At 67.4% G+C, this 57,023-nt stretch carries 48 protein-coding genes and 2 tRNA genes (1 of these 50 running past the window's edge); 26 read left to right on the top strand and 24 right to left on the bottom strand.

The window, feature by feature from the left end:
* Nucleotides 1–47: 47 nt before the first annotated feature.
* Together ACH34W_RS27230 and ACH34W_RS27235 are read right to left on the bottom strand one after the other, a co-directional pair.
* Nucleotides 48–425: an SCO5389 family protein gene (locus tag ACH34W_RS27230; RefSeq protein WP_395963933.1), complete on the bottom strand. Its 378-nt coding sequence runs from the start codon at nt 423–425 to the stop codon at nt 48–50.
* Nucleotides 426–528: 103 nt separating this feature from the next.
* Nucleotides 529–1,866, bottom strand: coding sequence for a glycoside hydrolase family 1 protein (locus tag ACH34W_RS27235; protein WP_395963934.1), 1,338 nt, complete (start codon nt 1,864–1,866; stop codon nt 529–531).
* A gap of 262 nt (nt 1,867–2,128) precedes the next feature.
* Between ACH34W_RS27235 and ACH34W_RS27240 the strand changes: the two genes are divergently transcribed.
* The 3 genes from ACH34W_RS27240 to ACH34W_RS27250 all read left to right on the top strand — a co-directional run bounded on the left by ACH34W_RS27240 (nt 2,129) and on the right by ACH34W_RS27250 (nt 4,885).
* Nucleotides 2,129–2,419, top strand: coding sequence for a YiaA/YiaB family inner membrane protein (locus ACH34W_RS27240; RefSeq protein WP_395963935.1), 291 nt, complete (start codon nt 2,129–2,131; stop codon nt 2,417–2,419).
* An 840-nt stretch (nt 2,420–3,259) separates the two neighbouring features.
* Nucleotides 3,260–3,784 (top strand): C40 family peptidase, encoded by a 525-nt coding sequence (locus ACH34W_RS27245; RefSeq protein ID WP_395963936.1) that lies wholly within the window; start codon nt 3,260–3,262, stop codon nt 3,782–3,784.
* A gap of 597 nt (nt 3,785–4,381) precedes the next feature.
* Nucleotides 4,382–4,885, top strand: a complete 504-nt coding sequence (locus tag ACH34W_RS27250; protein ID WP_395963937.1) for a C40 family peptidase — start codon at nt 4,382–4,384, stop codon at nt 4,883–4,885.
* A gap of 227 nt (nt 4,886–5,112) precedes the next feature.
* Here the strand turns inward: ACH34W_RS27250 and ACH34W_RS27255 are convergent, their stop codons facing one another.
* Nucleotides 5,113–6,234: an alkene reductase gene (locus ACH34W_RS27255; protein ID WP_395963938.1), complete on the bottom strand. Its 1,122-nt coding sequence runs from the start codon at nt 6,232–6,234 to the stop codon at nt 5,113–5,115.
* Between the two features lie 112 nt (nt 6,235–6,346).
* On the opposite strand from ACH34W_RS27255, the gene ACH34W_RS27260 reads away from it, so the two are divergent.
* Nucleotides 6,347–9,049 (top strand): ATP-binding protein, encoded by a 2,703-nt coding sequence (locus tag ACH34W_RS27260; protein ID WP_395963939.1) that lies wholly within the window; start codon nt 6,347–6,349, stop codon nt 9,047–9,049.
* Entirely contained in the window at nt 9,046–9,216 is a 171-nt protein-coding gene (locus tag ACH34W_RS27265) for a hypothetical protein (RefSeq protein WP_395963940.1), read from the top strand. The genes ACH34W_RS27260 and ACH34W_RS27265 overlap by 4 nt, the downstream gene beginning before the upstream one ends.
* Here the strand turns inward: ACH34W_RS27265 and ACH34W_RS27270 are convergent.
* Nucleotides 9,206–9,613 carry a PaaI family thioesterase gene (locus tag ACH34W_RS27270; protein WP_395964248.1) on the bottom strand — a complete coding sequence of 136 codons (408 nt, stop codon included), beginning with the start codon at nt 9,611–9,613 and terminating at the stop codon, nt 9,206–9,208. The two genes, ACH34W_RS27265 and ACH34W_RS27270, sit on opposite strands and share 11 nt — an antisense overlap.
* A gap of 30 nt (nt 9,614–9,643) precedes the next feature.
* Here ACH34W_RS27270 and ACH34W_RS27275 point away from each other — a divergent pair, with 30 nt between their 5' ends.
* The 3 genes from ACH34W_RS27275 to ACH34W_RS27285 all read left to right on the top strand — a co-directional run bounded on the left by ACH34W_RS27275 (nt 9,644) and on the right by ACH34W_RS27285 (nt 12,292).
* A complete protein-coding gene (locus ACH34W_RS27275) occupies nt 9,644–10,921 on the top strand; it encodes a cytochrome P450 (RefSeq protein WP_395963941.1) in 1,278 nt (425 codons plus the stop codon).
* Between the two features lie 456 nt (nt 10,922–11,377).
* Nucleotides 11,378–11,450 (top strand) — tRNA-Lys (locus ACH34W_RS27280).
* Nucleotides 11,451–11,869: 419 nt separating this feature from the next.
* A complete protein-coding gene (locus tag ACH34W_RS27285) occupies nt 11,870–12,292 on the top strand; it encodes a hypothetical protein (RefSeq protein ID WP_395963942.1) in 423 nt (140 codons plus the stop codon).
* A 325-nt stretch (nt 12,293–12,617) separates the two neighbouring features.
* Here ACH34W_RS27285 and ACH34W_RS27290 read toward each other — a convergent pair whose 3' ends face one another.
* The 6 genes from ACH34W_RS27290 to ACH34W_RS27315 form a co-directional block, all read right to left on the bottom strand.
* Nucleotides 12,618–14,081 (bottom strand): hypothetical protein, encoded by a 1,464-nt coding sequence (locus ACH34W_RS27290; protein ID WP_395963943.1) that lies wholly within the window; start codon nt 14,079–14,081, stop codon nt 12,618–12,620.
* Nucleotides 14,082–14,456: 375 nt separating this feature from the next.
* Nucleotides 14,457–15,683 carry a Wadjet anti-phage system protein JetD domain-containing protein gene (locus ACH34W_RS27295; protein WP_395963944.1) on the bottom strand — a complete coding sequence of 409 codons (1,227 nt, stop codon included), beginning with the start codon at nt 15,681–15,683 and terminating at the stop codon, nt 14,457–14,459.
* The gene (locus ACH34W_RS27300) at nt 15,680–19,024 is read right to left on the bottom strand and encodes an ATP-binding protein (protein WP_395963945.1); all 3,345 of its coding nucleotides are present in this window, start codon (nt 19,022–19,024) and stop codon (nt 15,680–15,682) included. The genes ACH34W_RS27295 and ACH34W_RS27300 overlap by 4 nt, the downstream gene beginning before the upstream one ends.
* A complete protein-coding gene (locus ACH34W_RS27305; protein WP_395963946.1) occupies nt 19,021–19,692 on the bottom strand; it encodes a DUF4194 domain-containing protein in 672 nt (223 codons plus the stop codon). The genes ACH34W_RS27300 and ACH34W_RS27305 overlap by 4 nt, the downstream gene beginning before the upstream one ends.
* Nucleotides 19,685–21,199, bottom strand: a complete 1,515-nt coding sequence (locus ACH34W_RS27310; RefSeq protein ID WP_395963947.1) for a DUF3375 domain-containing protein — start codon at nt 21,197–21,199, stop codon at nt 19,685–19,687. The genes ACH34W_RS27305 and ACH34W_RS27310 overlap by 8 nt, the downstream gene beginning before the upstream one ends.
* A gap of 302 nt (nt 21,200–21,501) precedes the next feature.
* Nucleotides 21,502–21,780 carry a hypothetical protein gene (locus tag ACH34W_RS27315; protein ID WP_395963948.1) on the bottom strand — a complete coding sequence of 93 codons (279 nt, stop codon included), beginning with the start codon at nt 21,778–21,780 and terminating at the stop codon, nt 21,502–21,504.
* 323 nt (nt 21,781–22,103) lie between these two features.
* On the opposite strand from ACH34W_RS27315, the gene ACH34W_RS27320 reads away from it, so the two are divergent.
* Entirely contained in the window at nt 22,104–24,971 is a 2,868-nt protein-coding gene (locus ACH34W_RS27320) for a hypothetical protein (RefSeq protein ID WP_395963949.1), read from the top strand.
* Nucleotides 24,972–25,025: 54 nt separating this feature from the next.
* On the opposite strand, the gene ACH34W_RS27325 is transcribed toward ACH34W_RS27320, so the two are convergent.
* Nucleotides 25,026–26,396, bottom strand: a complete 1,371-nt coding sequence (locus tag ACH34W_RS27325) for an RICIN domain-containing protein (RefSeq protein ID WP_395963950.1) — start codon at nt 26,394–26,396, stop codon at nt 25,026–25,028.
* 28 nt (nt 26,397–26,424) lie between these two features.
* Entirely contained in the window at nt 26,425–27,894 is a 1,470-nt protein-coding gene (locus ACH34W_RS27330) for an endo-1,4-beta-xylanase (RefSeq protein WP_395963951.1), read from the bottom strand.
* A gap of 460 nt (nt 27,895–28,354) precedes the next feature.
* Between ACH34W_RS27330 and ACH34W_RS27335 the strand changes: the two genes are divergently transcribed.
* Together ACH34W_RS27335 and ACH34W_RS27340 are read left to right on the top strand one after the other, a co-directional pair.
* Nucleotides 28,355–29,800, top strand: a complete 1,446-nt coding sequence (locus ACH34W_RS27335; RefSeq protein WP_395963952.1) for a non-reducing end alpha-L-arabinofuranosidase family hydrolase — start codon at nt 28,355–28,357, stop codon at nt 29,798–29,800.
* Between the two features lie 280 nt (nt 29,801–30,080).
* Nucleotides 30,081–31,772, top strand: a complete 1,692-nt coding sequence (locus ACH34W_RS27340) for a glycoside hydrolase family 27 protein (RefSeq protein ID WP_395963953.1) — start codon at nt 30,081–30,083, stop codon at nt 31,770–31,772.
* Between the two features lie 97 nt (nt 31,773–31,869).
* Here the strand turns inward: ACH34W_RS27340 and ACH34W_RS27345 are convergent, their stop codons facing one another.
* The 4 genes from ACH34W_RS27345 to ACH34W_RS27360 are packed head-to-tail and all read right to left on the bottom strand — an operon-like array spanning nt 31,870 to nt 35,903.
* Complete coding sequence (locus ACH34W_RS27345; RefSeq protein ID WP_395963954.1) at nt 31,870–32,718, bottom strand: shikimate dehydrogenase family protein; 849 nt, start codon at nt 32,716–32,718, stop codon at nt 31,870–31,872.
* 20 nt (nt 32,719–32,738) lie between these two features.
* A complete protein-coding gene (locus ACH34W_RS27350) occupies nt 32,739–33,512 on the bottom strand; it encodes an enoyl-CoA hydratase/isomerase family protein (protein WP_395963955.1) in 774 nt (257 codons plus the stop codon).
* On the bottom strand, nt 33,409–35,148 hold the full coding sequence (locus tag ACH34W_RS27355) for an acyl CoA:acetate/3-ketoacid CoA transferase (protein ID WP_395963956.1): 1,740 nt from the start codon (nt 35,146–35,148) through the stop codon (nt 33,409–33,411). Before ACH34W_RS27355 ends, ACH34W_RS27350 begins: the two co-directional genes overlap by 104 nt.
* Nucleotides 35,145–35,903, bottom strand: coding sequence for an SDR family NAD(P)-dependent oxidoreductase (locus ACH34W_RS27360; protein ID WP_395963957.1), 759 nt, complete (start codon nt 35,901–35,903; stop codon nt 35,145–35,147). The genes ACH34W_RS27355 and ACH34W_RS27360 overlap by 4 nt, the downstream gene beginning before the upstream one ends.
* 56 nt (nt 35,904–35,959) lie before the next feature.
* Between ACH34W_RS27360 and ACH34W_RS27365 the strand changes: the two genes are divergently transcribed.
* The 3 genes from ACH34W_RS27365 to ACH34W_RS27375 all read left to right on the top strand — a co-directional run bounded on the left by ACH34W_RS27365 (nt 35,960) and on the right by ACH34W_RS27375 (nt 39,255).
* Nucleotides 35,960–37,087, top strand: coding sequence for an amidohydrolase family protein (locus ACH34W_RS27365; protein ID WP_395963958.1), 1,128 nt, complete (start codon nt 35,960–35,962; stop codon nt 37,085–37,087).
* A gap of 132 nt (nt 37,088–37,219) precedes the next feature.
* Nucleotides 37,220–38,380 carry a Gfo/Idh/MocA family protein gene (locus tag ACH34W_RS27370; RefSeq protein ID WP_395963959.1) on the top strand — a complete coding sequence of 387 codons (1,161 nt, stop codon included), beginning with the start codon at nt 37,220–37,222 and terminating at the stop codon, nt 38,378–38,380.
* Complete coding sequence (locus tag ACH34W_RS27375; protein WP_395963960.1) at nt 38,377–39,255, top strand: sugar phosphate isomerase/epimerase family protein; 879 nt, start codon at nt 38,377–38,379, stop codon at nt 39,253–39,255. The genes ACH34W_RS27370 and ACH34W_RS27375 overlap by 4 nt, the downstream gene beginning before the upstream one ends.
* Before the next feature lie 7 nt (nt 39,256–39,262).
* Here the strand turns inward: ACH34W_RS27375 and ACH34W_RS27380 are convergent, their stop codons facing one another.
* Both ACH34W_RS27380 and ACH34W_RS27385 read right to left on the bottom strand, forming a co-directional pair.
* The gene (locus ACH34W_RS27380) at nt 39,263–40,297 is read right to left on the bottom strand and encodes a LacI family DNA-binding transcriptional regulator (protein WP_395963961.1); all 1,035 of its coding nucleotides are present in this window, start codon (nt 40,295–40,297) and stop codon (nt 39,263–39,265) included.
* 419 nt (nt 40,298–40,716) lie between these two features.
* Complete coding sequence (locus ACH34W_RS27385; RefSeq protein WP_395963962.1) at nt 40,717–41,730, bottom strand: LacI family DNA-binding transcriptional regulator; 1,014 nt, start codon at nt 41,728–41,730, stop codon at nt 40,717–40,719.
* A gap of 205 nt (nt 41,731–41,935) precedes the next feature.
* Between ACH34W_RS27385 and ACH34W_RS27390 the strand changes: the two genes are divergently transcribed.
* The 7 genes from ACH34W_RS27390 to ACH34W_RS27420 all read left to right on the top strand — a co-directional run bounded on the left by ACH34W_RS27390 (nt 41,936) and on the right by ACH34W_RS27420 (nt 47,702).
* Entirely contained in the window at nt 41,936–42,922 is a 987-nt protein-coding gene (locus tag ACH34W_RS27390; protein WP_395963963.1) for an ABC transporter substrate-binding protein, read from the top strand.
* Entirely contained in the window at nt 42,919–43,794 is an 876-nt protein-coding gene (locus ACH34W_RS27395) for an ABC transporter permease (RefSeq protein WP_395963964.1), read from the top strand. Before ACH34W_RS27390 ends, ACH34W_RS27395 begins: the two co-directional genes overlap by 4 nt.
* Complete coding sequence (locus ACH34W_RS27400) at nt 43,791–44,585, top strand: ABC transporter ATP-binding protein (RefSeq protein ID WP_395963965.1); 795 nt, start codon at nt 43,791–43,793, stop codon at nt 44,583–44,585. Before ACH34W_RS27395 ends, ACH34W_RS27400 begins: the two co-directional genes overlap by 4 nt.
* Nucleotides 44,582–45,403, top strand: coding sequence for an ABC transporter permease (locus ACH34W_RS27405; protein ID WP_395963966.1), 822 nt, complete (start codon nt 44,582–44,584; stop codon nt 45,401–45,403). The genes ACH34W_RS27400 and ACH34W_RS27405 overlap by 4 nt, the downstream gene beginning before the upstream one ends.
* Nucleotides 45,403–46,410: an amidohydrolase family protein gene (locus ACH34W_RS27410; RefSeq protein ID WP_395963967.1), complete on the top strand. Its 1,008-nt coding sequence runs from the start codon at nt 45,403–45,405 to the stop codon at nt 46,408–46,410. Before ACH34W_RS27405 ends, ACH34W_RS27410 begins: the two co-directional genes overlap by 1 nt.
* A gap of 170 nt (nt 46,411–46,580) precedes the next feature.
* On the top strand, nt 46,581–47,159 hold the full coding sequence (locus ACH34W_RS27415) for a hypothetical protein (RefSeq protein WP_395963968.1): 579 nt from the start codon (nt 46,581–46,583) through the stop codon (nt 47,157–47,159).
* 108 nt (nt 47,160–47,267) lie between these two features.
* Nucleotides 47,268–47,702, top strand: coding sequence for a hypothetical protein (locus ACH34W_RS27420; RefSeq protein WP_395963969.1), 435 nt, complete (start codon nt 47,268–47,270; stop codon nt 47,700–47,702).
* A gap of 110 nt (nt 47,703–47,812) precedes the next feature.
* Here ACH34W_RS27420 and ACH34W_RS27425 read toward each other — a convergent pair whose 3' ends face one another.
* A complete protein-coding gene (locus ACH34W_RS27425; RefSeq protein ID WP_395963970.1) occupies nt 47,813–48,175 on the bottom strand; it encodes a hypothetical protein in 363 nt (120 codons plus the stop codon).
* Nucleotides 48,176–48,776: 601 nt separating this feature from the next.
* Between ACH34W_RS27425 and ACH34W_RS27430 the strand changes: the two genes are divergently transcribed.
* Nucleotides 48,777–48,853, top strand: a tRNA-Leu gene (locus ACH34W_RS27430).
* A gap of 143 nt (nt 48,854–48,996) precedes the next feature.
* On the opposite strand, the gene ACH34W_RS27435 is transcribed toward ACH34W_RS27430, so the two are convergent.
* Nucleotides 48,997–49,914 carry a ParB N-terminal domain-containing protein gene (locus ACH34W_RS27435; protein ID WP_395964249.1) on the bottom strand — a complete coding sequence of 306 codons (918 nt, stop codon included), beginning with the start codon at nt 49,912–49,914 and terminating at the stop codon, nt 48,997–48,999.
* Between the two features lie 422 nt (nt 49,915–50,336).
* Here ACH34W_RS27435 and ACH34W_RS27440 point away from each other — a divergent pair, with 422 nt between their 5' ends.
* Nucleotides 50,337–50,666, top strand: a complete 330-nt coding sequence (locus ACH34W_RS27440; RefSeq protein WP_395963971.1) for a lipid asymmetry maintenance protein MlaB — start codon at nt 50,337–50,339, stop codon at nt 50,664–50,666.
* Nucleotides 50,663–51,607: an anti-sigma factor RsbA family regulatory protein gene (locus ACH34W_RS27445; RefSeq protein ID WP_395963972.1), complete on the top strand. Its 945-nt coding sequence runs from the start codon at nt 50,663–50,665 to the stop codon at nt 51,605–51,607. Before ACH34W_RS27440 ends, ACH34W_RS27445 begins: the two co-directional genes overlap by 4 nt.
* A gap of 8 nt (nt 51,608–51,615) precedes the next feature.
* Here ACH34W_RS27445 and ACH34W_RS27450 read toward each other — a convergent pair whose 3' ends face one another.
* The 4 genes from ACH34W_RS27450 to ACH34W_RS27465 form a co-directional block, all read right to left on the bottom strand.
* Nucleotides 51,616–52,710 carry an epoxide hydrolase family protein gene (locus tag ACH34W_RS27450; protein ID WP_395963973.1) on the bottom strand — a complete coding sequence of 365 codons (1,095 nt, stop codon included), beginning with the start codon at nt 52,708–52,710 and terminating at the stop codon, nt 51,616–51,618.
* Complete coding sequence (locus ACH34W_RS27455; protein ID WP_395963974.1) at nt 52,707–53,153, bottom strand: hypothetical protein; 447 nt, start codon at nt 53,151–53,153, stop codon at nt 52,707–52,709. The genes ACH34W_RS27450 and ACH34W_RS27455 overlap by 4 nt, the downstream gene beginning before the upstream one ends.
* Nucleotides 53,154–53,324: 171 nt before the next feature.
* Nucleotides 53,325–53,708: a 4-oxalocrotonate tautomerase family protein gene (locus ACH34W_RS27460; protein ID WP_395963975.1), complete on the bottom strand. Its 384-nt coding sequence runs from the start codon at nt 53,706–53,708 to the stop codon at nt 53,325–53,327.
* Nucleotides 53,709–54,263: 555 nt separating this feature from the next.
* Nucleotides 54,264–54,965, bottom strand: coding sequence for a peptidylprolyl isomerase (locus ACH34W_RS27465; protein WP_395963976.1), 702 nt, complete (start codon nt 54,963–54,965; stop codon nt 54,264–54,266).
* A gap of 69 nt (nt 54,966–55,034) precedes the next feature.
* Here ACH34W_RS27465 and ACH34W_RS27470 point away from each other — a divergent pair, with 69 nt between their 5' ends.
* A complete protein-coding gene (locus ACH34W_RS27470; RefSeq protein WP_395963977.1) occupies nt 55,035–56,075 on the top strand; it encodes an alpha/beta hydrolase in 1,041 nt (346 codons plus the stop codon).
* 516 nt (nt 56,076–56,591) lie between these two features.
* Nucleotides 56,592–57,023, top strand: partial view of a M4 family metallopeptidase gene (locus ACH34W_RS27475; RefSeq protein ID WP_395963978.1) — the 5' end (the start) only. It continues 1,986 nt past the right edge of the window; the window shows 432 of its 2,418 coding nt (coding positions 1–432); its start codon is at nt 56,592–56,594; the stop codon falls past the right edge of the window.

Genomic DNA, 57,023 nt, shown 5'->3' on the forward strand with positions numbered 1-57,023 from the left:
GGCCTGTGCTGGGGCGGTTCGGTCGGCACAGGCCACGCCGCATCGGGTCAGCAGTCGACCAGGTCTGGGGACTGGTTCAGGAGCTGTGCGCGGGGCGAGGTGAAGGTGGCGTAGCGGTCGGTGGCGCTGGGCGCGAAGGCGGCCACCCGGTGGCAGTTCTGGAAGGCCAGGCGTACACCGAAGTGGCGTTCCAAGGCGCCGCGCATTGCGTCGCTGGCAAGGGCGCGCAGCAGCTGGCCGCGAGCCTCCTCGTCCGGTGGCGGCGTCTGGTTGTCGGCGAAGCCGTCGCGCATGCGGCCGACGACGTCGCTGATCACCTCCCAGGCGTACGGCAGCGACGTGCGCACGCAGGCGAGGAACGCCGCGTCGTCGACCTCTCCCTTGCGTGCCTGGTCGAGCAACCGGTCATCGACGGTCAGGGACATGACCGTTCTCCCTTCTCGATCTCGTCTTTCGTGATCCTTAGGCTCGCACGGAAACGATTATCATTCCATAGCAAGGAGTCGGGAGATTCCGCCAGAAACCGACCTAGTCGCGGTAGGGGCCGGGCGGCGTCGGGACCGTGCCGAAGCAGGTGGCGATGGGATCCTCGATCGAGCACCAGCCCGGCTTGCGCTTGGGCACGTACCCGGAAGGCACGCCGAGGTTGGCGATGACGGCGCGGTACGCGGGCACGGCGTCGGTGGGCCGGCGGGTGAGCGCCGGATCGGTCAGCGCGTCCACGGTGTAGAGGCCGAACCGGGGACGGTAGCTGCCCCATTCGTAGTTGTCGGTGAGGCTCCAGTAGTTGTAGCCCATCACCTTGACGCCGTCGGCGAGCGCGCGCTGCACCCAATAGAGATGGTCACGCAGGTGGTCGGAGCGCGTATAGCCGTCCGCGCGGGGACGGCCGTCGTCGGTCGGCATGCCGTTCTCGACGATGAAGACCGGCAGCTTCGGGAGCCGCCGCTGGTAGTTCTTGAGGACGAAGTAGAGGCCCTCCGGCTCGGGGTCGATCCGCCAGAGCTCGCCGGTCAGCGCATGGATGGCCGTGGTGTTCTGCACGTTCGCGCCGTAGTAGTAGTCGATGCCGATGAAGTCGAGTTTGTCGGTGACCTGGTTGAAGACCGCCGCGTCGAAGAGCGCGTTGAAGACGGTGCCGTAGGCGACGTTGGTCGATACGAGGGCACCGCGGTCGATCTTGTGGATCAGGTCGTACGCCCTGCGATGGGTCTTGGTGAGGGCGTCCCGCATCTTCGCGAGCTGGATGAGGTTCATGGGACGAGCAAGCGTCTCGTGGTAGATGTACTGGCTCGCCTCGTTGAAGCTGATCCAGATGACGCCCATGCCCCGGTAGCGCTGGGCGATGAACGCCGCGTTCCGCAGCCAGTCCTCGCTCGTCCGCGGGTTGTCCCAGGCACCCTGATCGGCGACCCATCCTGGATAGACCCAGTGGTCGAGCGTGATCATCGGGCGCATTCCGGCGGCGCGGATCCGGCGGATCAGGTCGTCGTAGTACGCGAGCTCGCGCGCGTCCCGAACCCCGCGGCGCGGCTCGACGCGCGACCACTCGACCGAGGTCCGGAAGACCTTGACGCCGAGTTGCCGGGCACGCTCGACGTCCTCGGCGTAACGGTTCCGGAAGTCGACCGCCTTCACGTAGGGGTCCTTGATCCCGTACGCCTTCCTGTTCACGTACCGGATCCAGTTGCTGTCAGGGAACGCGCCCTCAGACTGGAACCCGGATGCCGACACCCCGAAGAGGAAGCCCTTCGGGAACTTCACCGCCGGGCGGGCCCCGTCCAAGCCGGCGGCGGAGGCCGGGGTGGTCAGCGCTAGTCCGCTGACGAGGGCGAGCGCGGAGAGCACGTGCACGATGCGCGGCATGCCCAGCACTGGATCTCCCTTCGGAGACAGGACATGAACCTCTTTCGGATAACAGGTGCGTGCGGGGGCGCTGTCAATGGCAGTGGGGTGTCCAGATCCGGCAAGCGGCCAAGGGCGGTGGGATGTGCGGATCGGCAAGCGGCCAAGGGTGGTGGTGTGTCCGGATCTGGCTGGCGGCGGATACTCAGGAGATCGCGGCCGATGCTGAGTAGAGATGCCCGCGTTCCTACTCAGGCGCGGCGGTGCGGCGCACAGTTGTCCCATGAACGCTCTACTACAGCTCAAGGGGACGACCGCGTTCTTCATCCAGGCGATCATCTCGTTCGCCGTCGCGGTCACCGCGATGGCGCTTGGCATCGCCTACATGCCCGCCCCGGTGTGGATCCGTGCCTTCCTGTCGCTCGGCGGGCTCTACCTCATCACTTCGACTTTTACTCTGGCCAAGGTCATCCGGGATCGCCAGGAGGCAGGCGCGGTCATGGTCGGCCGCCCGGAGAGCCCTCTGCCGCCGAACGCGCCGTACGTCGACCCGTCGCAGGCAGCTTGGAGCTGACCGGATCCGGACCGGGCGCGTGGCGACCACCTCGAACGAACACTGGATGTGACCTGAACTACACAATGGTGATTCGGCCGCATGAGGCCACCGCAAAGCCCGTCGGGAGACGGTCGTGGGTCAGAAAGGCAACCGGCGCCCGCCGTACGGCGGGCGCCTTTCGCGTCCCCGAAGTGCATGAATCGAATGCGGTACGCCACTCACCGTGAATACGGACATATGCCCACTTGTCGCCAAGGAGGGGCATGGGATGGCACGCCGGGGACAGATTGTGGTCGGCATCACAGAGCCATAAAACGCTCGGCGCCTTGTGCAGCTCTGATTACCTTGCGTAATCGGCATTTTCTTGATCTAAAAGGCCTTCGTGGCGCCGGGAGATATTGCCGGTTCGCGCTGCCGCAGTTAACGTGACCGGCGAGCGGCAAAGGGGTCGCCAACAACCGAACAATGGGTCAGTCGCGACCATGAGGCAAGTTCCCATGGCCTCCAGTCCGCGCGCCTCAGGCGGCGCACGGGCGGCACGCACGCGGCGCGCACGCGGCCGACCAGCCGAATCCATGCAGACCAGAGGCATGGAACCGGGTCTCCGCCGCATCCGGAAGCCATCCCGGACAGCCGCGGAATGAGCACAGCCGAAACCCTTTCTCACGCCCCGCTATTTCGGCTGCCCGGTAGGCAGAAACCGCGAGGTGAGGAGCAATCCTGTATACCTTCGGATTCCCCTTTAAGTCCCGCACTTCCACCCTGCTTCTGCGAGGCTGCGCCATGGGCACGTCGGCCATCGCAGGGGCGGCCGCGCTGCCGGCCACAACAGCCACGGCATCCACTCCAAGCAAGGTGGTGACATCCGCGACAGCGGCCACGAGCGCGTTCACGCCGGAGGCCACGGGCACATTCGTGCCGAAGGCCACGGGCACATACGCGATGGGGGCCACGGGCACGTACGCGACGGCGGCTACGGGCACGTACGCGACGGCGGAATCGAGAAAGGCCAGGCAGAAGCGCCGGGCGGCTGCCGCTGTGGCCTACGCCTACAAGCAGATCGGTGACCGCTACCGCTACGGGGGCACCGGCCCCCACTCCTGGGACTGCTCCGGCCTGGCCGGCGGAGCGTGGCGCAAGGCGGGGGTCAAGCTCCCGCGCACGACGTACGCGATCTACCGAGCGGTCAAGCACAAGGTCTCGTGGAAGGGCGCCGCCAAGGGTGACCTGCTGTTCTTCTACTCCGGCAAAAGCCATATGGGCATCTACGTGGGCAAGGGCTACATGATCCACGCGCCCAGCTCCGGCAAACGGGTGAAGAAGGTCAGACTGGCGGGCTACTACAAGCGGCACTTCAGCGGGGCGGTCCGTCCCGGCTACTGACTGTGAGCGCCTGCGATCACTTTTTTGAGCACTGAAAAGTGCCCGCCACTCAACGCTGTGCGCCCGGTACGGAACGTGCCGGGCGTTCAGTGTCCTGGCTCACGAATCACACGTCTGGCACCTCTACCTATCAAACTGTGACTCACATCACATCCCTCCAAAACTGCGGGAATCCATGCAGGCCGCGACCTGCATACGCGGTATACCCAGACACCTGTCCAGGCCAAATCAAGGCTCCGTGATTTGCCGGATATCGCGGGGCTGGCTACGTTCATGCCGTTCCATAAAGCCATGGAGCCATGCAGATAACAGAACATTCACGCCGACAAGCGGCAGCGGTGCCCCAGCCTCCCACCGCCTAAGAGACCGCCGTCGACAGCCGCGTCCACGCAGACCTGAAGCGTGGAGCCGGAAGCGTCCACCGCTCCGCGTGCCCTCCCATGGCACCGGCGGAGGCGGTACGCACAGCGATCCGAACCCTGGTGGCGCCCAACGCCCCCTGCGGTACGGGCTGCCCGGTAGGCACCACCAGCTAGGTCAGGAGTCGTCCTGCATACCCCCCGAATCCCCCTCAAGCTGTTCGCCGGTGGCATCACGTTGAGCACTGCGGTCGCACTCGGAGCCTCGCTCCTGACGGCCGGACCGGTGAACGCGTCAGCTCCACAGGCAGCCCAGCCGACGGCGGCCGAGGCGAGTGTGACGGCCAAGCTCTCCAAGAAGCGTCTCCAGAGGCAGAAGAAGCGCGCCAACTGGGCGGTCAAGTACGCGTACAAGCAGATCGGTGACCGCTACCGCTACGGGGGCACCGGCCCCCACTCCTGGGACTGCTCCGGCCTGGCCGGCGGAGCGTGGCGCAAAGCGGGCGTGAAGCTCCCGCGGACCACTCAGCAGATCTACCGGGCGGTCAAGTGGAAGGTCTCATGGAAGGGTGCCCGCACGGGCGACCTGCTGTTCTTCTACTCCGGTAAGACCCACATGGGCGTCTATGTGGGCAAGGGCTACATGATCCACGCGCCCAGTTCCGGCAAGAGGGTCAAGAAGGTCAAGCTCAACAGCTACTACAAGCGCAACTTCGCGGGCGCCGCGCGCCCCGGTTACTGAGCCTTGTAGAGATCCGAGCCCGCCGCAGGCCGAGGCTGAGTCTGAGTCTGCAAAAGGCTGGCCTACGGAGGGCTAAGCGAAACGGGTACGCCCCGACGGTGATCGCACCGTCGGGGCGTCCGTATGTCCAGTGGAGTCGCCGCTCCGTTCAGCGAGTCACTCCGTTCACGGAAGTCGCTCCGTTCAGGCGAGTCGCTCCGTTCAGGCAGCCTGCCCTTGGGAGCAAGTTAGGCAACTTGCCCTTCGGACAGAGAATCCCCTGCCTGACCGTCGCCATTCAGCGTCGGGTAGTCGGTGTAGCCGCGGTGGTCACCGCCGTAGAAGCTCGCCTTGTCCGCCTCGTTGTACGGCCCCCCGGCCTTGATCCGTGCGGGCAGGTCCGGGTTGGCCAGCCACAGCTCCGCCAGCGAGACGACGTCGGCGACACCCTCGCGCAGCGCCTCCACGCCGTACTCAGGCCGCGAGGGGAACGAGTCGGGCGTCGGGTGCGCGTTCAGGATCAGGACGCCCGGCCACTCCGCCCGGATCAGCTTCGTGACGTCCCGCCTCGCCAGCTCCATCACGTGTACGTAGGCCAGCCCGAGCGGCGCCAGCGCCCGCGTGAGCGCCACGTACAGCTCAGGGGTGTCGCTCTCGGAGATCCCGTTGGCCGAGTTGCCCGGCGACACCCGGATCCCCGTCCGCTCCGGGCCGATGGCGTCGCTGACCGCCCGCGCGACCTCGACCGCGAACCGGATGCGGTTCTCGATGGAGCCGCCGTACGCGTCGGTGCGCTGGTTGCTCCCGTCCGCCAGGAACTGATGGATCAGGTAGCCGTTCGCGCCGTGCAACTCGACTCCGTCGAAGCCGGCCTCGATCGCGTTGCGCGCCGCGGCGGCGAAGTCGTCGACCGTCTGTGCGATGTCCTCGATCGACATCTCACGTGGCGTGGGGTGCTCCAGCATGCCCTCATCCGGCGTGTAGAGCCGCTCACCGGACGGGATCGCCGACGGGCCGTGCGGCAAGGCGTCATCCGCATAGAGGTAGGGGTGCCCCACCCGCCCGCTGTGCATGATCTGAGCGAAGATGTGGCCGCCCTTGGCGTGCACCGCGTCGGTCACCTTGCGCCAAGCCGCCACCTGCTCGTCGTGGTGCAATCCCGGCGTGTAGACGTACCCCTGGCCGATCTCGCTCGGCTGCGTGCCCTCAGTAATGATCAATCCGGCCTCGGCGCGCTGTGCGTAGTACTCGGCGGTCAGCTCGGTCACCTTGCCCGCGTCGTACGCCCGGCTCCGGGTCATCGGGGCCATCGCCAGCCGGTTGCGCAAGGTCAGTGCGCCGAGGGTCACGGGCTCGAACAAGTCCTTCATCACGGTCTCCAGCCATCTACAGAATGTGTTCTCGCTGGTGAAGAAGGTACGAATCACGGGATACGGGCCGAATCCGTAAAGCTTCGGTAGTTGGCCCCGTAGTTTTGATGACGTGCTCTACGGACGTGAGACCGAGCAAGTACAGCTTGCCTTGATCATGAACGAGGCCCGGGCCAACCGGCGCAGTGGCTCCCTGGTGCTGCGCGGCGAGGCGGGCATCGGCAAATCCGCCCTGCTCGAATGGGCGGCCCAGGACGCCGCCCGCAAAGGTCCCGACCTGACGGTGCTCCGCGCCACGGGATTCGAGAGCGAGAGCCACATCGCGTCCGCCGGCCTCCACCAGCTGCTGTGGCCCGTCCAAGAGCGGATCAACGATCTCCCCGCGCCCCAGGCGATGGCGCTACGCCGTTCCCTTGGCATGTACGACTCGTTGGACCCCGCCGAGGCCACGCCGACCGGCCTCTCCCAGGATCGTTTCCTAGGCGGATTGGCCGTCCTGACCCTGCTGTCCTGCATGGCCGACGAGGGTCCGGTGCTCTGCCTGATCGACGACGCGCAGTGGCTCGACACCACGTCCGCCGAGACATTGCTCTTCGCCGCCCGGCGGCTCGCCGCGGAGGGCGTGGTGATGTTGTTCGCCACGCGTGAGGACGGCTTCACCGGGATCGGCCTTCCCGAGATGCAGCTGTCCCGGCTGAGCCGCCAGGAGGCGGAGCAGCTACTGAACGGACGGGACCTCACCCCTACGAACCGCGACCGTGTGCTCATCGAGGCCGACGGCAACCCGCTGGCGCTGATCGAGTTCGGCTTGGCTCCGCATGCCGGAGCGCACATTCCCTCGCCCCTCCCGGTCGCCGAACGCGTGACCGCCGCGTTCCGGGCACAGATCGCGGCGCTGCCGGACAAGACCCGGCTCATGCTGCTGATCGCGTCCGCTGAGGGGCGCGGTTACCTGCCCGCCACAGTCGGCGCAGGCCACCTGCTCGGAGTCGAACTCGCCGATCTGGAAGCGGCCGAGAGAGCTCGCCTGGTGGAGATCACGGGTACCTCGGTGAGGTTCCGCCATCCGTTGATCAGATCCGCGACCTACCAGGGCGCGTCCGCCGCCCGCCGCATCGAGGTCCACCGGGCGCTGGCCGAGAGCGCCGACGACCCGGACTGCCGGGCTCGCCACCGCGCCGCCGCGGCCATGGCGCCGGACGAGGAGGTCGCCATCGACCTACAGGAGGCCGCCGAACGCGCATTGAACCGCGCCGGATACAACACGGCAGCTGCGCTCTTCCAGCAAGCAGCCGACCTGACCCCGGACATCGACGCCCGCGCCCGGCGCCTCGGCTCCGCCGCCAACGCGTTCCTCCGCGCCGGGAGGCTCGCCGCAGCCGACGAACTAGCCGCAACCGCGGGAAAGTACACCGACGCACCTGAGGAGCACGCTCGGCTCGCTCAGATCCGCGCGGCTGTCGAGTTCGAACGCGGCGAGCAGAGCGGGGCCGCCCGCCTCCTGATCGACAACGTCCGCCACGCCGCCCCCGAGGACGTCCCGGGCATGCTCCGTACCAGCGCCACGTACGCCTGGAGCTGCGGCGACGCGGCTACGATCAAACAGAGCGCCGAGCTTCTCCGGGCCGGCGGCCACGACGAGAAGGCCGTCCGCAGCCTCGCTCACATCATCGACGGCGACTACGCCCACGGCCTCCCCCTGCTCGCCGGGCTGATCGCAGCAGCCCGCAACGCCCCCCTCGACACCCCGGAAGAACGGCTGCACGCCATCACTTGCGGGCTGATCCTCGGAGACGACACGATCACGCTCGACCTGGCCATCGCAGAAGCCCGGCGTCTGCGCCGAGACGGGCTGATCGGCTCTCTTCCCGACGCCCTCCAGGCACTCGCCCAGGTCCAGATCACCGCCGGCCGCCACCGCGACGCCGAGGCCACGGCCGCCGAAGCGATCACCATCGCGCGGGACACGGGCATGGAGGTCCGGAAGAGCCGGATCAACATCGTTCTCGCCCGCATCGCAGCGATCGAGGGGGACGAGGAACGCCTGCGGACCCTCACCGCCAACGCGTCGGCCGCACCCGGCTGCGGCCTGGCCGACGTCTCCATGAGCCTCCTCGACATTGGCCTAGGACGCTATGAAACAGCCCTCCGCCGCCTGGACGAGATCGCCGCGGACCCCCGCCGCCACACCTCAGCCAATCTCCTGGCCGCCGCCGACCAGGTAGAGGCAGCCATACGCCTCGGCCAGCTCACCCGCGCCCAAGACCCCCTAGAACGAATCCGGTCCTGGGCCGACGCCAGCGGCCAAGCCTGGGCCCGCGCAGTGACGTTCCGCTGCGACGCGCTGGTCACCGACTCAGGCGAGGCATACGAAGAGGCCCTCCGCCTGCACGAGGACGGCAGCCGCCCCTTCGAGCGAGCCCGTACCGAACTCCTCTACGGCGAATGGCTTCGCCGAGCCCGCCGCCGAGCCGACGCCCGCGTCCCGCTCCGTTCCGCCTTGGAAATCTTCGACCGCCTGAAGGCCGCCCCCTGGGCCGACCGCGCCCGCTCCGAACTACGCGCCACCGGCGAATCCGCCACCGCGCCCGCATACGAACAAGCCGTAGCCCCCGACGTCCTGGACCGCCTAACCCCACAGGAACTCCAGGTGGTCCGGCTAGCAGCCGACGGCATCAGCAGCCGCGAGATCGCCGCCCAGCTCTTCCTGAGCCCGCGCACGGTGGAGTACCACCTCTACAAGGCCTATCCCAAGCTAGGCGTAGCCTCCCGCAAGGAACTGCACAAACTCCACCTGGAACCAGCCGCCAAATGACCGTCCGCATCCTCGAGTCGCCACCCGCCCGCGAGCACAACGTCGTGGACGCCTTGGCTGAGGTTCACGGTGCCGGCCCCGGCACGCCCCGATGGCGCTACACCCTCATGCCGATCGGCGAGGACTGGACGATCGAGCTCTCCGAGTCGGAGCTCGTCACCCCATGATCGCGTAGACGGTCGTGGCGTGCGCCGCCAGCTCGGCATCGCCGTCGCCCGTCATCGTGATGTCGGCGAACGCCAGCGTCCGGCCGAGCTTGGTGAGCCGAGCCGTCACCAGAAGATCCTTGGCCAGGATCGGTCGCTGGAACGTCGTGGACTGCTGCACCGTGGTCATCGGAACGAACCCGTCCCGCGCCACGGAGACCGCGATCACCGTGGCGGTGTCGGCCGCCGCCATCATGGCCTGACCGCTCAGAGCGCCGCCCTCCCTGGCCAGCCTTTCCGACCAGGGCAGTCGTAGCGTGGCCTGGCGTTCCCCCAGCGCCTCAACGCTCAGCCCCAGGTCGAGCACCCAGGGCGCGAAGTTGTCCTTCAGGATCTTGTCGCCATCCGCAGGCTGCATCGTCACCCCGTCATGATGCACGCTGAAAGCATGCTTGAGGAGATCTTCCTGCCCGCCACCTACGCCACCGGCATTCCCTACGACACCTTCCAACGACTCCGCGCCGAATCTCCCGTCTGCTGGATCCCCGAGCCCGCCGTCGGCGCCTGGCCCGCGGGCCCTGGCTACTGGGCGGTGTTCCCGCACGCCGACGTCAAACACGTTCTGCGTTCGCCCGAGCTCTTCTCCTCAAACCTGGGAGCCACCCAGATCCGTGATCCCGACACTCCAGCCGACCTGCACTTCGTCCAGTCGATGATGCTCAACCAGGATCCGCCCGACCACTCCCGCCTGCGCCGCATCGTCGCCGCCGCGTTCACCCCCCGCGCCGTACGAGCCCTGGAAACCACAATCGAAGACCGAGCCCGCTCCCTAATCGAATCCGCCCTCAACCAGGACGTCGACTTCGTAGAAATAGCAGCCGACCTCCCCGTATGGACGCTGGCCAAAATCATGGGAGTCCCCGACGAGGACCGCCGCCTCCTCTACGACTGGGCCTCCCGCGTCATCGGCTACCAGGACGCCGAATACTCCAACCTGGCCTCCGACACCTCAACCCTGTCCCCCATGGCCCGCGAGGCTCTGACCCACCGTCCCGCCTCAACCCGCCCCGACGGCCGCCCGATGAACCCTCGCTCCCGAGCCGCCCTGGCCGACATGTTCGCCTACGCGCACGCCCTGGCCGAGTCGAAACAACCCACCGATGACGTGATGTCCCACATGCTCTCCGGCGGCCTGACAGGCGCCGAGTTCGAGAACATGTTCTTCCTCTTCGCCGTAGCCGGAAACGAGACGCTCCGCAACGGCATCCCAGGGGGCCTCCTAACCCTCCTAGAAAACCCAGACCAGCTAACCCTGCTCCGCCGCAACCCAGACCTCCTCCCCTCCGCAATCGAAGAGATGCTCCGCTACTGGCCCCCGGTCATGGACTTCCGCCGCACCGCCACCCAAGACCACGAACTCTCCGGCCAAAAGATCAAAATGGGCGACAAGGTGGTCGTCTACCACGCCTCCGCCAACCGCGACGAGACGGTCTTCGAGTCCCCCGACACGTTCGACATCACCCGCACCCCCAACGACCACGTGAGCTTCGGCTTCGGCCCCCACTTCTGCCTGGGCGCCCACCTGGCCCGCACCCAGATGCGCGCGATCTTCAAGAACCTCCTCCCCCTGGAGATCCAGCAGACCGGCACCCCCACCCGCCTGGTCTCCAACTTCCAGAACGGCCTAAAACACCTCCCCCTCCGCCTAACCCCAGCGCTTCACTAACGTGCAAACCTCGACGCCGCCCAGCACACGTCCACAGCACGCCGAAACGCCCGGCCCGCCTGAGGCGTACGAAACGCCCGCCCTCCCGAAGGAGAACGGGCGTTCCCGTCGGTCGGGCTTCCCCACCCGCCGACGATCACATGCTATCGATGTTGCAGCTTGAAGGCGCACAACTGCCGGTAGGGCGTGGCGGCGCCGGTGGGTCCGCATCCAGCAACTCGTTCAGGCGCGACCGCTCTCCGCGGCTGCGCGGGTTGGGTCGAACTGGATGATCGCCACCTCGGACATGCCCCTCTACTGTCCAGGGGCGCCGCCGGGCGTTTACTGATGTGCAGGGAGCCAGTGGTGCCCTCTACACTCAGAGCCAGCCCAGACGGGCCGGAATCCTAAGCTGTACCACCCATGGACGATCGGGCGCGGCCGCCGCCCACGGAGGAAACCGCAGGTCAAACTTGAGGGTCGCTAGCTCAATTGGCAGAGCTCCGGACTTTTAATCCGTAGGTTGTGGGTTCGAGTCCCACGCGACCCACTCCATCTGACCAGGGCGGACGCCGGACACGGCGCCCGCCCTCAGTCGTCCGGGTTGCAGTTCGGGCCAGATCAGCCCCCATGCGCCCCACAGTCCGGTGTACCGGCGCGTCGTGGTGAGCTGAGCGTGCCCCAGGATGCGCTGGATGACATGGATGTCTACGCCCTGCTCTCCCAGGAGCGTGCCAGGCGTCATGCAGCCGGTAGGCGTCGGCTCGGATGCCGATGGGCTTGCGGCATTGGTGCCACGGGGCCAATTCGGGCGGCCGAGTTAGTGCCCTCGGCCCTTACCGGCCACCCGATGTGCGAGGAAGGGTCAGAGTCACCGGCTGTTGTGTCTCTAGGCAAGGCGCGTGAGCCGGTTTCTGGGCGGAGGAGGAACGACCCCTCCGCTGTCTTCCTGCGAAAGGAAACGAATCAGTGCGTATCCAGTCCAGGCTTTGCGCGGCGGCCATGGCTGCCGCGGTCGGGGCGAGTGTCATGGCGATGAGCGCACCGGCAGATGCGGCGGCTCTCAAGTACAAGACCATCTCTTGTAAGAAGGGAGGGTTCAAGGGTGAGGTGCGCATTGGCTACACGGGCAGAAGTTGGTCCGGAAGCGATGTGCGGGAGATGAAGTACAGGATCACGCCCAGCAACGGCCGCAAGAATCACAACGTCATGGTCGCCGACTTCGGCGTGGCGCCGACCAAGCATACGAAGAACAACGACAACGGGGTCGCCAACGGCCGCTGGAATTTCCTCCGTAAGAAGGACTACCACCGCGGCGGCGGCAACATCGGCGTGCGGTTCATCTTCGACAAGAGTGGCGACGACCCGACGTGCCAGAAGACCTACCGGTAAGCAGGGGAATCCTTCGCTCGTGAAAGCCGTGGTGTGAGCGGCCACGGTCGCCGGGCGAGCGGCTTCTGAGAGCGCGGCATCGGGCGTGCGGCGGCCCCGGAGGGGAGCCTCCGCACGCCCGATTCGTGTGGGGCATCGGAGAGGGCGACGGGATTCGAACCCTCCCTCCCCGGCGTGGCGGGCCGTGCCCGCCGCAGCGGCAGGCACGGTCCGCGATGCGTCCACCCACTGAACGATTCGTCCCTCTCTGGTCGAGGCCTCGCCATGATCGAACTACTTGCGGCAGAGGTTGGTGACGCGGGCGCGGCGCACTCACTCACGGTGCTCAGGTCGCCGCTTGCAAGAGAGGGTCGTTGGACGGAATGCTGATATATGTCTCCGCTGTAGCGCCCTCAAGCCGAGTTTCTGCCAAGTCCAACGGAGGCTCGGCTCGTTCCAGCAGTTGGGGCCAGTCTCGCTCGGTGGCGGTTCTGTAGGCACGGAAAACCGAGTCGCGGATGCGGCTGCGATCCTCGGCTTCGGCGGCGTCCCGAATTCGTTCAACTACGGCGAGTTCCTCCAGCACCTCTTCCTCGCTGCCACTCCGCTTCTCAAGCTTCAGGAATCGTCCGACGGGCACATCAGGCAGGTACCGGATTCGTTCCTGGAACAGCTGCTCGCACGCTGCGAACAGTCGTCGCGTCAGGCCGAGCCGCACGTCGGTCCCTGCAATCGGTCCGACAAGGAAGTCGGCGGCGCCTTGTTCCCTCACCTCCCGGCTTGTCCGTGCTTCCCTGGAACGCAGACGCTGCCGAACCTCGGAAGTCGCCTGGTCGTTCTCCAAGGGCGTCAGCATTCCAGTACGAGGACGAGAGCGCCGGGCACCTCGCTCAACGAGTGCCACCAACTGCACCTGATCGCGAACGCTGTACCTGAGATTGAGGTAGGTCAGCAACTGGGCCTTGGCGACCGACAGCAGCGCATCAGGATCCTCGTCAAGGCTGTCGTCCGGACCACCGTCGCCGCCATCCGGTCGCGGAAGTTGTCCCGAACCGGGCGGCTGCACCTCGTCGATTGTCATGAAGACATGATCATTCAAGGACGTTCCACAGAGGATCAGCCGGTGCGGGTACCCGTTCATGGCGAGGCTGCCGCCCTCGAGTTGCTCCTGGCCTTTCCGCAGCACCGGCAGACCGACGCCCACGCCACCTTTGGCCTCCACCAACCACCAGGGCAGAGAATCCGCCGAGTGCCGACCGACGAGGTCTGGGCGAGGGCCGGTCATACCACCAAGGAAGGGCAAGCCCACCAGCCCCGGGGCCTCGACGTGAGTTGTCTGCCCAAGCCCCATAAGGCCGCAGCAGGCCCACTGCGCCATGGTCATTCCAAGCCGGTAGCCAAACGCCGCCTTCGCACTGGTCTCGGTTCCATGGTCGAAGACCACGGACGATCGGAGCCTGCGCCCGTGGCTGTCCGGGTGCGGCCGCGGGTACCCCGACGACAGTGTCAGGTACGCATGCAGCGGAGAGATCCTCGCGAGCAGTTCCTGCCCCGCAAGTCGCGGGTAGTGCCTGAGCCACGGCGCCAAATCGCGGCCGACCTCGGCACCATGTTTGAGAATCTCCCGCCACAGTCCTGACGCGAGATACCAGCCAGGTGCGGGAATGGATCCCGTGGCAGGCCAGGGAGTTGCAGCCCCATGCCATTGCGGGTGCGGGCGCCTGGCGGGCCCGTTCCGGATAAGGATCGGAACATCGAAACCGTCGTCGTGCTTCAGCACACTGTCGGGGAGATCCGCGGGAGGCAGCATTATCACACGGTATCGGCCTTCCGCGACGCCACTCCAAGCGTGATCCATACTGTCGGCGCGAGAGCCACTGCCAGCTGTTGGCAGTCCCCTCCACGGCCACACCAAATACCATTTGGCCAGGAGTCCAAGCGTCGCCTCCCGGATTCGGATCCAGCTTTCCTACGGCCCCGAGCTGTTTGACCATGCTCCCCCAGCACGGATTGCGATTGAATGCCTTGGCCAATTCGACCCCGCTGACAATGCTTCCGTCGGGTCGACAGTTCTGCTGTGCACACCGCCACGCGATGCGCTGGAGCGACCAGGCCGCTCCCCGTCCGCCACCACTCCGCAGCCCGGTTGGGGGCGACCGTTCCCGATCGGACAACAACGGCCTGGTTATGGATGAGATCTCGTGGTGACGTCCAGTAAACGGGCTGCGGCGTGGTCGAGGGGTATGGATTCCTGTTCGATCCGGCGGAACGGGGTGGGGCCTGCGGTTGCGATGGTGTCGTATGCGGCCGTCTCGGCTTCGGTGAGGTGCGGCAGGATCGCCGGAGACGGCTTGATGGGGTGACCCGCCTTGTCGTGGTTCACCCCGTGCTGGGCGTAGCGGTGCAGGTCGGTGGCATCCATCAGGATCGAGCTGACCGGTTTCGGTGGCGCGTCGCCCGGTGCGGGCTCAGCCAGCGCGGCGCGGAACCGGTCGAGGATCGCGTATCCGTCCGCGTCGATGTCTCCCCAGTAGACGACGTGGTCCGCAGCGCGGATCCAGGGGACATTCGCGAGCAGGGCCGCGGCCGCCTTGCCACTGCCCTCGACCACGATCGTGTCCCGTGCCGGCGGGAACCAGAGCCGGGAGTCGCGGTTCTCGACGACGAGAACGGTCCGCGGCCGGTAGGCGATGTCGTGCGAGTCGCCGGTGGTCCAAGCGTCATGCCTGCGGCGGCCCGACGAAGTGTGGCCGGGGTCGACGTAGGTCAAGTGCAGCACGGCCGGCCGGGACCGGACCTCATCCCGGACGTCGCGTCCGGTGACGTCGCGCAGCAATGCGCCATGGGTGTCGAGCCATTTGGTGTGCATGCCGGGGATCGGGAGTTGACGCGCAGTCCAAGCGCTCGCGTCTGGGTGCTGATGCAGCCAGGTAACCGCGTTGAGCAGCACCTGGGTGTCGTCGGTTCCGAGCTGGTAGGCGGCCCGGACGTTGGCCGGGGTGAGGACCGCCCCGGTGGACAGCAGCGACGACGCGAGTGCACGGGCACGGGGGACGTCCACGGTTGGCGGTTCGGTTCCGGCGACCAGGGCGACGGCACCGGACAGGTCCGCAACGAGTGTGGTGGGGTAGTCGTCCGTTACGCCCTGGACGGACACCGGCTTACGGACGATCACCACGCCCGTGGGATGCCGGTCGGTGAACTCGCGCCAGCGCATGTGCCACTCGTGCCAGGCGGCGTGTCCGATTCGCGCCACCGCACTTCCGGTCGACACGCCGGGGCGAAGCGGAACGGAGAAGGAGACCGGGTCGCCGACGCCGAGGTCGGCGCACAGGGCCTCCGCCCACCTCTGGTGGACCTTGCGGCGGAGTGACTCGACCGCGTCGGCCGGAGTGATCAGTCGGGGGGTCATGCTTCGGGAACCGCGACAATGGGTTTCGCCCATGACCGCCCCTCGGCGTTCTTGAGGATGAGGTATTCCGCGTCCACGTGGGGTTCGATCGCGCTGTGCTTGTCATTGGGAGCGCCGATGACAAGTTGGAAGCCCAGCCCGCGCCATGCGCCGATGGCTCGGCCAGTGAAGTGCGCGTCCGCCTTGATCAGCGCTTCGTCGAGGAAGACGGGGGCGTATCGGGGGCGTTCGGCGCCCGCGTCGCCCAGCTGGTAGCGCAGCGCGGCGCCGACGATGAATGCGACCAGTTCCTGGGACTCGCCACCGGACTTCTCCCCGATGTGGTCGTAGACCGCGACATGCTCACCGGCGAGGTCGCGTTTCTCCGCGCTGATCCGGACGTGGTTGCGCACGTCGATCAGGTCGGCGAAATCAGGCGCGGTGCGGCGGATGCGGTCGATCACCTTGGCCATTCGGTGGTAGGCGCGCTCCCGGTCGACGTCTGTGGTCGCCTTGTCGATGACGACACGTACGTCGCGCAGTTCCTTGCGGAACCGGGCGCGCACCGCGGAGTGGCTTTCCTGCGGGTCGATGCGCAGCCGGTGGCCGTCGTCGGCGAACGGCAGTTCGGCGAGGATGCGGTTGACGGGGTCGATCCGGTCGCGGATCTCCCGAACGGCAGCAGCGAGCTCGCTGTCCAGGCTGGTCAGGTCGTTGCCGGAGAGTTTGAGCAGGTTGTCGCGCCACTCGGTCTCCAGCTCGTGCAGTCCGCTGGTCTCCAGGTCGGTGAGCAGGCGCTCGAAGTCGCGGCAGGAGGCATCCGGATCGGTGCCGAGGTTCGGGTTCGGCCAGCGCTCGACGAACGTCGAGAACGTCTCGTGCAGCGCCTTCCGCGACCGGCCGATCGATTCCTCCGCCGACTTTCGAGCTTCGTGCATCCGTTCGACGCCGCGCCGGTGCGCGGCGTCGAACTCCGCCAGCGCCGTCGACGGATCGGCGCCGGCCGGGCCGTCGTCGAACAGCCCTGAGAGGTACTCCCGGTGTTCCCGGCTCACCTCGGTGCCGGTCGCCGCGGCGGTGTCGAGCGCCCGCTGGGCACCGTCCACCTCGTCGACGATCGATTCCCATGACCTGCTGAGCCGCTCCATTTCGTTCTTCTGTCCGCCGATGCGCTCGGTCAGCTTGGTGACCCGTCGCTTGAGCTCCTCCGCCTCCCGCTGCAGCCGGTCGATCTCCGGGTTGCCTGCGCGGACTTCGGTGATGACCAGGTTCCAACGGTCCCGTTCGGCGGTGACGGACTCGACGTCAACCTGATCCCAGGACAGTTCGGTCACGGTCTGGTAGGCGGTGCGTCTTTCCTCGAACGAGTTGAGGGCCTGCTCCGCCTTCGTCGCCTGTGCGACGGCGTCATCATGACGTTCCCGGGCGTGGCCGATACGAGTGTCGAGGTCGGCGAGCAGCCTGGTGTTGGTGAATCCCAGCAGGTTGGCCCGGCCGTGACCGCCGTGCGCGCCCCGGCCGCCTTGCGACGTCTGGCCTGTGATCGTAAGCGCCTTGGGGTACTGCACCAGCAGTTTGGGCGTCTCGACGCAGACGAAGTCGAACCTGCGGGCGAGTTCGCTCTTGAGCCAGGCAGTGAACGGCGACGGCCGGTAGTCGAGCCGGCCGGCGAGCGTCTTGTCGTTCAGCCCGACCTCGTCGCGCATGCCGGTGCGGACGCCTTCGAATTGGATACGCCGGGCGACCGGCACCGCATTGATCGCCTCGCGGAACGAGTTCAGCCGGCCGATGTCGATCAGCATCCGGGTGGCAAACCCGCCGAGCGCCAGGTTGAACGCCTCCCGCCACGGTTCGAACTCCGTGCGCACTTCGATCAGCTCACCCACAAACGGCAGGTCGTCTGTGGTCAGCCCGGCGGCGTCGGCCAGCAGTCCGCGAGCGGCGTGCAGGTCGGTAGGGATGTTGCCCCGGCGGGCCTTGACCGCACTGTGCTCGGCGCGCAACCCGGCCAGGTCGCGTGCTGCGTCCTTGCGCTCCGAGGTCGCCTCGGCAAATTCGTTCTGGGCGGTCCTCCTGGCGTCGGAGTCGGCCAGCGCCCGGTGCGCCGTTTCGACCAACGCAGCGAAGTCCTGGCCGGTCGACACGGTGGCGCCGACGCTGCCCAGGACGCGGTCCAATCGCGTCCGTGCGCGTTCGACGTCGGCCAGCCGCTGTTCCACTCCACGGATCTCCCGGAGCGCGGTGTCCAGCCGGTCGCCGCCGGAGGCACGCAGGATGTCGAGCACCGCGTCACGCTCGGATTCCGCCGCCTTAATCAGCGCGGCTGTCTCCTGCACCTCATCCTCGGCCCGGCGGCGCCGTCCGGCCAGGTCCCCCTCGGCCGCGCGCAACAGGTCGAGCCGACGTTCGTGCCGCCACAGCGCCGCGGGGGACGTCGGGTCGGTGAACGATCCGGCATCGTCAATGACCTGCAACCGTGTCACCGCGCGGTTGATGGTGTCCCGGTGGTCGCGGATCGGGGTCAGCGCCCGCACCTGCCGGCGGGCGGTGATCATCCGGTCCCGGGTACCGGATAGCTCGTCGAACTGCTGCACCACCTCGTCTGCCGTGACCAGGGTGGACGGCTCTTCAAGGACCATCGTCTTGTACAGCGCGTCCACGGTGGTGATCTGCTGACCGGCCTGGATCCTGCCGAGCAGCCCGACCGCTTTGTGCCCGTCCCCGGCGGCGCCGATGCCCAGCGTGGTGTGCAGCCGGGCGGTGAAGTCCCGGTCTGTGCCAAAGCAGGTCACGCCCGTCGCGGTGACCGCGGCCTGGGCGAGCCTGTTGCCTGCAGGGCCGTCAAGCACGCGCAGGTCGTAGGCGTCGTCCTTGGTGGCGCGGACCACGACGAGGTCGTCAAGGGTGCGCGCGGACGACGGCACGTACCAGGCCCGGAGCGCGGTGAACACCGCACCGCTCCGATCGGCCCACGTCATCGCGATCGCCGACCAGGTGTCGCGGCCGTCCCCGCGCAGCACCCGCGACCTCGTCTCACCCCCCGCCCGTGACTCGTCGAGTTTCCCCCGCGTGTAGGAGAGGATGTTGCGCTGGTCCTTGCCCCGGGGCCGACCGACCACCCCACCGTTGGACGCCCCGTTGAACGGGGTGGTGTGCGGCATCAGCAACGCGATGTAGGAATCCATCAGAGTCGACTTGCCTGACCCGGAACCGCCACTGAACAGGGTCGCGCCCGGAGCGAACCGGACGCGGTGATACCCGTCGTAGCCGCCCCAGTTGACCAATTGCAGATCCCGCGCCACCCACTGCTGCCCCCGCGATGCCGCCGGGATCAACCCGAACAGAGTGTCGATCATGCTCATGGCGCGACCTCGTTCTGTTGCCGCAGCCACTGGTTCAGTTCGGTGAGCTTCTCGGTGCTCAGCACGACCTCGACCAGCGGTGTGATCCGGTACCGGCCCGCAGACTCCTCCGCGAGCAGGCCCTCAGTGACCAGTCGTTGCACCGCGTTGCGGATCTCGCGCTGGCCGCGGGCAAGATTGTGATCATCTGGATCGAAAAAGGTCAGCACGGTCTGTTCCAGCTCTTCGATGTCGACCCGCGCGGATGTCTCGCCGGTGCCGCGTTCCCGCTGGAAGATGGTCCTCAGGTGGACCAGCACCAGGGTCTCCGCCCGGTTGTAGGGGTCGTCCTTCAGCAGGATCGGGACGTCCAGTTCCGCCGAGCGCACCTGCTGTTTGTAGGCGATGCCCCGGTCGTGATCGACGACGAGCCGAACGAACAGGTCGTGCAAACGCGACTCAATGATCTGCTGGTTCTCCAACAGCGTCCGCCACTGCGCCGGGTTCTTATCGGCCAGCAGGAACCTTCGTTGCAGCAGCCGTACCAGTACCCGCCGCACGTCCACGTCCAGCGTGCCCCTGTCACCGGCGAACAGTTCGGTCGGGTCGTTCTCCATCGGAACCGGCTCGATGAAACCGGCCGCCGCGCCGGCCGACCAGCCGTCATCTGCACCGTCCGGTTCACTCATCGTCGCTTCCCGGCCTCTCGTCTGCGGCGCGGGCCGACGCCGGGTTCGCCGCATGTACGCCGCCGAACGCGAGCCGCCGCCGAGTCTGGTCAGGCCTGACCACATCAACCACCGCGACTTCGGCCGTGTCGGTCATTCCGAAGTCATGTGCGATCTCCAGCAGTCCGAGCAAATCCACCGGCCGCCGTAGCCGCTCGGCCGCCGCGCGGAAGGCGGCCGCGACATCGACGCCGTCCGCATCGCCCGTGAACGCCGCCAGATGCGCGCGCAGTTCGGCGTACTGCGGACCACCCCATGCCCGGGTGTCCCCGGACGACAGGTCCTCTGCCTCGTCCCATTCCCGCAGCGGCGCGGGCGGCTGGGACGGCCGAAGGTCGCTCATCGTCTGCCGCAACTGGCCGACGTCAGCCACCGGCAGGCGACGCAGCGGGGCGACCACCGCACTGCGGCGCGAACCGGGCACCCAGGTGTGGAATCCGGACATCACGTCCCGCAGCAGTTCGTCCACCTGGCGGTCCCGCATCGGGTCATGATTGCGCACCTGGGTGGTGATGACGTGCGACGCCTGCCGTTGCGCGGCCAGCACCTCCTTGACGCCCTGCTCGATCCGGCGTGCGATCTCGGCGAGCTCCCGCTGCTGTGGTTCCGGCATCAGGTCGGTGAACCCGTGCCGCAGCACGGTGCGCAGCAGATTCCATAGATCATCGATCTGCGCGGGGTCACCGATCAGGCGCAACGCCCCGGCGAACGCGCGGCCCTCCGGTGTCGCCTCCATGATCTGACGACCGCGCTCCAGATACTCGCGCAGCACCTCACCGGTCGGCCGCACGTCCTGCCGCAAGTCGGCGACGACGTCCCGCTGCATGGCTTTGATCGACTCGGCGACGCGGGCGAAGTCGGCGGGGAGCTCCCGTGCCAGATGCAGCACGTTCTCCGCCGCCTCGAGCAACCGGTCATCGTCGACGGCGTCGACGGCGCCGCCCCGTTCGAGTCGGTCGAGTTCCCGCCGGCGCTGATCGATCTCCGTCTGGAGACGGGCGATCCGGGCCATCACATCCGGGTCGGCGTCCTGCGCCAGCCGCTCGACCGCTTCCAGAAGCGTCCTGACCCGGGACTCCGACACCCTGGTCCGCGTTCCACCGACCCGACCGGCCACCTCGAGCGCACCAACGCCATGTGCGGACAGACGGTACACCTCGACGTCGTCGGAGACCTGCCGCACCAGCCAGCCCGCATGCACCCACTGCCTGCACAGGTCACGGGCGTTCCCCGAAGGCAGCGGCTGGTCGCCCTCGTAGCCGTAGCCCACGGCTCGCAACTGTTCGAGGGCGTCGGCGATCTCCGCATGGGCATCCGCCACCGCCACTGTCGACCGCTCCGGCGTGAACATCATCGCCAGCACGGTCACCACGAACGGCGCATAGGTCCGGTGGAGCAGATCGAGCATCGGGTTCTGGAACGCCTGAAGCGCACCCTGATACGCGCCCTCCACACCTCGTGTACCCATCGCCGACCAGAGTACGACCTGTGTGTCGACGCCACCTTATGAGTGGCATCTCCGATGGACGGTGACTTAGCTCCGAGTGCTGTCAACGAGCCCAGCATCTGCTCCACGCGCCCGACTGTCAGCGGCCGACCGGTAGGCCCCGCAACGATGTGCGCAGTTCTAATGGCCAGCCAGCGACCCCGCGCTCATGCCGAAGGTGATGATGTTAGTAAACTCACTTCTTAACCCAATTCGACCCGGAGCGTCATCTCTTCGAGGAAATGACACTGTCCGCAAAGCACACGCCAATGTGAAGCAACGACTCACAGAGGGAAGTCATTATGCCAGGGAGCGTCCAGCTCGTCCGGATCGACACCCAGACCCTCCACCAATTCGTCAATCTCGGCCATTTTCGACACCGTCCCAATATGGACCCTGTCGATATCTTCTTCAAAGAAGCAGATGTTCTCATCAGCCAGCCGACGAGGGATTTCGAAAGTTGAGACTTTGAAAGTTCCGTCCCGGAGAGGAGAGACCCACACCCAGGCGTAACGATCGGGTGAACTCGCCTTCCGGCGTGCTGATACCAACGCCTTGGTCATGACCAAGCGGTTCTTCACTTCAGTCCGCAATATCAGCCTTCCCAGAAGAGGCGGAGAATCTTACCGAATCATCTTGCAGTTGTGGACGAGGACGGGTGTGTGGTCGGTTTCTACGGTGAGGTTGTAGACCTGTTCGTAGTTGGTCCAGATCTTGATTGCGGTGGTCTGGACATGGGTGCCGGCGCTGGTGCGGCGACGGCATCATGGGCGATGGCTGTCCGCATCGGCCCGGTTTGCAGCCGGTTTGTCGCGCTGCCGGAACCGATCGCTCGGGTGGGCCGTCGCAGGGTTTCATGGTCGTTTAGCCAGGGACGAGGAACGGGATGACACGGTTTTCGCTGTTGCCGGCAGTGGCGGATCTCGCCGCCGCCGGGCCTAAGGGCGCCAAGAAGATGCTGGCCAAGGCAGCGGGCCCGTTGCCCGCTGCGGATCTGGCGCCGTTCTTCGAGCAGGCTTGCCGGGAGCTGGTGCGGGCGGGGGAGAGCGAGCTTGCGTTCTGGGCGTTCGGGCAGGCACGGAAGGTCGAGAAGGATCATCCCGCGCTACTCGACCTCGATCGGGTGCAGGACGTCTTTCTTGAGCTGGTGCCCGCGGGTGGGGTCGGGCCGGCCGCGCTGCGCGACTATGCCAAGACGCTCGCGGCGGAGTTGCCGGGCGAGGAGGCGCACGGGCGGTTTCGTGAAGTGATCTGCGCGGGATTCGACGCGGGGCTCATCCCGTACGCCCGGATCTTCCCTGACCTGCGCATGTTGGCTCGGGCCGCGAAGATCAAGAAGCGGGACGAGGAGGCGTTTCTGGCCGAGCGGCTGCTCCGGGGTGGCCTCATGCCCATCGCGTCCCACCAGGTTTGGGCGGCCGCCCGCGAGCCGCTCGCCGCGGTGGCCGGACGCGACTACGACTTGATGAAGCTGCTGATCGCCGCCGAACCCGACCGTGCCCGGCATGAGGAGGAGAGCGGCGAGGAGGTCGCCGAGGAGATCCGGCAGATGTGGCTGGAATCCTTGGCTGAGAGCGGGGCGGGGGCGCACCTGTCGGCGCAGTGGTTCGGTGCCACAGGGCGGGGTTGCTCGGCCGCAGTGCTGCTGAAGCTCATCGATCAGGCAGGGAGCCGGCTGTTCCCGGGGGGCGAGGTGGTGTTCGGCGAGGAAGCGGACCCGGCGCTTCCGCCTCCCGACTATCGGCACATCATCCCCAAGAAGGAGCTCACCAGCGACTCGCCCCGCTGGTGGGATCCGGGCTTCGACGTGGGGCAGCAGGCCGCGGACGTGGCATCCGGGCCAGAAGGACGCGAGCGTTTTGCCAGTCTGCTGGACGCGTTCGTTCGCGACCTGGGGTATTTCGGCAACGTCGACTATGCGGTCACGGTGAAAACGCTCTGGGATGTGCCGGAGACCCGGGAGGTGCTGAACGAAGCCGTCGATGTTTGGAAGGCCGACGCATGTCGTTCTGACCTGCCCTTCATGTACAACGCCTTGCACCAGCTGGTGCGGCTTACCGGGCACGGTGGTCTCCTTGACCTGGAGCCCGGTGTCGGCGAGGGGCTCGAACCCGCCGACCCCGTGGACGCCCTGCTGGCGGCCCTGCGCGGTGGCATTCCTGCCGAATTGGCGGTGACCAGTGGGTCGCCGCACAAGTTTCCGAAATCAGGCCGGACGATCGTCCAGCACCTCGGATACCTCACCATCACGGAACGGTCCTGGAACGCCTACGCGTCCGTCACCGGCGACCACGAGCTGTCGGTGAAGCTTCCCCAACTGCCTGACGGGCTGCTGCCCTGGTACGACGGCGAGACCGGCCTCCTGTCACGGATCCAGGACGGCGTCTGGCAGACGTTCCGGGTCGAGGGACGAACGGGCCAGACCGTCGCGTTGACCCTGGACCCCGACACCGCCACCGCACGGCCCCAGGCGCCAGGGGCCTCCGAGGTGACGTTCCCGGGCGCCGCCGGGCCGAGCGAGGTCCGGTTGAGCCGGGGTGCGATCACAGTCACCGCCCCCGATGGGACCCGGACGGCCCGGCTGCTCTTCTCGCCCGTCATGAGCACGAAGGGCGGGCTCGTGCCGCCGCCCGGCTGGTGGCCGCGGCGGGACCCGGTGGACCCGGACGGGTCGGCGGCGCTGCGATGTCTCGACCGTGAGAGTGCGGCGCGCCTGATGGAGGCGACGCTGAACGGACCGCGTGCGGCCACCGACGCGCTGGAGGCCGTGCTGCCCGAGGTGACCGCGCCGACTCTGCGCGACGGCGTCCTCGAAGCGGCCCGTACGGCCGTCGAGTGTCTCCTTCTGGCCATCTACCTGCGCGACCGGATCGGCCGTCCCCAGCCTCCGGCACTGCCCGCGCTGGTCTCACCGGCCTCGGACCTCCCCTTCGCGCGCACCACGGCGCGGACGAGGTGGCTCGTGCACCAACGGCTTGTGGCACGCGCGCTGGAGTCGGTGACCGACGAGCCCGCGGCCGCGAAGCCCTACCTCGTCCGGACGGTCTCCCTCCCGTCCGGCGGTTACGTGGGCGTCGACCTGGACACCCTGGCGGGCTACGCGCTCCCGGCCGTCCTGCCGTGGACTTCTGACACATTGCGCGAAGACATCCTCGACGTCCTGCGCCTCTGGGCCAACGCTCCGATCGGCGACGGCGTGGGAGCCTGCCGCATAGTGCGCCTCACTCCGGTGGGTGGCGAGGGGCAGTCCAGTCAGCTGGTCGACAAGCAACTGGAGAAGGCGGCGCCCGGGGAGCTCTGGCGTACCCCGAACGGCGCCCTGCTGATCTTGAGCTACCAGCGACACAACCGGACCGCGACGGCCGTGGAGTACGCGCCCGGCGGAACGTTCGACCCGATCGAGCCACCCGGCTGGCAGGCGGCTCGGGCCCCCATTCCCTGCTGGGGCAACGCCGACCGCGTCGTCCGGCTCATCCGGTTGGTGACCGATCGCGGTCCCGCACCGATCGATGCCGCCGCTACCGTTCACAACCTGGCTGAACGTGCGGGTCTCGGGGTGGCGGACGCCGTCGCGGTCTGCAAGTTCCCCGCTGAGGTCCTGGACGACGACATTCCCACAAGCGGCGCCACACTCTCCTTCCCCATGCGGGACGCGGTGCGGGAACGCCTGCTGCCCGACGACCCGGCCGACCTCTGGATCACGGGCCTTGCTACGGACGCGGCAGCCGATTGGTGGCGAACCCACGGCGAATAACGACGACGGAGTGGAGCCAGGGCGATGCTGGCTCCACTCCGAGGTGTGGGTGTGTCACTGGAACTGTGCGAAGAACCTCCAGATCTCTCCCTTGGTCCAGGTGGTGATGCCGCTCTCGCCGGTGGAGCCGTCGACCGGACCGGGTATGTGGCCTCCGTCGAACGCGGCCCATTGGACCGGGTATCCGGCGCGGCAGCCCGAGTAGGTGGTGGTGATGTGCGTCCGGCTGCCTTGGGCGGGCTCGCGCGGGCTCTGGGCAGCGCAGCCGTTGTTGGCGACGAACTTGTCGCGCAGGGATCGTCCTTGCGCGATGTTGAGGACGGAGTCGCTGATGCCGTGGATTCCGAAGTAGGCGATGGGCTGAGTGCCGCCGCTGCACCCGCTGATCTGGCCGCCGGCGATGACCGCGACGGCCCTGAAGGCGTTCGCCCTGGCGCATGCGAGTGCGTAGCTCATGCCGCCGCCCCAGCTGAAGCCCGTGGCGAAGCGCTGTGTCGTGTTGACGCAGAGGCTGCTCTCGATGAGCCGGATCATGTCGTCGACGAAGGTGACGTCCTCACCGCCCGAATTGCCCCAGCCGTTGCCGAGGCCCTGGGGGGCGACGAGGATCGCGCTGTTGTTCGACTGTTCCTGTTGGCCGTAGTAGGACCAGGCGCTCCCGCTCGTTCCACCCGAGGAGACGTCGCCGGCGGTTCCACCCCGCCAGTGGAACGCGAAGATCAGCCGGTAGGGGTGGCTGTTGTCGTAGTTGGCGGGAACCCTGAGGATGAAGCTGCGGCTCTTACCGCCGCTCTGGATCGTGTGCGTACCGCTTGTGAGCGTCGGGGCGCTGCCGCATCCGCCGTTGCCACCGGACGACAGCTTGACCATCTGCCACTGCTGGTTGGCGCCGCCCCAGTCGGCGTACTGGACGACGTTGGCGCCGTCGGCGGTGGAGGCTCCTTGGACCTCCACGGCCTTGCCGCTGCTGCTGTTGATCAGCCGGACGTGGCCTGCGTCGGAGTCGGCCAGGCGGAATTGCTGGTTGGCCCCGTTGTGGTCGGCCCACTGCTGGATCGCGGCACCGTCGGCCGTCGAGGCGCCGGCCACGTCGAGCACCTTGCCCGAATGCCGGGCCTTCAGCCGGTAGAAGCCGCCGCCGGAGTCCACGAACTGCCATTGCTGGTTGGCTCCGTCGTGGCGCGTCCATTGGCTGAGCCGCGCGCCATCGCCGGTGGACGTGCCAGAGACGTCCAGCGCCTTGCCGCTGTTGCGATTGACCAGGACGTACCAGGCATTGGTGTCCACCGTCGCCGCTTCGGCCGGCGCCGGGTTCACCGCGACGAGCATGCCGATCGCGAGGGCCACCGCCGCCGCGGCGGCAAACCGGGACCACCAGCGATGCCTGTGCGGAGGGGCGAGGGAAGCCGCACCGTAGGTCTTCATCGATTCACCCTTTCGCTTGTCTCGCAGGTCAGGTGCGGGCCCAGAGTTGGTTGCTGCCGTTCCAGCACGAGTAGAGCTGGATCAGGGCGCCGTTGCCGGTTCCGGCGGCGTCCAGGCAGAGACCGGACTGGACGCCGACGATGGATCCGTCGGAGTTGACGCGCCATTTCTGGTTGTCGCCGCCCCAGCAGCTGTAGATCTGGACTCTGGCGCCGTTGCCGGTGCCGGCGGCGTCCAGGCACTTGTTGCCATAGACCTTGAGCTCGCCTGCGTCGGTGGAGGTCCACTGCTGGTTAGTGCCGTTGTGGCAGTCCCACAGGTGGAGCTGGGTGCCGTCGGTGGTGCTGGAGTTGGGCACGTCCAGGCAACGGCTTGAACCGACGCCCTTGATCGTTCCAGCACCGGGGGTGGGGGTGGTGCCACCGTTGAGGGCGTTGAGGACTGAGGTGTAGGCGGCCTTCTTGTTGCCGTTGCCGTCGAACAGCAGCGGCGTCTGCTCCCGGCGCCAGGAGTCGGAGTCGCGCACACCCCAGACGGTGATGCCGAGGCAGCGCGGGACGGCCAGGCAGTCGTTGGTCACGTTGGCGTAGGTCGTGGCCGAGGCACCCTGGATGTCCAGTTCGGTGATGGCCACGTCGACACCGAGGGCGGCGAAGCTCTGCAGGGTGGTGCGGAAGTTGCTGTTGTAAGGGCTGCCGTTGTTGAAGTGGGACTGGAAGCCGACGCAGTCGATGGGCACGCCGCGCTGCTTGAAGTCGCGGACCATGGCGTACATGGCCTGGGTCTTGGCCCAGTTCCAGTTCTCGACGTTGTAGTCGTTGTAGCAGAGCTTGGCGGCCGGGTCGGCGGCGCGCGCGGTGCGGAAGGCGACCTCGATCCAGTCGTTGCCGGTCTGCTGCAGGTTGGAGTTGCGGCGGGCTCCCGAGTTGCCGTCCTCGAAGGCCTCGTTCACGACGTCCCACTGGACGATCTTGCCCTTGTAGTGGGCCATCACGCCGTTGATGTGGTTGATCATGGCCTGGCGCAGTGTGCTGCCGCCGAGGTTCCGCATCCAGTCGGGTTGCTGGGAGTGCCAGGCCAGGGTGTGGCCGCGTACCTGCTTGCCGTTCTGGACCGCCCAGTTGTAGACGCGGTCGCCGGCGGCGAAGTTGAACTGGCCCCGCTGGGGTTCGGTGGCGTCGATCTTCATTTCGTTCTCGGCGGTCACCGAGTTGAACTCGCGGTTCGCGATCGTGGTGTACGCCGAGTCGTTGAGCCTGCCCGAGGCGATGGCGGTGCCGAAGTAACGGCCGTTCTGCGCCGCCGCAGCGCCCAGCGTGCTCTCCGCGGCAGCGGCCGGAGCCGGTGCCACCAGAGCAGCGGCGGCAGGTGCCACCGGAGTGGCAGCAGCGGCCGGAGCCGATGGCACCAGAGCGGCGGCAGCGGTGAGCACCCCGAGGGAGCCTGCGACGAGGGCCCGCTTGCGAATCCCGGACCTGGACATGGCATTCGTACGCATGTCTGTTCCTCCATGAATGCATGAATGAACGAGAGGTGGAAGCACGGGACATAGCCCGTGGAGGCACGAGACGCAGCCTGTGGAAGCACAGGACGCAGCCCGTGGAAGCACAGGACGCAGCCCGTGGAAGCACGGGACGCAGCCCGCGTAACAGACGCCGCGCTCCATCACCGGGAGCGCACACACCACCACGGCGTCGCGGACTCAGTGTGTGAGCCCTTTCAGATCCCGTCAATAGTTTCGAAATATTTCATCGCGTATGTCCATTCGGCGGCTTGCATACGCGACCTAGCAGCTGACTTGTGCTCGAAAAACTTTCGAAGGTCTGGGCCCTTGACGCTGTCCTCTGCCTCGTATTTACTCCGGCCACCACCACCCCCCGATCACCGATGGAGAGGAGGGCCCATTCGGCAGCGAAATGTTAGCGCTAACACTTACGCCGAACGAAAGGAAGAAGTTCATGTTGAGGATCGGTGCGGTGCTGGCTTCGCTCCTGCTGTCGGTGCTCCTGTCCGTGACGAACGTACAGACCGCTCAGGCCGCGACAGTTGATGTGAACAAGTGGTACGTCCTGGTCAACCGCAACAGCGGCAAGGCCCTGGACGTCTACAACCTGGCGACCAACGACGGCGCCCGCATCGCCCAGTGGACCAGGAACGATCAGAACCAGCAGCAGTGGCAGTTCGTCGACTCAGGCGGCGGTTACTACCGCATCAAGTCCCGCCACTCCGGCAAGGTGCTGGACGTCCACAACTTCTCCACCGCCAACGGCGGCTCGATCGTCCAGTGGGCCGACCAGAACGGCACCAACCAGCAGTGGCGGCTGGCCGACAGCTCGGATGGCCACGTGAGACTCGTCGCGCGCCACAGCAACAAGGCCCTCGAAGTACAAGGGGCCTCCACCGCCGACAACGCGAACATCGTCCAGTACGACGACTGGGGCGGCAACAACCAGCAGTGGCAGCTCGTCCAGGTCGGCGGCGTCGACCCCAATCCGACGTGCGACCTTCCGTCGACATATCGCTGGACATCAACGGGCCCGCTTGCGCAGCCAAGGTCGGGGTGGGTCTCGCTCAAGGACTTCACCGTCGCCCCCTACAACGGCAGGCATCTCGTCTATGCGACGACGCACGACACGGGGACCAGGTGGGGTTCGATGAACTTCGGCCTGTTCACCAACTGGTCGGAGATGGCCTCGGCCAGCCAGAACGCGATGTCGAATTCCACCGTCGCGCCAACGCTCTTCTACTTCGCGCCGAAGAATATCTGGGTGCTCGCCTACCAGTGGGGTGGGACCGCCTTCTCCTACCGGACGTCGAGCGACCCCACCAACCCGAATGGCTGGTCATCACAGCAGGTGCTCTCCACCGCCAGTATCAGCGACTCCGGGACAGGACCCATCGACCAGACGCTCATCGGTGACAGCACGAACATGTACCTTTTCTTCGCCGGTGACAACGGCAAGATCTACCGGGCCGGTATGCCGATCGGGAACTTCCCGGGCAGTTTCGGCTCGACCGCGACAGTGATCATGAGTGACACGAGGAACAACCTGTTCGAAGCCGTTCAGGTCTACAAACTCCAGGGCCAGAACCGGTACCTCATGATCGTCGAGGCGATCGGCTCGCAGGGCCGTTACTTCCGCTCGTTCACGGCCACCAGTCTGAACGGTTCGTGGACACCGCAGGCCGCGACCGAGGGCAATCCCTTCGCCGGCAAGGCCAACAGTGGCGCCACCTGGACCAACGACATCAGCCATGGCGAACTGATCCGCACCAGCGCCGATCAGACCTTTACCGTCGATCCCTGCAACCTGCAGTTGCTCTACCAGGGGCGCAACCCCAACTCCGGCGGAGACTACGGCCTCCTGCCCTACCGGCCGGGTCTCCTGACACGGCAGCGCTAACGGCGTGACACGGGTCCGGCTCCGGTGTGGAGCCGGCGTGGCGGGCTCGGCAGAAGGCGGAGCCCGCCCGGGTCACTGCAGACAGGACGATCCTCGGCTTTGTCGCTGACCGCAGCGCGGCCACAACGGTCGTCTGAACCCTGGGCACCGGGTCCATGGGGTGGCCGCCCACCCCATGGACCCGGCCCACCCCATGGACGCGGCCCACCCCATGGACGCGGCAACCTATGGACCGGCCAACCCATGGACCCGGCCTTCAAATCACTGAGGAGCGATCTCCATGAGCAGGAGACGAATCCGCGCGCTGCTGACCATGGTGGCCCTGGCCGTGGCGCCCAGCCCAGCGCTCGCCGTGGCGCCCAGTCCGGCCCTGGCCGTGGCGCCCCGTCCGGCTCTGGCCGGGGCGCTCAGCCCAGCCACCCAGGCTCAAGCGTTGGACAACGGCGTGGGCCGCACCCCGCCGATGGGGTGGAACACCTGGAACACGTTCGGCTGCAACATCAACGAGACACTGATCCGGCAGACTGCCGACGCGCTCGTCAGCTCCGGCATGCGCGACCTCGGATATCAGTACGTCGTGGTCGACGACTGCTGGTTCGATCCCAACCGCGACCCGGCCGGCAACCTGCGGGCCAATCCGTCGAGATTCCCGAGCGGCATGAAGGCGCTCGGCGACTACCTGCACGCCAGGAGTCTGAAGTTCGGTCTCTACCAAGCGCCCCTGGACCGTACCTGCGCCCAGTACTTCGGCTCCTATCCGGGCGCCACCGGCAGTCTCAACCACGAGGTCCAGGACGCCCGGCAGTTCGCCGCCTGGGGCGTCGACTATCTCAAGTACGACTGGTGCTCTCCCACCGGCACCATCAACGACCAGGTACGCACGTTCGCGAAGATGCGCGACGCCCTGGCGGCCACCGGACGGCCGATCCTCTACAGCATCAACCCCAACAGCATCCATGAGAAGACCGGCCCGCAGCGGAACTGGGGTGACGTCGCCAACATCTGGCGCACGACCGAGGACATCACCAACGTCTGGAACTCCGGTCAGACCAACGGCTACCCGATGGGCATCCAGAACATCGTCAACGTCAACGTGCCCCTGTCGGGCTACGCCAAGCCGGGGCAGTTCAACGATCCCGACATGATGGTGGTCGGCCGGGGCGGCATGACCGACGCCGAGATGCGCAGCCACTTCGCCCTGTGGGCCATCATGGCCGCGCCGCTGATCGCGGGAAACGACGTGCGGAACATGGACGCCGCGACCGCCACGATCATGAAGAACCAGAACCTGATCGCCATCAACCAGGACCCGCTCGGCCTCCAAGCGACCCAGATCAGCAACGACGGCACCCGCCGCGTCCTGGCCAAACGGCTGAGCAACGGCGACTTCGCGGTCGCGCTGTTCAACCAGGGCGGCAGCACGACGACGATCAGCACCACCGCCTCGGCGATAGGCCTGTCCGGCAACTCCTTCAGCCTCCGTGAGGCCTGGACGAACGCCGTCACCTCGACCACCGGGGCCATCTCGGCGAGCGTGCCTTCTCATGGCACCGTCGTGTTCCGGGTCAGCGGCGGAACGCCCAACCCCGTGTCCCAGATCCAGGGCGTGGGGTCGGGAAGATGCCTCGACGTCACCGGAGCTTCCCAGGCCAACGGAACGCGGGTGGAGATCTGGGACTGCAACGGTCAGAGCAACCAGCAGTGGACCTCCACGGCGGCCGGTGAACTGCGGGTCTACGGAAGCAAGTGCCTCGACGTGAACGACAACGGCACCGCCGACGGAACCAGCGTGATCATTTGGGACTGCAACGGCCAGAACAACCAGAAGTGGCGCGTCAACTCCGACGGAAGCATCACCGCCCTAGGCGCGAACAAATGCCTGGACGTACCCAGCAACTCCACGGCCAACGGTGTGTACGTCCAGATCTGGACGTGCAACGGCGCCGCCAACCAACGATGGACTCGCACCTGATCGTCTTCTTGGGACGACGGCATCGGTGAAACTCTGGTGCAGGGACAACCACGTCCGGGGGCCGACCTTCGGCCCCCGGCGCTCTCACCCGAAGGCGTCAGGGGGTTAGGTCGGCGCAGTGGAGGAGAGGTTCGACTGCTTCTCGCATGAGGGTTGTCGGGTCTTCCGTGCCGGTCCAGCGGACGAAGGCCGCCGCGGCCTGGGCCACCAGCATGTCGGCGCCGCCTGCCGCGCGCATGCCGCGTGCCCTGGCCTGGCGGACGAGCTCGGTCTGGCTCGGGACGTACACGACGTCGAACACCGCTGCCTCTGGTGAGATGCGGGCGACATCGACCACCGGGCCGGGGGTCAGCATGCCGACCGATGTGGCGTTGACGAAAAGATCCGCCTCGCCGAGCCGGTCGCCGGTGCGTGGGTCGTCGAACGCCATCGGTTCGATCTGCGTGAACGCGCTGAACTCCGTGGCCAGCCGGCGGGCGTCGGCCGCGTCGAGGTCGAGCACGGTGAGGCGCTCGACTCCGGCTTCGGCCAAGCCGTAGGTTGCGGCGTGGCCTACCCCGCCGGAGCCGGCGACGACGACCCGGGCGCCGGTCAGGTCGGCGTGCGCACAGTTCCGCACCGCCGTCATGAAGCCGATCACGTCGGTGTTGAAGCCGATCAGCCGGCCGTCCTCGCCGATCTCCACGCTGTTGACGGCTCCGATCCGCCGGGCGGCGGGTTCGACCTCGTCGAGCAGGGACATGATTGCCTGCTTGTACGGCGCGGTGATCTGGAAGCCGAGCCATTTCTCGTTCCGGGCCTGCCGGACCTGATCGGCCAGCTCCGGCTCCTGCAGTTCCCTCAGTTCGTAGCGGGCGTCGATGTCGAAGGCGGCGAACGCGGCATTGTGCATGACCACGGAGTGGAGGCGGCGCAGCGGGTTTCCGAACAGGGCGACTGTACGCATCACGATTCCTCGAGGTTTGGTCAGTGACCGGGGAAGGTCGGCGGACGCTTCGCCAGGAAGGCCCGTGCTCCTTCGAGAGCGTCATGGGTGGAAAAGATCATCTCCGCCGCGTCGAGTTCGAGGGCGAGCCCGTCGTCCAGCGCCCGCTCGGTCGCCTGGTCGAGCAGTACCTTCGCGGTTCGTACGGCGACCGGCCCGCGAGCGGCGATCGTCTCGGCCATCTCGCGCGCCGCCGTCAGCGCCGAACCCGCCGGCGCGACACGGTTCACCAGGTTGATCGACAGGGCGGTCGCGGCGTCGAGGATCTCTCCCAGCAGGATCATCTCCTTGGCCCGGGCGGACCCGACGACGCGCGGCAGCCGCTGGGTGCCGCCGCTCCCGGGGACGACCCCGAGCTTCAGTTCGGGGAGGCCGAGCCTGGCGTTCTCTCCGGCGACCCGCAGGTCGCAGCACAGGGCCAGTTCCAAGCCCCCGCCGAGCGCATACCCCTCGATGGCGGCGATGGACGGCACCCGGAGCCTGGCGAGCTGCCGGTAGACCAGCTTCTCCAGCAGGAGCTTGCCCTCGGCCACCCGGCCGTGCAGGTCTTCGAACTCAGCGATGTCCGATCCCGCGCAGAACGCCCGATCGCCGGCGCCGTGGAGCACCACGACTCGGGTCCGCTCATCGGCCTCGACGGCGTGCAGCGCCTCACGGAGCCGAACGGTCAGCTCGCGGGAGACCACGTTCATCGGCGGGTTGTCCAGCTCGATCTCCGCGCACGCGCCGTGCGTCACGTTGACCAGTGCGGCCATGTCGGCTCCTTTCGTCGGTGGCGAAGTCGTCCGTGGCGAGGTCGTCGGTGGCGAGGTCGTCGGTGGCGAAGTCGTCCGTGGCGAAGTCGCCGGTGATCTCCATGCGAGCGGCGCGGAACAGGCGAGCGTCCATGGGGCGCAGGCGCTCGCTGACCGTGGGCCGGAATTCCATGTGAGCGAGCACGTCCTTGTGCACGTCCAGCCCGTCGGCGACCTCGATCAGCTCCAGACCCTCCGGGGTCAGGGCGAAGACCGCGCGTTCGGTGATGTATCGGACGGTCTGCCCCTTCTCCAACGCCATCCGGCCGTTGAAGCTGATCTCCCGGACGGTGTCGACGAACTTTCGCTGGGCGCCTTCCCGCTCGATCGCGGGAGCGCCGCCGACCAGCCCGACGCGCAGGCCACCGGCCGTGAACGTCCCGACGAAGCAGAGGCGCCCGGTCAGGGCGCTGATGTTGAGGAATCCCCCCGGACCGCGCATGCGCTCATCGAAGGCATGGACGTTGACGTTCCCGTGCCGGTCGACTTGCGCGAACGAGAGGCTGGTGATGTCGAGGCCGCCGCCGTCGTAGAAGTCGAACATCGAGGGCTGCTCCAGGCGCGCCTGGTAGTTCACCCCCGCGCCGCCGTCCGGACCATGCGCGGGAACGCCGCCGAAGATGCCCTGCTCGACCGTGAGGGTCAGGCGGTCGGCCACGCCTTCCTCGGCTGCCACCGCGCCGATCTGCTGGGAGATTCCGAAGCCGAGGTTGCAGATGTCGCCGGGACGGAACTCGAGAAGCGCTCGGCGCGCGATCACTTTGCGGACGTCCAGGGTCGCCTGCGGGCCCGCGTCGGACGACGGCATGCGCAGTTCCCCGGAGTAGAAAGGCGAATGGGCGGTGTTGTACGTCTGGCGCTGCCGCTCGTCGACGTAGATGTAGTCGACGATGGCGCCGGGGATCCGCACCTCGTTCGGCCGCAACGAGCCGCGCGCGGCCAGGCGCTCGGCCTGGACGATGACGATGCCGCCGCTGTTGTGGGCCGCCATGGCCAGGGCGAGGGAGTCTCCGAGGATCGGCTCGCGCTCGAACGTCAGGTTGCCGTCCTCGTCCGCGGTGGTCGCACGGATCACCGCGACATCGACTGGCAGCGCGGGGTAGAAGAGCCATTCCCGTCCGGCCAGTTCGACGACCTGGACCAGTTGCTCGGCGGTGCGCGCGTTCTGGCGTCCACCGGTCTGGCGCGGGTCGACGTAAGTGCCGAGGCCCACGTGGGTGAGGTGGCCTGGACGGCCCGCCGCGATGTCACGGCACAGCGCCGACAACACCCCCTGCGGGAGGGAATAGGACTCGATCTCGCCTCCGGCCACCAACGCGCCCAGCCGGGGTTCGTTGCCGATGTTGCTGCCGATGGTGCGCCGGGTCAGCCCTGGGAGCGCGAGCTGGGACATGCCCCGTTCGCCGAAGTCGCCGATTCCGACGACGCGCACGGTCGTCAGGTCGCGCGGTGACGCCGAGCGGGTGAAGCGCGCGGCGAGTTGGTCGATGAACGCCTGGGGGACGCCGTGACCCGCACCTGATCCCCCGATCCACAGGGCGTCGCCGTCGCGCACCAGTTCTGCGGCCTGTTCAACGCTGACGAGTCGGGCGCTCATGGCATCAGACCTCCGCTGTTGGGATGCAGCGTCTGGCCGAGCAGGAGGCCGGCGGCATCCGAGAGCAGGAAGGTCACGCACTCGGCGACCTCACCTGGTTCGCCGAACCGCCCGAGAGGCAGCTCCCGCATGCGCTTGCGTCCGACCTCCCCCTCCATCACGGTGCGTCCCATCGCGGTGTTGGTGACGCCGGGCGCCACGGCGTTCGCTCTGATGCCGCGCTGCCCGAACTCTCGTGAGATCGACTTCGCGAGGGCGATCGCCCCGGCCTTGGCACTCGCGTAGTGCGCGACCCCGGGCCAGCCGATCAGGCCGAGCCGGGAGGCGATGTTGACGATGGCGCCGCCGCCTCGCGCGAGCATTCCGGGGAGCACGGCCTGACTGGCGTGGAACATCCCGTACAGGTTGGTCTTCAGGACGAGATCCCAGTCTTCGGGGGTCAGGTCGAGGAACGCGGTCTCCGGCATGATCCCTGCGTTGTTGACCAGTCCGTCGATCCGCCCGAAGCGTTTCCCGGCCCAGTCCACGAGGGCGAACACCTCTTCCCGGCACGCCACGTCGCATGGGTGCACGTCGGCGTCGCGGCCGATGGCCCGGATCTCCTCGGCGAGCTCGCGGGCCCCCTCCTCGCTGGAGTGGTACGCGATGGCGACGTGGGCTCCGTCGAGTGCGGCGGCCATCGCGATGGATCTTCCTATTCCGCGGCCGGCTCCGGTGACCAGGACGACCCGGTCGTGCAGGGGTGGCAGTCGCATCGGTCCAGCCGTTCCCTTCTGAGAGCGCTTTCAGTTTTGATGTACATTCTCACGGCATGGACGCCATGGCAAGACCGGGCCGGGAGAACACCCCGGTCATCGACGTGCACGCCCACGCCGTGCCGCACACCCTGATCGAGCGCCTGCGGGACGAGCGCCCACGGAACGAGCGCCTGCGGAACGAGCGGCCGGGCGTGGCCGTACGGGAGGACGCGGACGGAATCCACCTCGACATCGGCGGCCGCGTCACGCCGCCGATCGGCGAGGGGCTGACCGATCCGTCCCGCAGGCTCGCCGCGATGGACCGGATGGGAGTGGACGTCCAGCTTGTCTCGCCGTGGATGGAGCTGACCCCCGACGAGATCGGGCTCCACGACGCCGCGCGGTTCGTCCGGATGGTGAACGACTCCCTCGGCGACCTGGTCGACCACGCCCCCTCTCGTCTTCGGGCCCTGGCCCTGCTGGACCGGCGCGACCCCGCCTCCGCCGCCGACGAGCTGCTCCGCTGCCTGGACACCGGTCGTTTCCAGGGAGCCGAGATCGGCCTCGGCGGGGCGGGGCCGGCCCTTCACGAGATCGACTGGGATCCGTTCTGGGACGCGGCGAGCGACACCGGGGCGCTGGTGCTCCTCCATCCGTGGAGACCGGCCTCGCCCGCCGGGGTCGTCTTCTCGCGCCTTACCGACATCGTGGACAATCCCGCCCAGTCGACAGCGGCCGTGGGCGCCATGGCGCTGGCCGGGACGCTCCACCGTTTCCCTGACCTGCGCCTTTGCGTCGTCCATGGAGGCGGGTTCCTGCCCTATGCCGCAGGACGTTTTGACGCGATCGCAGCCCTTGAGCCGACGTCCGACCCTGAGGCGGCGGTCGACCCTGGTGCGGCGGTCAGCCCTGCTACGGTGTCCGGCCCTGGTGCGGCGGTCAGCCCTGCTGCGGCGGTGCCGAGTGAGTATCTGCGGCGGCTCTACTTCGACTCTCTGACCCACTCACCCGAGGCCCTGTCCTGGCTGATCGACTTCGCGGGCGCCGACCGCGTGATGCTCGGCAGCGACTACCCGTTCCCAACGGGATGCGCGGACCCGGTCAGGGCCGTCACCAGGGCCGCCGCGGGCGAACGCCTGTCCGGTGAGCAGGTCGCGGCCGTCCTGGGCACAACCGCGCATCGCCTGCTGACCGGTGCGTGACGTTCCGGTGCGTGACGCTCCTGCGCATGACGTTCCGGTGCGTGACGTTCCGGCGCCCTTGACAGGGAAATCTCGCCAAGGATAGAAAGCGCTTGCAGTTTTACCTCAGATTCATCTCACGAAGGAGGCGGCATGGATCAGGTTCGCGTGGGCGTCATCATGAACGGCGTCACCGGGCGGATGGGGACCCGCCAGCATCTCGACCGATCGATCATCGCCATCAGGGACGAGGGCGGGCTTCCCCTCGCCGACGGGCGCAGGCTCGTGGTCGATCCCATCCTCGTCGGCCGCGACGCCGCCAAACTCCGAGCGCTCGCCACCCGCTACGGCGTCCAACGCTGGACCACCAGCCTCGACGAGGCCCTCGACGATCCGGACGACACGATCTACTTCGACTCCCAGCTCACCAGCCTGCGCGCCGAGGCCGTCAGGAAGGCGATCGCCGCCGGCAAGCACGTCTTCTGCGAGAAGCCGACCGCCGGCGACCTTGAGGAGGCGCTCGAACTGGTCCGGCTCGCCGACGCCGCCGGTATCAAGCACGGGGTCGTCCAGGACAAGCTGTTCCTGCCTGGAATCCGCAAGCTGAAGCGGCTGATTGACGGCGGCTTCTTCGGAGACCTCCTCAGCTTCCGGCTGAACTTCGGGTACTGGGTCTTCGAGGGTGACTGGCAGCACCTCAACCGGCCGTCGTGGAACTACCGCAAGGAGGACGGCGGCGGCCTGATCATGGACATGTACCCGCACTGGCGGTACGTGCTCGACGACGTCATCGGCCCGGTCAGGTCCGTGCTCTGCCATGGCCAGGTCCACATCCCTCGTCGCTGGGACGAGAACGGCGAGGAGTACGCGGCGACCGCTGAGGACGCGGCGTACGGCATGTTCCAGTTCGACAACGACGTCCTGGCGCAGTTCACCACCTCGTGGGCGACCCGCCCGTACCGCGACGAGATCGGCGAGTGGCAGCTCGACGGCACCCTGGGCAGCGCCATCGCGGGGCTGCGCGACTGCCGCGTGCAGTCGCGCGCCAACACCCCGATGCCCGTCTGGAATCCCGACATCCCCAACCCGATCGATTTCCGTGCGGGCTGGGCGGAGGTTCCCGACAACGAGGTCTTCGGCAACGCGTTCCGCGTTCAGTGGGAGATGTTCCTCCGCCACGTCGTCGAGGACGCTGACTTCGGCTGGGACCTGCTCGAAGGGGCCAAGGGCGTTCAGCTCGCCGAACTCGCGCTGCGGTCGTGGCGCGAGCGTCGCTGGATCGACGTTCCCGACCTGGAAGTCCCGGCCTCATGACGGAGACCTTTCCGCTCCCCGAACGCGCCGGAGCCACGGACGGCCTGTCACCCGCCGCCGCAACGGAACGGCTGAGCATCAACCAGATCACGGTGAAGAGCTGGACTTTCGAGGAGACAGTGCGCGGATGCGCACGCCACGGCATCGGCCACGTGGGCGCGTGGCTGGACAGCGTCGCAGAAATCGGCGTGGACAAGGCCGCCGGCGTTCTCGCCGACCACGGCGTCTCAGTCTCCAGCGTCTGCCGCGCCGGCTTCTTCACCGGCAACAGCCCCGACCGATCGTGGGCCGGCCGGGCGGACAACGAGCGGGCGATCGACATGACAGCCCGGCTCGGCGCCGACGTCCTGTACCTGGTGTGCGGCGGGGTGGCAGACAATCGTGATCTTCCGGCCGCACGCGCGGCCGTCCGCGACGGCCTGGTCGAGCTGGTGCCTTACGCGGCGGAACGCGGGGTGCGGCTCGCCCTGGAACCGCTGCATCCGATGATGTGCGCCGAGCGATCGGTCATCGTGACCCTGGACCAGGCCGTCGAACTGGCGGAGCCGTTCGGGCCCGACGAGGTCGGCATCGCGATCGACACCTACAACGTGTGGTGGGACCCGCGGCTCGCCGAGGGCATCGAACGCGCCGGCGACCGGATCATCGGCTACCAGGTGTGCGACTGGCTGGTGCCGCAGCCGCACCCGGTCTTCGGCCGGGGCCTGCCCGGCGAAGGCGTGATCGACCTGCGGGGGATCACCCGTGCCGTCGACGCCACCGGCTACGACGGGCCGATCGAGGTGGAGATCTTCAACGAGAACGTGTGGTCGTCCCCGCCGGACGAGGTGATCCGCGTGATCAAGGAGCGTTTCACGGCGAGTGTGCTCGGCTGACCGGCGGTCAGCGGCGGGGCGGTGCCGTGCTGTCCCGCATCACCACGGCGCCATCGATCTCCACGGTGTGGCGCGGCTCGCTTCCGGGCAGGAGCGCGAGCTCCATGGCCACCCGGCCGATGCGTTCGAGCGGGAGCTCGACCGTCGTCAGCACCGGCACGGCGTCGAAGGCCAGGGGCGTCCCCCCGAACCCGGCGACCGAGACGTCGGCCGGGACACGCAGACCTGCGGACCTGATCCACGCCATCGCGCCGACCGCCACGACGTCGGCGACCCCGAACACGCACGTCGGCCGGTCGGGGCGGTCGAGCAGCAGGCGGGCGCCGCGGGCGCCGCCGTCCCGGGACAGGTCCACGCGGACGATCGAGCCGGGGTCGAGCCGGACGCCCCGGTCCTCAAGACCGAGCCGGAACCCGCGCAGGCGGTCACTCACCGACATGAGCTTGGCCGGGCCGGAGATCACACCGAACGAGGTGTGCCCGAGGTCCACGAGCCGGTGGGCGAACCGACGGGCGGCCTCCACGTTGCCGATCTTGACGAGGTGCCCGATCTTGCGTCCCCGTGTCACCGACACGATCGCTCCCCCGGCGGCCTGGTACGCCGCCAGCTGCTCGGTCATCGCGGTCGCGTGGGCCCGGTCGGAGAACGAGCTGCCGGCGAGGACGATGGCGCGGGGACGCTGCGTGCTGAGCAGGCGGAGATAGTTGAGCTCCTGCTGCGGGTCCCGATATGTGCACACCATGGTCACCAGCAGGTCGTGCGCCTCGGCGACCTCGATCACGCCTCCTGCGATCATGGCGAAGTAGGAGTCGCGCACGTCGTGCACGACGAGGCCCACGCTGGTCGAGGTGGAGCTGGCGAGGGCGCGTGCGTGCAGATTCGGCCGGTAACCGAGCTCGGACGCGGCCGCCAGAACCCGGTCGCGCAACGCGGCCCGCCCCTTGTAGTCCGCATCGCTCAGCATGCGGGAGGCCGTGGCCAACGAGACCCCGGCATGATCCGCGACGTCCTTGAGACGGACCGGGCGGCCTTCAGACGGCATCGGCACCTTCCCACCACACACCTGTTGCGAGCCGCAGCATATCGCGTAGCAACCCACACGGATCGAGCACAGAACTGCAAGCGCTAGCACTAGAGATTCAACGTCATAGGAAGGAAACGCACGCGCTGCCACGTCCTAGTTGAAGGCGCTTCCCACCAGACACCACCTCGAATCCACGGGTGTCGCCGGGCGCCGCCCGGCAACCGGGGCGCCCGGTCAAGCCAGCTCTAGCGCGGGCCGATCGAATCAGCCCTGACGCGGCCCGGATACAGCAGCCTGGCGCGGCCCGATCGCATCAGCTCTAGCTCGGCCCGGTCGAGTCAGCCCTGGCGCGGCCCGGTCGAGTCAGCGCTGGCGCGGGCCGGTTACAGCAGCCTGGCGCGGCCCGATCGCATCAGCTCTAGCGCGGGCCGGTTGAGTCAGCTCTGGCGTGGGGCGGTGGTTTCACGTGGGATGAGCCGGTGGCTCAGGACTGTGAGAGCCGTGCTGTCGGTGCCGGGTGAGGCATCGATGATGCGGCGGGCGGCCATGGCGCCCATCTCGTACAGCGGCAGGCTGACCGTGGTCAAGCCGACGAACTGGGCGACCCTGAGGTCGTCCATGCCGGCGACGGAGATCTGGCCGGGCACGTCGATGCGCGCTTGCCGGAGGGCGTGGAGCGCGCCGACGGCGGCCTCGTCGTTCGCGGCGAGGATCGCGTCGGGCAGCGGCGGATGGGCGAGGAGCCGCATGGCGGCGGTGTGCCCGGCCTCATAGTCGAAGCCGCCGGGATGGCATCGCGCGGACTCGGCGAGGTCGGCGTCGCTCATGCACGCGAGGAAACCATCGCGGCGCTGGCGGGAGGCGATCATGCCGGCCGGTCCCTCGATGAACGCGATCCGGCGGTGGCCGAGCGAGATGAGGTGGTCGGTGACGGCGTACGCGGCGGCCCGGCTGTCGGCGGTGACGACCGGGCACCCGATGTCGCGCATGGTGAGCGACATGATCTGGACGCCCTGGTCCTGCGCCTGGCGGACCGCCTTGGCCAGTTCGGGTGCGTGCGGGTCGTCGACGTGGCCGCTGCCCGCGAAGATGACTCCGGCGGCGCGGTAGTCCCGCATGGTCTGCAGCCGGTTGATCTCCGTCGTGGTGCGCCTGTCGACGTTGGAGAGCATGGTGACGTAGCCGGCCCGGCTGGTCACGTCGTCCACGCCGCGGGCGATGACGGAGAAATACGGGTTGACGATGTCGCTGACGAGGACGCCTATCAGGCGGCTGCTGCGGGAGACCAGCGCGCGCGCCAGGGCGCTGGGCGAGTAGCCCAGTTGCTCGGCCACGGCGATGACCTTGGCGCGGGTCTTGGCCGAGATGGGATGGCTGGAGCCGTTCAGCACCCGCGACGCGGTGGACACGGACACTCCCGCCGCACGTGCGACCTCCACCAGCGAACTCACCGGCACACTCCTTAGGACAACGTTTTCCTATTTCTAGCACGACTCGGCCCAGGTCAGCGAGCGAGTCGGGACATTACTGAGCGTTTTACCTGCGGTTAACACTTGACGAACGCGCGCCACGGCTTACTAACATGCCGGGGAAGGAATACGTTTGCCTAGCCGCTGACCTCGACCAAGACACGGATTCGCGTCAAGGAGGAGAGCCATGCACGCCGGGACTCATCTGAAACGGATCGCCGCGCTCGTGGCCCTATGCACCGTGGCCGCGTGCGGCGGCGGTGGAGGTGCGCGCACCAATGCGGACGGAACGGTCTCGTTCACGGTCGCGGTCATCGAGCCGGACATCACCACGGTCCCGATCCTGGCGGCCATCGACACCGTCCGCCGGGCGGGGCACCGGGTCAAGGTGGTCGAGCTGGCCGAGCCGGAACTGGCGATCGAAGGGCTGGCCAAGGGCGATTACGCGATCTCAGCGGAGGCGACGAGCCCGGCGCTGATCGCGATCCAGAAGAAGGCCCCCATCAAGCTCATCGCCGATGGCGTCGGCAACCAGTGGGCGATCTACGGCAAGCGCGGGATCTCCTCCTGCGACGGCCTGCGCGGCCGCCCGTTCGGGATCTACAGCAAGGGCGCGGTGGCGACCGCCATGACCAAGGAGTGGGTGGCCGCCCAGTGCGGCGCGGGCAAGCGGCCCGACTACCTGACCATCGGCGGGTCGGACGTGCGCGCTCATGCCCTCGTCGCGGGTGAGATCGACGCCACGCCGCTGGAGATCTCCGACGTGGTCGCCCTGGAGTCATCGGGCGGGGGCCGGTTCACCCAGATCGTCGACTTCGCCAAGAATCTGCCCGATCTGCGCCCGCAGACCGTCTACGCCAACGCCGGGTTCCTCACCTCGTACCGCGGGGCGGCTCAGGCGTTCGTGAGCGCCCTGGTGAGCGAGCACTCCAAGATCAACGCCGATCCGCGGCATCTGGTGGCACTGGTGGCCAAGTACCTGCCCGATGAGGACGCCGCCGAGGTCGCCGAGGTCGCCCGGCGGTACGCCCAGGCGAAGCTGTTCAACGCCGGGGCGCTGACCGAGCGGAACGTCCAGAGCACCATCGACTTCTTCGTCCGGGCCGGCGTGATCGAGCGGGGCATGACCCCGCGCGACGCGGCAGACCTGACCTTCCTCAGGGCGGCGGCATGAGCACCGTGACGAGGCACCGGGGACCGCGCCGCGACTCCGGCTTCCGCACCTCCGGCTTCCGGGCCGGTCCCCAGCCCGAGCAGCGCCCCGCGCCGCTGCGGCGGCTCGTGGACGCCGCCCCGCTGTACCAGTTCCTGACCTTCGCCGTCTTCGCCGTGGGCTGGGAACTGTACGCCCGAACGCGGGGCGGGCTGCTCATCCCCACCTTCGCCGAAACGGTCGAGGCGACGGCCAGGCTGCTGGGCACCGCCGAGTTGTGGCGGGCGATGTACGCCAGCAACCAGGCGCTGGTGCTCGGCTTCGCCATCGCGGTCGTCGTCGGCGTGCCCGCGGGCATCGTGCTCGGCCGGTTCCGGACGCTGGAGCGCTTCGCGGACGTCTACCTCAACATCCTGCTGGTCACCCCGATGGCCGCGATCATCCCGCTGCTGGTGATGTCGGTGGGATTCGGGCTGGCCTCGCGCGTCATCCTCGTCGCGATCTTCTCGATCGTGATGGTGGTGGTGAACAGCCGCGCCGGCGTCCGCCAGGTGGACCCGTCGCTGATCGAGATGGCCCGCTCGTTCGGCGCCACGGAACGGCAGATCTGGACGCGGATCCTGCTGCCCGGCGCGCTGCCCGCGATCATGACGGGGATCCGGCTGGGCCTGGGACGCGCGGTCACCGGCATGGTGATCGTCGAACTCCTCATGGTCTCCACCGCGCTGGGCGGGCTGATCTTGGAGTATCGCGGCCTGTTCGAGGCCGCGGAGATGTACGGCACCATCGCGATCATTTTGGCGGAGGCGCTCCTGCTGATCTCCGTCGCGCGGTGGAGCGAACGCAAGCTGACCCGATGGGCTCAGACGAATCCGGCAAGGAGCGCACAGTGATCGAAATCCGTGGGCTGAGCAAGACCTTCGTCGGCCAGGACGGCGACACCGTCCACGCGCTGCGGGACGTCGACCTCGACGTGGCCGAGAACGAGTTCCTCACCGTGCTGGGGCCCAGCGGGTGCGGGAAGACGACGCTGCTCAAGGCCATCGCGGGGCTCATCCCCTGGAACGACGGCGACATCCTCATCGACGGCACACCGGTGCGCGGGCCGGGTCCCGACCGCGGCATGGTGTTCCAGAACTTCGCGCTGCTGCCCTGGGCGACAGTGCTGGACAACGTCGCCTTCGGGCTCAAGATGCGCGGTGTCGGCCGGAGTGAACGCCAGGAACGCGCCCGTTCGCTGATCGACCTGGTGGGGCTGTCGGGATTCGAGACCAAGCGCCCCGGCGAGCTGTCGGGCGGCATGCAACAGCGCGTGGGCATCGCCCGCGCACTCGCCGTCCAGCCGCGTGTGCTGTTGATGGACGAGCCGTTCGGCGCGGTCGACGAGCAGACCCGCCGTCTGCTGCAGGAGGAACTCCTGACGATCTGGGAGAAGCGCCGGATGACCGTCGTCTTCATCACCCACAGCATGGAAGAGGCGGTGCTGTTGGGCGACCGCGTCGTGCTGATGAGCGCCCGCCCCGGACGCATCGCCGAGATCGTTCCGGTCCCGTTGCAACGGCCGCGTTCCAGCGACGTCGGTGCCCTCGAACGCTCCGGTCAATACGTCGAGATCACCGCCTACCTGTGGGATCGGCTCCGAGAGATGCACGAGGAGCAACGTCCCGCCGAGGTGGCCGGATGAGCACGCTGGCCGAACGCCCCGGCATGCGTCGGCCACGCCAGCGCCAGCGCCGGCGGTCGCCCTGGCGGCACCTGCCCGCCGCCCCCCTCAGCCTGGCGGCCGGCGCTGCGGCGTGGGAACTGATCGGACATCTCGCTGACGTGTCGTTCTTTCCGCCGCTGAGCACGGTGCTGGCCCGCCTCGCCGACATCACCGCCGAGGGGGTGATCCTCGGCAGCCTGGGCGGCAGCCTGGTCAACCTCGCCGTCGGGTTCGCCATCTCGCTGGTCGCCGGGCTGGTCATCGGCGTCGCCATGGGCCGCTACCGCAGGGTCGAGGCCGCTCTCGGCATCTATGTCTACGCGCTGCTCACCGCCCCGTCGCTGGTCTTCGCACCGGTCTTCTTCTCCCTGCTGGGAGCGGGCCGCGGCTCGATCATCGCCGTGGTGGTCATGTACGCGATGTTCGTCATCGTCATCAACACCGCGTCGGCGATCCAGTCCGTCCCCGGGCACCTGGTGGAGATGGCCCGTTCCTACGGCGCCGGTGAAGGGCAGATATTGCTGCGCGTCATGCTCCCGGCCGCCCTCCCCATGATCATGGCCGGTGTCCGGCTGGGCGTCGGCCGCGCCGTCACCGGGATGATCAACGGCGAGATGTTCATCGCGGTCGTCGGCCTGGGCCACGTCGTCACCGAGGCGGGCGGACGGTTCGACAGCGCCGAGGTGCTGGCCGTGCTCCTGGTGGTCATCGCCGTCGCGCTGGGCGCCGTCGGCCTCGTGCAGGCCGTCGACCGCCGCGTCACCCGCTGGGTTCCGAAGACCACGAGAGGACACTGATGAAGGTCGACGCCTACAGCCACATCCTGCCTGCCCCTTACTTCGAGCGCATGCGCGAGCTGGCCGTCAACCCCCGCGCGCTCAAACGCTGGCTGGAGCTGCCCGCGCTGCACGACCTCGACGCGCGGCTGCGGATCATGGACGAGTTCGGCGAGGACTACCAGCAGATCCTCACGCTGTCCTCACCGCCCATCGAGCTGCTCGCCGCCCCGCCCGAGTCCGCGGCGCTGGCACGGCTCGCCAACGAGTCGATGCTCGAACTGTGCGAGAAGCATCCCGACCGGTTCCCGGCGTTCGTCGCCTCCCTGCCGATGAACGACCCGGACGCCGCCATGGAGGAGCTCGCCCGCGCCATCGATGATCTCGGCGCCCGCGGCGTCCAGGTCTTCACCAACGTCAACGGCCGTCCCCTGGACGATCCGGCGTTCCAGCCGCTGTTCGACGAGATGGCCAGGCGCGACTTGCCCGTCTGGATGCATCCCGCCCGCGGTCCCGCCTTCGCCGACTACGCCACCGAGGACACGTCCAAGTACGAGATCTGGTGGGCGCTCGGCTGGCCGTACGAGACCAGCGTCGCCATGTCCCGGCTGGTCTTCTCCGGCCTGTTCGAACGCCATCCCGACATCAAGATCATTACCCACCATATGGGGGCCATGATCCCGTACCTGGAGGGCCGCATCGGCTTGGGTTGGAGCGACCAGCTCGGCAGCCGCACCGCCGATGAGGACTACCAGGACCTGCTGCCGCAGCGGCCGCTGGACTACTTCCGCCGCTTCTACGCCGACACCGCGCTGTCCGGCTCCGACATCGGCATCCGGTGCGGCCTGGAATTCTTCGGCGCCGACCAGGTGGTGTTCGGTAGTGACTGCCCCTTCGACCCCGAAGGCGGGCCCATGTACATCCGCGAGACGATCCGCGTCATCGACGCCCTCGACGTGCGCGACCTCGACCGCGAGAAGATCTACTACCGGAACATCAGGCGCCTGATGCGAATGTCCGGCGCCTGATGCGAATGTCCGGCGAGCCAGGGCGATGGCCGACTCTGCGCTCGAATGGCAGCGATGGGGTGAAAATTGGCAGTAATCAGGGTCGTAGCTCCTTGATCGACGGTGCAAGGATTGTTCCCTGTACGTGTGATGGCACCCGGCCGGGTCATCGATGGATCTGCGACGAGGACATGATGAAAAGAAGCAGCATTGCTTTGTATTTCGCGACGGCCGGGTTCATCGCGATGGGGGCGTCTCCCGCGCATGCCGCGACTCCATCACCCACCCCTTCGAAGGCGTCAGATGTCTCGGCATCCCTCGCGAATGACGACGTCGATCTCCAGAAGAAGATTGACGCGCACATCGCCAAGTACGGCGGTAAGCAGAAGGGCAAAAACCAGATCGAGTGGCCCGGAACCACCATGACGTTCCCGATCCCCAAGCGTCATGGCGACGTTTCCACATACGCTCGCGCTCATTGCGCCTACGGCAACTACTGCGTATATGAGCACGCCCTCTGGGACCGCGAGGGCGGGAGGATGCAGTATTTCTACAACTACGGAAAGTACAATCTAGAGAACTACGGCTGGCCGTACCGGCAGGTCAGCGCGCTCGAGAACAACCAGTCGGGCGCGGCTTGGGGCTTTCTGACCGACGAGTACGACTCGACCGGCCGCTACCTCGTCCACCAATCGCGAGGCTGGTACAAGGCCGACGGGCTCGCAGACTGGCGGAACGACAAGGCCACTCACGTCACGCTCACCTCCTGAGCAGTTCCTTTTCCTGCACTCGCTCACCGCGGCCGCCACTGTCCTGGCGGCCGCGGTTCGCGTTGCCGGGGTTCGTCACCGCGTACGCCTCATCACCATATTGACGTCATGATCACTGCCCACTTAGACTTCCGGAGTTTTTATCCGTTTAACGTGAAAGTGGCTCACATGCTGAAGTCCTGGCTCACCCGTGCCGCCGTGGTCGGTGGCGTCACCGTCGCGACGATCGCCGGCTTCACCGGCACCGCGATGGCCGACGACAAGAAGATCACCGTGCCCGGCCGCGGCACGTTGACCTTCATCGATGACGGCGACGTCTTCAAGATCTGCGACACCAGGGCCGACGGTCGCGGCGTCTCGGGCGAAGTCTGGTACCAGCCGTGGATCGGTGATGAGAAAATCGTGCTCAGAATCAACGACGGCGGCGACTCGGGCTGCGACAAGGCTGGCCACAACGTCGGAAACGGCGGCACATACCAGATGCGGCTGTGCTGGGACGGCCCCGGCAGCGAATGCATCTGGAGCAACGAGTTCAACGAGTAGCGCGCTACGGGTGTAACGCGACCGTAGATTGTGGAGCCAGGCCGAGAAACCCGGGGTCCATCTCCTGCTGGGAGATGGACCCCGGTCGTGTTCCGTACGAGGAAGAGCGGTCAGCCGTTGCCGTTGTTGTACCGGAACAGGACCTCGAAGTCCTGGAAGCCCTGCCTGCCGCAGGTGACGTACTCTTTGATTCTCGTGGACTTGTTAAGGGTGCCGAAATTGTCATTGTAGAACGCGCCGTTGTTGCAGGCCAGCTGGACCGCGATGTATTCCTTCGGGATGGTCGTCCCCGAGCACTTGACGGTGAAGGACTGATTCCTTCCCACCGTCGACTCGGTGATGGTGCACCTGGCATTGCCCGATGGCGACGTGACTGTTCCGGCCGCGGCCGCACCGAACGCACTCCCTTGCGCCGCGCCGGTAATGGCGACGGCAAGTCCGGCGATGGTGAGGCACTTCCTGACGATGGTCACTGAATATCGTCCATTCTTCCGGGGAGCATTTTCAGCGACCTTATCGCCAAGATCATGTAGCGGATCTTACGATTCACTTACGCGGCGGGTCGAAGCTCGTCACCTGCGAATCACCTCCGGGATGTATCAGCGGCCGTGGTCGGCGGCTCTTACAGGTACACCGCCCGTCCAGCGGGACGATTCGCAGGGGAGAACGCTCATGCAGACGAACGACGTGCAGGTCACATCACCGACAAGCCCATACCCGTACAAGACGGCATGCCGAACGATCGCCGTGGACAAGTCCAGCCCCGGCAGCACGCGATGCACCTTTCGGCCCGGAGACGCCTACCTACTCCCACTATGTTCGTTAATGTCTGGTTCGGCGATGTGGGTCTCTTCTGGGCTCCGGATACTCCGGATCCGATGCGTCCGTAAGATGCCGCTCTGCCCTCTCTAGGCCACCGAGGGTGACGACAATGGCTCCTTGTAGATCCTCTCATGGGCAGGCATTGTCCAACAACGTCTCCCTAGCCATGTGACCTGCCCCTTTTCGGCCACCGATTGGCGCCCGAACGGCTATTCCAGACCGGTTCCCATTGGTTACCATTGACCTATCCAAGCCCCCTTAGCCCAATCGGCAGAGGCGGTCCCCTTAAAAGGGACTAGGTGTCGGTTCAAATCCGACGGGGGGTACCAATCATCGAGCCCGCCGCGGTGGTCGCGGCGGGCTCTCGATGGGTGGCTTGTGTCCAACTGAGGGGGTGGACACTTGGACATTCCGCTGGGCTTGGCGGGGGCTGGACTTGGCTGGGCTTGGCTGGGCTTGGCTGGGCTTGGCTTCAGCGTTGTAGCTTGTTGCGTTCGAGAAGTGCGGCGAACTCCAGCCATTTGCGTGCGGTGTCGCGCGCCAGGTGGGCGACTGATTCTCTGGAGTGTGAGGGGACGCTTTCGGCCAGCTTTTGCCAGTCCTCTGTCCGGAGGGTGTGGACGTTCAGGAGCCGTAAGAGATCGCGGCCGTTCTGGTTGAACCGCAGGGCGGGGTCGGCTCTCAGGCGCTCCAAGACCGTCGTGGGCGAGGGCACCAGCTTCCCGGTGCGGCGGGTCAATTGGGTGCCCCGCTTCGAGCGGTCGGGCAAAGGGTCTTCACTGCGCGACAGCCGTTTCTTCACGTCCCGGACTGTTTCCGGGGAAATTCCTGCTGCCCGGGCTACCTGGCGTAGCGAGAGGGCCGGGTCCTTGGTGATGAGCTCCTGAGCGAGCCGCCGGCCCTCGGTCACATCGGTCGAACGGACCCGGCCGTCCAATCCGATACGTGTGGTGGCGGGGGCGGTGGTCTTGCGGATCTCGGCGACCGTGCGGGCCGAGATGCCCGTGACCGAGGCGATCATGCGGTCGGACCACTGGGGATGTGAGGTGACCACGCGTTCGGCGGCATGCTTCCGGTCCGCCAGGGAGAGGGGAAGGCCGTGCGCGATGTTCGATCTCACGGCCAGGACGAACGCGTCCTCCTCGGGGCCGTCGAAGAATCTGACGGCGATCTTCTGATGTCCCTGGAGTTTCGCGGCAAGGAGGCGGTGCATTCCGTCCAGGACGCGCATGGTGGGGCGGTGCACGATGATCGGTGGAAGCTGCGCTTGGGAGGCGACCAGCGTTTCCACGTGCGCGAGATTCTCACCGTCGAGTCGCGGTGAACCGCCGGTCGACAGCGAGCTGATCTGAACTTCCTCTACTGCATGCGGATCGAGGTGACCTGGCACGTACAAGTCAACTCCACAGCATTTGAATCGCGCCTCTCATAGGCAGATGAGCACAGACTGCGGGGGTTTGTCAGGAGCGAGGCAATTAATTAATTGCACGTAAACGAGATTCGGGGAGCTCAGGGCCCAGGAGTCGGCAACCTTGATTGCCCGGCCTCTTTCACGTTATTCGATTCCTGTCGGGCATCACAGATCATCGACCGGATGCGGTCATTTCAGGTGGTTTGGGAACTTCGAATTTCGGGATCCGACCGGACGAGGTAATTGTTGCTCACGCGCTGAGCACTCCCGGTGATATTTTCCTGTCGAGCCCGCCGGTGCGGCGACGATCACACGTTTGACCACGGCGGACAGGGGCAAAGAAGAGCAGGATGTCGAGTTCGGAACGAAGGGCGGCCGACGGCACCGCCGACGGAACGCCCGTGCGGATCCCCCGCCGCGTGCGCCGTGCGGTCCTGACCTGCTCACCCACGCCAGGACGGGCGGGGCTGAGCATCGCGGGGGAAATCAGCCTGGTCACGCGCGACACCCTGGAATCGCATCTGACACCGTTGATCAGCCGTGGCACCGACGTTCATCTCGATCTCTCGAAGGTGGTCTTCAGCGATTCCGGTGGCGTCGCCGTCCTCGTCAACGCCGCGCAACGACTCCCCGCGGGCAAGCACATCCACCTGGAAAACCCACCCGAATCGATGCGACGCATCATGGACGTGCTGTACTCGCGCGTGCCCAAGATCAAGGTCCAGTCATGAGTGCAACTCTCGACGCCGCCGAACCCTTCGTCCATCCCGCGATGTTCTACCGAGGGACGGACGAGTACGTGGCCGGCACCGTGCCGTTCATCAAAGAGGGCCTCGAGGCGGGCCAGCCCGTCGCCGTGGCGGTGCCGGGCCCTCGCTTGGAGTTGCTGCGCGAGGAGCTGGGCGCGGCCGCCGGCGAGGTCAAGATGATCGACATGACGGTGGCGGGCCGCAATCCCGGCCGCATCATCCCCGGTGTCCTCCGTGCCTTCGCCGACTCGCACCGGGACGCCGGTCACGTACGGATCATCGGGGAGCCGATCTGGGCCGGCCGTTCGGCCATGGAGTACCCGGCGTGCGTCCAGCACGAGGCGCTGATCAACCTTGCCTTCACCGGCCGGCCGGTCACGATCCTGTGCCCGTACGACGCGATCGAGCTCGGCCCGCGCGTGCTCGACGACGCCACGCTGACGCACCCGACCGTCATCGACAACGCCAAGACCACCGTCAGCGCGGCGTACGACCCGGGCACGGTGCTCCAGACCTACAACCGGCCGCTCCCCCGGCCCGGACCGAACGCCCGGCATCACGTGATCCTGGACTTCGACGTCGACAACCTCGTCCAGGCGCGCGAGGTCGCCGCCGAGATCGCCACCCGCGCCGGTCTGGCGGCCGCGGCCGTCGGTGATCTGGAGATCGCCGTCAACGAGCTGGCCGCCAACTCGGTCCGGCACGGCGGTGGCCGCGGCACGCTGCAGATCTGGGCCGACAGCGCCCTGGTCTGCCAGATCAGCGACGCGGGACATCTCACCGACCCGCTGGCCGGCCGCAAGCCCGTGGGGCTCAGCGGCAAGGGCGGACGCGGCCTCCTCATGGTCAACTACATCGCCGACCTGCTGCGCGTCCACACGGGCCCGGACGGCACCACCATCCAGGCCCACTTCTCACTCTGACCGCAGGGTCATCCAAGCCCCTTGAAGAACTCCCGCACGTCTCCGGCGAAGTGGCCGGGGACCTCCATGGCGGCGAAATGGCCTCCCTCGCCGAACTCACTCCAGTGCACGATGTTGAGGCCGTAGGCCTGCTCGGCGAACGAACGAATCGACCGGGTGATGTCGTGTGCGAAGACTGCGACTCCGACCGGCACAGGGCAGGGCAACGATCTACCGAGGCCGCTCTCCCTGGTCAGGCGGGCCGATGAGCCCGCAGTGCCCGTCAGCCAATACAGCGCGACGTTCGTGAGAATGCGGTCGAGCGCGATCGTCGAGGCCGGGTCCGTCCACTCGTCGAATCGCTCGACGATCCAAGAGAGTTGCGCAACCGGTGAATCGGTCAGGGCGTACGAGATGGTCTGCGGCCTCGTCGCCTGGAGCACCTGGTAGCCGGGACGCTGGGCGACGAGCTGCTTGATCTTGTCGAGGCGTGCCTTGTCGTCGTCGGACAGCCCGTCCTCGGCACCTGGCACGGGTGGCGGAGGGGTGGGCAGGTAGTTGAGGTGCACGCCGACCACATGGTCCGGAGCGACGGCGCCCAGCGCGCGGGCGATGCCCGAACCCCAGTCGCCGCCCTGCGCGCCGTACCGGTCGTACCCGAGCCGTTCCATCAGCTCGGCGAAGGCGCGGGCGACCCGATCGACATCCCAGCCGCGGTCGCGTGTGGGCCCAGAGAAGCCGAAGCCAGGGATGGACGGGATCACCAGGTGGAAGTCCTGTGACAGCGGCTCGATCACGTCGAGGAACTCAAGGTAGGAGCCCGGCCAGCCGTGGACGAGAATGAGCGCCAAGGCGTCAGGCCGGGTCGAACGAACGTGCACGAAGTGGATCGTCTGCTCGTCGATCTCGGTCGTGAACTGCGGAAGCTCGTTCAGCTCGGCCTCGTGGGCACGCCAGTCGTAGCCGGAACGCCAGTACTCGGCGAGCTCTTTGACGCGCGCGAGAGGGATGCCGTAGTCCCGGCCCGCGTCGGGCAGTTCGTCGGGCCAGCGAGTCCGGACGAGCCGATCGGCAAGGTCGTCGAGGTCGGCCTGCGGAACGTCGATACGGAACGGCTTGATCATGGTCTTGCTCCTTCGCTCAGTGCCGGGCAATCGGCCAGCGCGGCGTTGACGCGGGCGGTGACGGTCGTCAGAACACGGCCGGCGGTGGCCAGGTCCGCCGTCGAGACCTCGCCGTAGACGTCGGAGAGGATTTCGCCGATGGCGGCGCTGACCCGGTCGTGCAGCGCCCGCCCCTCCGGGGTGAGGGCGAGTTCGTCGTCCGCCGCCAGCAGTCCGGCGCCGGTGAGGGCGGCGATCGTCGTGGCGCTGTCGACCTTCAGGGCATCGGAGATCCGGGCGGCGATCTCGTCACGGGCCGCGGGGCCGCTGACCGCGGTGACCTTGATGGTGACCCATTCGGCGTAGCCGATCGCAGCATCCATGCGCGTCAGGATGTGGTCCAGCAGTGCCCGGTGCGCGTTCTCCGCCTGGCCGAGAATCTGCGGGTTGAGCGTGACGGACATGTCCCCCCTCGTGCATTCGTTGGCGAATCCAACGTTGGCTATACCAACATTAGCAGTACGTTGGTGTCGCCAACAACACCTCTTCGCCGAACGCACGAAAGCGCAGGCCAGAGACAGCCTGCGCTTTCAACCCGGACAGCCTCGGCATGCAGCCGCGGCCATCGGGCCCCGCTACACGACCTCGCCGCCCACACCGGAACGACCCGGCGGCACCCCGACCAATGTCACGCTGACACCCGCCCGCGAACCTTCGCCGAAGACCTCGGCGACCGCGTTCGTGATCGACACGATCAGGCGCGCCGGGGCGTCGGGGATCCGCGATCCGTCCAGCGCCCCCTCGCGCATGTTCAGCGTGACGACGTGCGGATCGTCGGCGGGCATCGCGCCGCCCACGCCCCAACGCTGTCGGGGTACGCCGAACAACTCCACGACCACGAGTTCACGCGCCCATTCGCCAACGACCTCGACCACGGCGTCGGTCAGCGCCCGGATGAGCAACCCCTCGACCTTGCCGTCCAAGGCCTCCTCGACCAGTCGCACGTTGAAGTGCGGCATCACAGCCCTCCTTTCATTAGCTTTGCAATCAAAATAGCTTTGACTATAAAGCTATACGGCAAGCCGAGACCCGTCAAACCCTCGTATAGCGGGCCCAGGCGCGGGTGCGGGCGCAAGAACGGGCGGGTGCGGGCGCAGGAACGGGCGGGTGCAGGAACGGGCGGGTGCAGGAACGGGCGGGTGCGGGAATGGGCGTGGTGCAGTCGCGGGCGCGGGCACTGGCGGAGGCGCGGGCACAGAGCGGACGCGGACACGGAGACGGACGCAGGCGCTGGCGCAGACGCGGGTGCGGATGCGGGCGCAGGCGTGGACACGAACGCGGCCAGAAGCGCGCGGGCGGACACGAACGCGGCCAGAGACGCGGGGGTGGGGCGTCTGACGCGGGCGCGGACAGAGACGCGAGGGTGCAGACGCGGGCGCGGGCCCGGAGGCGGGTGCAGGGGCGTGGGCGGGCAGTGGGCGTCGGCGTGGACGCGGGGTGGGGGGTGGGAGGGTTTCGAGTTCGGGTTTGGCTCCCGCGCCCAGGGTGGGGTCTGGGCGGCGGGAGCCTAGGGGTCAGTGGCGGACGAGGACTCGGTGGATCTTGACGGGGTGCTTGGGCTGGCCGTCCTGGGGGTTGGTCGGGCCGGGGATGATCCCGCCTGCGACGATCTTGTCGAGCACGTGCATGCCCTTGGTGACCCGGCCGAACACGGTGTACGCGGGCGGGATGTTGGCGTGCGAGTGCACCATGAAGAACTGGCTGCTGTTGGTGTCGGGGCCCCAGTTGCCCATGGCCACGGTGCCGCGCGGGTAGGTCTCCTTGCCGGTGAGCTCGTCGTCGAACTTGTAGCCCGGCCCGCCCTCCTCTGCGCGGTAGATGTCACCGCACTGCAGCACGCCCAGACGCGCGGAGTTCGTCAGCCGCCAGCACTGCGTCCGGTTGAAGAACCGCTGCCGTGCGAGGCTGATGAAGTTGTGCACCGTGCAGGGCGTCGCCCGCCGGTCCATCCTGATCTTGATGTCGCCGAAGTTCGTCTTGAGCGTCACCTCGGCGGTGCCCCGCTTCTTCGCCCACGGCCGGGGCGGCCGGACGGGCTTGGCGGCGGGGTTCTCCGGCGTCGGGGTGAACTCACATCGCACCTTGCCGTGATGCCATGGCTTGCCGGGCTTCGCCTTGCCGGGCTTGGCGGTCGGGGTGGCCGCGTTGGCAACGCCCGAGGGCAACGTGGCGGCGAGGGCGATGGCTAGGGCGGGGACCATCCAGCGCGTTCTCATGTCGCCTCAACCTAGTGATCGTCTACGTCTGGCGATACTGGCAAATACCGACGAAACAAAGGAGAACGCATGCTGCCGTGGTCCACCGAGTTCGCCGGACGCCTCGACGAACACGTGTTCAGCAGTGACCTGTTGCGCGACAACCCGCTGGGCGACCCGCACGAGCGGCCGCTCTTGGTGTACGTGCCGCCGGGGTATGACGACGAGCCGGAACGCCGCTATCCGACGGTGTACGTGATCCAGGGTTTCACCGGCCACGTGGGGATGTGGCGCAACCGCATGCCCTTCCGGCAGCCGTTCCCTGAGCTCGCGGACGGCGTGTTCGCGCGCGGTGAGGCGCCGCCCGCGATCGTGGTGTACGTCGACGCGTGGACTTCGTACGGCGGCAGCCAGTTCCTGGACTCCCCCGGCACCGGCCGCTACCACTCGTACATCTGCGACGAGATCGTGCCGTGGATGGACGCGCAGTACCGCACCCTCGCCGACCGCGACCACCGCGCGATCAGCGGCAAGTCCAGCGGCGGCTACGGCGCGATGGTCACGCCGATGCTGCGGCCCGACCTGTTCGGCGCGCTGGCGACGCACGCGGGCGACGCCCTGTTCGAGTACTGCTACATGAGCGAATTCGGCGACGTCGTGCGCCACCTGCGCGCGTACGAGGGCGACATCATGAACTGGTGGAACGACTTCAATTCGCGGGTGTCGTTCACCAAGAAGGAGGACGGAAAGCTGCTCGAACTCCTCGGCTACACCGCCTCCTACACGGCCCGCGAGGACGGGTCCCTGGAATTGCCGTTCGACACGGTCACGGGGGTGCTCCGGCCGGAGGTCTGGCAGCGCTGGCTCGACCTCGACCCGGTCCGGATGGTGCCGCGGCACGCCGACGCGATGCTCTCCCAGCGCGCGATCTGGATCGACGGCGGCACCCGCGACGAGTGGTACCTCGACGTGGCGGCACAGGCGTTCCGGCAGGCGCTGCTGGACGCCGGGGTCAAGGAGGACGTGATCCACTTCGAGCTGTTCGACGCGGCGCACGGCGGCATCGACTACCGCTATCCCCTGGCCCTCGCCTGGCTCTGCCGTCGGATCGCACCCGGCGAGGCGTCATGAGCCACTGACGGATCGTCCTGACAACCCGGCGGAACGATCTCGCCGTTCACAAAGAACGCTCAGCGACCGCGCCACCACGGCCCCCCAGCCGTGGTGGCGCGGTCGTTCTTGCTGGTCAGAACACGCCTCCAGGATATTCAGAGAATTTTTCACAAAAGTTGAAAATCCAGTCTGACTTGGATGCGTTGACGCGAAGCGGCCCACAGGATGCACTTCTCGACAGCTCATCCGGATGAACCGCTCGTTATCCCCCTATTCCCTTCATCCCCCTATTCCCTTCATCCCCCTATCCCCTTTCCCCCTGTGTGGTGCGGGTTCCGATCCCCGCGCCGAGCACCCGCTCCCCGTCACGGGTGCTCGCGGATGCGGCCGTCCCCCGCTTGGCCGCATCCGCGCTACACACCCCCGCGGGAATCTCCTCCAGCCCCTGCCGGGCGGTCGTCAACAGTCTCGTGGAGCACTCCCACAAGGACCTCCCGAGGGCCGCGCCTGCCCGGCCCGTAAAAGGAGCACCCTGTGAGACGTTTGACCGCGCTCTGGCCGGCGGCCATCACCGCCGCTGGTCTCGCCGTGGCGATGTCCGCGCCCGTCCACGCTTCACCTGGCACGGCCCCCACCCTCGCCCTCACGGCCAAGCCCGACCCCAAGCAGGTCGCCGCGGCCTCCGCCGACCGGATCGTCGTCGCCAAACCGACGGCCTTCCGCAAGGCCCCGAAGGACAGGATCGTCCGCAAGTCCGTCGTCTCGGGCCTCAACGGCCTGCAGTACGTCGCGTACGAGCGCACCTACAACGGGCTGCCGGTGTACGGCGGCGACTTCGTGGTGACGACCAACTCCACCGGCGCCGTGCTGAGCACCTCGGTCGCCCAGCGCCAGAAGCTCAACGTCGGCACCAAGGCCACGGTGTCGGCCGCGCGGGCCGCCAAGACCTCGCGCGCCCAGATCACG

The organism is Actinomadura sp. 6N118 (assembly GCF_044326415.1).
GTDB lineage: Bacteria > Actinomycetota > Actinomycetes > Streptosporangiales > Streptosporangiaceae > Spirillospora.

What these genes read in the sequence shown, in the direction of transcription:
- ACH34W_RS27230 (WP_395963933.1), bottom strand. Translation starts at nt 425, where the DNA reads ATGTCCCTGACCGTCGATGACCGGTTGCTCGACCAGGCACGCAAGGGA.
- ACH34W_RS27235 (WP_395963934.1), bottom strand. Translation starts at nt 1,866, where the DNA reads ATGCCGCGCATCGTGCACGTGCTCTCCGCGCTCGCCCTCGTCAGCGGA.
- ACH34W_RS27240 (WP_395963935.1), top strand. Translation starts at nt 2,129, where the DNA reads ATGAACGCTCTACTACAGCTCAAGGGGACGACCGCGTTCTTCATCCAG.
- ACH34W_RS27255 (WP_395963938.1), bottom strand. Translation starts at nt 6,234, where the DNA reads ATGAAGGACTTGTTCGAGCCCGTGACCCTCGGCGCACTGACCTTGCGC.
- ACH34W_RS27265 (WP_395963940.1), top strand. Translation starts at nt 9,046, where the DNA reads ATGACCGTCCGCATCCTCGAGTCGCCACCCGCCCGCGAGCACAACGTC.
- ACH34W_RS27270 (WP_395964248.1), bottom strand. Translation starts at nt 9,613, where the DNA reads ATGCAGCCTGCGGATGGCGACAAGATCCTGAAGGACAACTTCGCGCCC.
- ACH34W_RS27275 (WP_395963941.1), top strand. Translation starts at nt 9,644, where the DNA reads ATGCTTGAGGAGATCTTCCTGCCCGCCACCTACGCCACCGGCATTCCC.
- ACH34W_RS27290 (WP_395963943.1), bottom strand. Translation starts at nt 14,081, where the DNA reads ATGCTGCCTCCCGCGGATCTCCCCGACAGTGTGCTGAAGCACGACGAC.
- ACH34W_RS27295 (WP_395963944.1), bottom strand. Translation starts at nt 15,683, where the DNA reads ATGACCCCCCGACTGATCACTCCGGCCGACGCGGTCGAGTCACTCCGC.
- ACH34W_RS27300 (WP_395963945.1), bottom strand. Translation starts at nt 19,024, where the DNA reads ATGAGCATGATCGACACTCTGTTCGGGTTGATCCCGGCGGCATCGCGG.
- ACH34W_RS27305 (WP_395963946.1), bottom strand. Translation starts at nt 19,692, where the DNA reads ATGAGTGAACCGGACGGTGCAGATGACGGCTGGTCGGCCGGCGCGGCG.
- ACH34W_RS27310 (WP_395963947.1), bottom strand. Translation starts at nt 21,199, where the DNA reads ATGGGTACACGAGGTGTGGAGGGCGCGTATCAGGGTGCGCTTCAGGCG.
- ACH34W_RS27315 (WP_395963948.1), bottom strand. Translation starts at nt 21,780, where the DNA reads ATGACCAAGGCGTTGGTATCAGCACGCCGGAAGGCGAGTTCACCCGAT.
- ACH34W_RS27320 (WP_395963949.1), top strand. Translation starts at nt 22,104, where the DNA reads ATGACACGGTTTTCGCTGTTGCCGGCAGTGGCGGATCTCGCCGCCGCC.
- ACH34W_RS27325 (WP_395963950.1), bottom strand. Translation starts at nt 26,396, where the DNA reads ATGAAGACCTACGGTGCGGCTTCCCTCGCCCCTCCGCACAGGCATCGC.
- ACH34W_RS27330 (WP_395963951.1), bottom strand. Translation starts at nt 27,894, where the DNA reads ATGCGTACGAATGCCATGTCCAGGTCCGGGATTCGCAAGCGGGCCCTC.
- ACH34W_RS27335 (WP_395963952.1), top strand. Translation starts at nt 28,355, where the DNA reads ATGTTGAGGATCGGTGCGGTGCTGGCTTCGCTCCTGCTGTCGGTGCTC.
- ACH34W_RS27340 (WP_395963953.1), top strand. Translation starts at nt 30,081, where the DNA reads ATGAGCAGGAGACGAATCCGCGCGCTGCTGACCATGGTGGCCCTGGCC.
- ACH34W_RS27345 (WP_395963954.1), bottom strand. Translation starts at nt 32,718, where the DNA reads ATGCGTACAGTCGCCCTGTTCGGAAACCCGCTGCGCCGCCTCCACTCC.
- ACH34W_RS27350 (WP_395963955.1), bottom strand. Translation starts at nt 33,512, where the DNA reads ATGGCCGCACTGGTCAACGTGACGCACGGCGCGTGCGCGGAGATCGAG.
- ACH34W_RS27355 (WP_395963956.1), bottom strand. Translation starts at nt 35,148, where the DNA reads ATGAGCGCCCGACTCGTCAGCGTTGAACAGGCCGCAGAACTGGTGCGC.
- ACH34W_RS27360 (WP_395963957.1), bottom strand. Translation starts at nt 35,903, where the DNA reads ATGCGACTGCCACCCCTGCACGACCGGGTCGTCCTGGTCACCGGAGCC.
- ACH34W_RS27365 (WP_395963958.1), top strand. Translation starts at nt 35,960, where the DNA reads ATGGACGCCATGGCAAGACCGGGCCGGGAGAACACCCCGGTCATCGAC.
- ACH34W_RS27370 (WP_395963959.1), top strand. Translation starts at nt 37,220, where the DNA reads ATGGATCAGGTTCGCGTGGGCGTCATCATGAACGGCGTCACCGGGCGG.
- ACH34W_RS27375 (WP_395963960.1), top strand. Translation starts at nt 38,377, where the DNA reads ATGACGGAGACCTTTCCGCTCCCCGAACGCGCCGGAGCCACGGACGGC.
- ACH34W_RS27380 (WP_395963961.1), bottom strand. Translation starts at nt 40,297, where the DNA reads ATGCCGTCTGAAGGCCGCCCGGTCCGTCTCAAGGACGTCGCGGATCAT.
- ACH34W_RS27390 (WP_395963963.1), top strand. Translation starts at nt 41,936, where the DNA reads ATGCACGCCGGGACTCATCTGAAACGGATCGCCGCGCTCGTGGCCCTA.
- ACH34W_RS27395 (WP_395963964.1), top strand. Translation starts at nt 42,919, where the DNA reads ATGAGCACCGTGACGAGGCACCGGGGACCGCGCCGCGACTCCGGCTTC.
- ACH34W_RS27405 (WP_395963966.1), top strand. Translation starts at nt 44,582, where the DNA reads ATGAGCACGCTGGCCGAACGCCCCGGCATGCGTCGGCCACGCCAGCGC.
- ACH34W_RS27410 (WP_395963967.1), top strand. Translation starts at nt 45,403, where the DNA reads ATGAAGGTCGACGCCTACAGCCACATCCTGCCTGCCCCTTACTTCGAG.
- ACH34W_RS27415 (WP_395963968.1), top strand. Translation starts at nt 46,581, where the DNA reads ATGATGAAAAGAAGCAGCATTGCTTTGTATTTCGCGACGGCCGGGTTC.
- ACH34W_RS27420 (WP_395963969.1), top strand. Translation starts at nt 47,268, where the DNA reads ATGATCACTGCCCACTTAGACTTCCGGAGTTTTTATCCGTTTAACGTG.
- ACH34W_RS27445 (WP_395963972.1), top strand. Translation starts at nt 50,663, where the DNA reads ATGAGTGCAACTCTCGACGCCGCCGAACCCTTCGTCCATCCCGCGATG.
- ACH34W_RS27450 (WP_395963973.1), bottom strand. Translation starts at nt 52,710, where the DNA reads ATGATCAAGCCGTTCCGTATCGACGTTCCGCAGGCCGACCTCGACGAC.
- ACH34W_RS27455 (WP_395963974.1), bottom strand. Translation starts at nt 53,153, where the DNA reads ATGTCCGTCACGCTCAACCCGCAGATTCTCGGCCAGGCGGAGAACGCG.
- ACH34W_RS27460 (WP_395963975.1), bottom strand. Translation starts at nt 53,708, where the DNA reads ATGCCGCACTTCAACGTGCGACTGGTCGAGGAGGCCTTGGACGGCAAG.
- ACH34W_RS27465 (WP_395963976.1), bottom strand. Translation starts at nt 54,965, where the DNA reads ATGAGAACGCGCTGGATGGTCCCCGCCCTAGCCATCGCCCTCGCCGCC.
- ACH34W_RS27470 (WP_395963977.1), top strand. Translation starts at nt 55,035, where the DNA reads ATGCTGCCGTGGTCCACCGAGTTCGCCGGACGCCTCGACGAACACGTG.